Below are 56,229 nucleotides of genomic sequence, written 5' to 3'. Positions count from 1 at the left end.
GGGGCTCTGGGCCCGGCTCAGGCCCTCGACTCGTCAGGCGTGGCGTCGGGGCTAGAGGATGTTCGTCATCGAGGCCCAGCCCGAGCCCACCAGCTGCGAGTGCCCGAACGTGCCGGCCGCGCGACCCGGGTAGAAGAACAGCGCACCGTCCGAGGCGCGCCGCGCCACGAGGTCGCCGTAGCCGTCCTTGTTCATGTCACCGGGACTGCTGACGAGGTCCATGGCGCCCCAGCCCGACCCGACCAGGGTGGCCTTGCCGAAGGTGAGCGAGGACGACGTCAGGTAGGCCCAGAGCGTGCCGTCGGTGCGCACGCCGAGCAGGTCACCCCGACGGTCCCCGTTGAGGTCGCCGCGGCCGATGATGAGGCGGGTCGTGTTCCAGCCGGTCCCGATCTGCTTCACCCGCGAGATCGCTCCCGTCGAGCTGAACGTGTAGAGGTGCAGCGTCCCGTCCGAGCGCCGGGCCAGCAGCTCCGGGTGACCGTCCAGGTTCATGTCGCCGGGGGTGGCCAGGGCTGTCATGATGTTCCACCCCGAGCCGATGGCCCGACCCGAGTAGAAGCCGCCGTCGCCGCGACCGGCATACAGCACCAGGGCGCCGGCCGCGTCCCGCGCCAACAGGTCGGTGCGGCGGTCGCCGGTGACGTCGCCCGGCGAGGCGAGCCAGGTGAACCCGCCCCACCCACTCCCGACGAACGTGCTGCTGCCGATGGTGCCGTTGCCGAGACCGGGGTAGAGGTAGAGGTTGCCGTTGGTGGTCGCGAGCAGGTCGACCGTGCCCTCGCCGGTCCAGTCGCCGCGGACGCCCGCATTGGGGATCGGGACGCAGCTGTAGGCGCCCACGTCGTCGACCTCGAACGTCTCGTCGCTCGCGATGCCGGCGCCGCGGTGGTCGAAGTCCACGTACATGTGGCCGGGGTCGAAGCCGATCTGGCTGCTCACGTCGAGGAGCACGTAGGTCCAGCTGGCGGCGGGCAGCAGGCTCAAGGCCTCGTCGCCGACCACGACGATGGCGTTGTCGCCGGTGGCGTTCGAGCGGTACGCGAAGTAGGCGTACACCTTGCCGGAGGTCGGGATGGGGGCGTCGAGCCCGTAGAGGAAGTGGTCGGGGTCCTGCTCGGTGGTCAGGACGACCGACTTGGCCCAGGCGGTGCCGTCAGCCGCCGTGCCGCCGGTGGCCTGCGTCCAGCCCACCGAGGCGTCGGGCACTGGCAGGCCGGCCTCGAAGCTCTCGGTGCCGTACTCCCGACCGAGCTTCTGCCCCGCCGGGCACAGGCTCGTCATCTCGGACACGGTCGTGGTGGTCGTGGTTGTCGTGGTGGTCGTGGTGGTCGTGGTGGTCGTGGTGGTCGTCGTGGTCGGGGCGGTCTGGACGGCACTGAGCGGCTGGGGCGTGGCCGCGGCTGCAGGAGCCGACGACGTGGTGCCCGTGCGGGCCGACGGGTGCCGTGACTGGTCGACCGAAAGACCGGTGGTGCGCAGCCGGGCGCCGGCGTCCGGGGTGGTGCCGGCTGCAGTGGACGGGGCGGTGACGCTCGCCTGCGCCAACCCCGCCCCCAGGACGACGGACAGGGCTGCCACGGCCACGGCTGCGCAGGAGCGTCTCATCGGTGTCCCTTCGGAGCGGCTGGCCTGCGTCCGACGGACTGCTCACCGAGCCAGCCAGCGGCAGGCTAGCAGTCGGTTCAGCCCAGATCGGGGATGAAGTCCGGCTCGGTCCTGTCGCGGACCTCGTCCTCGGTGACGCCGTCGGCGAGCTCGCGCAGCACCAGGCCGTCGGGGGTGACGTCGAAGACGCACAGGTCGGTGATGATCCGCTGCACGACCCCGCGGCCGGTGTAGGGCAAGGAGCACTCGTTGACGATCTTGTACGAGCCGTCCTTGGCGTTGTGCTCCATCAGGACGATGACCTTCTTGGCACCGTGGACCAGGTCCATCGCGCCGCCCATGCCCTTGACCATCTTGCCGGGGATCATCCAGTTCGCGATGTCGCCCTTGGCCGAGACCTGCATGGCGCCGAGGATCGCGGCGTCGACCTTGCCACCGCGGATCATGCCGAAGCTCGTGGCCGAGTCGAAGAACGAGGCGCCGCGGCGCAGCGTGACCGTCTCCTTGCCCGCGTTGATGAGGTCTGGGTCCTCTTCCCCGTCCACGGGGTAGGCGCCGACCCCGAGGATGCCGTTCTCGGACTGCAGCACGATCTCGACGTCGTCGGGCACGTAGTTCGGGACCAGCGTCGGCAGCCCGATGCCGAGGTTGACGTAGGAACCGTCGGACAGCTCCGCGGCCGCGCGGGCGGCCATCTGCTCACGGGTCAGTGCCATCTCAGGCCTCCTGGGTCTGGGTCGCGGTGCCCGCGTCGGGGCGGGGGCGCACGGTGCGGCGCTCGATGCGCTTGTCCTTGGCCTGGTCGGGGGTCAGCGGCAGCACCCGGTGCACGTAGATGCCGGGCAGGTGCACCTGGTCGGGGTCGAGCTCACCGGGTTCGACCAGCTCCTCGACCTCGGCGACCGTGATCCGCCCGGCCATCGCCGCGAGCGGGTTGAAGTTGCGGGCGCTCTGGTTGAACACCAGGTTGCCGTGCCGGTCGCCCTTCCAGGCGCGGACCAGCCCGAAGTCGGCGACGATCGCGCGCTCGAGCACGAACTCCTTCTCGGCGCCGTCGACCTCGAAGACCTTGACCTCCTTGGCCGGTGACGCCTTCGCGACGGTGCCGTCCGCGGCATACCGCCAGGGCAGCCCACCCTCGGCCACCTGGGTGCCGGCCCCGGTCACGGTGTAGAACGCGGGGATCCCGCTGCCGCCGGCGCGCAGCCGCTCGGCCAGCGTGCCCTGCGGCGTCAGCTCCACCTCGAGCTCGCCCGACAGGTACTGGCGCTCGAACTCCTTGTTCTCCCCGACGTACGACGAGACCATGCGACGGATCCGCTTGTCCTTCAACAGGATGCCCAGGCCCCAGTCGTCGACGCCACAGTTGTTGCTGATCGCCTCGAGGTCCTTCACCCCCGCGTCGTGGATCGCCGCGATGAGCACGCTCGGGATGCCGCAGAGCCCGAACCCGCCCACCGAGAGGGAGGAGCCGTCGACGATGCCGTCGATGGCTTCGGCCGCGGTAGAGACGACTTTGTCCATGGCGTGGACTCTAGCCGGACCCCTGCCAGCAGCTTGCGTGGTCCCTCCCCACAGTCCGAGGTATGCCGCGTGCCCGCCCCACATGAGCGAGTGAGCGGTCCGGCTCCGGTCCGCGCCGGGGCGGCACGCGGCGCTTCGGCGCTGGCCCTCGGGCCTACCATCCGCACTCCGCTTCGCTCCGTGCTCCCGCCAGACCCGCCACGACCCTTCGGGCCAGCTCCGAACCCCCACGCGCCGTAGCCGTAGTCCGTTCGGGGGAGGAAGAGGCGAATTCCGTGGTTGTAGTTCGGCAGAACTCCTTGTGACGGCTGTGAACTGGTGGGACAAATGTCCTGCCTGCTCCGCCAGTGACCCCTGGGGCCGGTGTCCTACTCGTCGTGCGGCTCGGGATCCGAGGCGCCATCCCCCCGTGGAGTTCTCGTGTCGCGTGTCGTGCGTGCCTTCGGCGTCCTGGCCATCCCTGTGCTCACCGTCCCCGTCGGGATGGCGTCGGCGCAGGCGGCCACCCTGCCCAAGCCCCCGACCAAGGCGCTCCCGTCGGCCCTCGACGTGGCCTCGCCCTACCAGGCGCAGCGGCTGTGCGACCCGCAGGCCAAGCCCGGGGTCGTGGCGTTCGCGAAGCTGATGTCGGGCTACTACAAGGTCGGCTCGTCCGACTGGGGGATCGTCCGGAACTGCAACAGCGGGCTGACCGAGCACTCGGAGGGTCGCGCGTGGGACTGGATGCTCAGCGTGAACAAGCCGAACGAGAAGGCCATCGCCGACTCGGTGACCCAGTGGCTGTCGGCGCCCGACGCGCAGGGTCGGCCCGGGGCCATGGCCCGCCGGTTCGGGATCATGTACATCATCTGGAACCACAAGATGTGGCGCGCCTACGACCCGGCGCGGGGTTGGGCTCCGTACACCGGGCCGGTGCCGCACACCGACCACATCCACTTCTCCTTCTCGTGGGACGGTGCCTACGGCCGCACCTCCTGGTGGACCGGCAAGGCCCTCACGACGGTGAGCCCCGGCCCCGCAGCGCCGTCCACGCCCACCCCGACGACCCCGCCGCAGACCCCGTCAGCCGTCTACTCGTTGCTGATCCAGGGCGCGACCGGGCCTGATGTGGCGTTGGCGCAGAAGGTCATCGGCGTGACGGTCGATGGTGTCTTCGGGCCGAAGACCGCCGCGGCACTGCGCATCTGGCAGGCCGCGCACGCCGTCAAGGTGACCGGTCAGCTCGACCCCGCGACGTGGGCGAAGATGGTCGCGCTCAAGCTGGTGCCGCCGAGGGGCACGACCCCGGCGACGCCGGCCACGCCGCCTGCCCCGCCCGTCACCCCCGCCAAGCCGCCGACGACCACCCCGTCGAGCCCGCTCACGGCCTACGCGAAGCTGACGCTGGCCAAGGGGGCCACCGGCCCGGCCGTCGTCGCCTTGCAGAAGGCCCTCGGCATCACCGCGGACGGCGCCTTCGGCGTGCAGACCGAGGCCGCAGTCAAGGCGTTCCAGGCGCGGCACAACCTGCCCGCGACCGGCATCGTCGGCCCGACCACCTGGGCGGCCCTGTCGGGCGGCACCGGCGCGACCGAGCCGGCCTCCCGCGGCACGACCCGGGTCTCGACGCCCTACACGGCGCTGATGTCCACCGTGCTCAAGGCCGGCGCGCGCGGCACCGCGGTCAAGACGCTGCAGCGGGCGCTGGGCGGTGTGGCCGTGGACGGTGCGTTCGGGGCGCGCACGACCGCCGCGGTCCAGGCGTTCCAGAAGGCGCACGGGCTGGCCCAGACCGGTGTCGCCGACACCAAGGTCTGGCAGGCGCTCGAGAACCGCGACTACCCACTGCGGGCCTACTACGGCACGGTCCTCAAGGTCGGCGCCAAGGGTGCGGCCGTGACCGTCTTGCAGAAGGCGTTGGGAGTCAAGGCCGATGGCGTCTTCGGGGCCAGCACCACGACTGCCGTCAAGGCCCTCCAGGGCCGCGCCAAGCTCGCGAGCACCGGCGTCGTCGCCACCCTCACCTGGCAGGCGCTCGAGGCAGAGCTGCGTCGCCGCCAGTCGTAAGGGCCTCCAGGGGCCTCAGGCCTCGACGGTCACGCCCTCGGCTGCGAGGCGGTCGACTCGGCCCCCCTCGGGCTCGGGTCCACGCGACAGCACGAGCGACCCGTCCACCGACCACGCCGCGAGCGCGGTCGCGAGCACCGCGCCGAGGTCATCGGCGTGCGTGTGCACGCGGCTGCCCGCCGGCCAGTCGCGTCCCGCGACGACCTCCCCGTATGCCGCGTCGGCGCCCGCGCCGGTGACGGCGAGGTCGCTGGTCGTGGGCTCCTCCCACGGGCTGAACTGGTCGGCATACGTCGCCAGCTCCTTGGCCTCGTCCATCACCCCGGCGGGCACCGGGACGTCGGCGCCGCGCGCCAGCATGGCGAGCGTGACCAGGACGGACGGGGTCGGGGCCGGTGCGGCGGACGCGGGATCGTCGGTGACGACGAGGTCGGCGGCGCCGTCGTCGAGGACGACGGTCGCGCCCACGGACCAGACGGCGAGCGCCCAGTAGAGGGAACGCCAGTGGGGCGGGAGGGCGAGCCGGACCCGTGACGCGGGCGCGACGTCCCACTCCTCCTGGAGCGCGTTGGCGGCCTTGCTGACCCAGTTGGCGAGCACCTTGGCGCTCAGCTCGATGCGCTCGCCGCGGGTGGGGCCGGGCGTGTCCTCGTAGAACGTGACGCGGGGCCGACCCGGGTCCGATCGCAGCATCGCGGCGAGGACGGCGGACGGCGTGGACATGGGGCCACTCTAGGGGCGCTAGCGTTGCCGTCTGTGAGCAGCCGCGAGCCCCGCCGCTACCCCTATGCCCCGGACCCCGGCGACCTCCCGCTGCTGAGGGGTGAGGCCTGGGGCGGCTGGCTCGTGACGCGGACGGTCACCTGGTCTGCGCTGTGGCTGGTCCTCGGCTCGGTCGCCGCGGCCCTCCTCTCGCTGGGCGGCCTCTGGCAGCCCTGGGTCGCCGGGCCGGTGCTGCTGGTGCTGGCCGTGGTGGCCGGGTTCGGGGCGGCGCTGGTGCCCGTGCGGGCCCTCCCCGTCTGGTCGGCGGCGCTGCTCGTGGCGCTCGCGGTCGGCGCCGTCGTCTGGGCCGGGTCCACGCACTCGGAGCAGGTGCTGCCCCGGCGCGACTCCGGCTCCTACCTGCAGTCGGCGATCGAGCTGGCCACCGGCCACGAGCGACCGATCGCCGTCGCGCCCGAGTCCGTCGGCGGGCCGGAGGTGCTGGCGATCGACGGGATCACCCTGGCGAGCCCGGCCTTCTACGCCACCGGCACCGCGCAGCACCCGAGCATCCAGCCGCAGTTCCCGATCGGCGCCTCTGCCTGGTACTCGGTGGCCTGGTGGATCGCCGGGCCAGCTGGCACGGCCTGGGCTCCGGCGATCCTGTTCGGCCTCACGGTGCTCGGGGTGGGGCTGCTCGCGGCCACCGTCGTGGGCCCGAGGTGGGGGCCGCTCGCAGCCCTGGGCACGGGTCTGCTGTTCCCGTTGCTGCACGTCGCCCGCTCGACGTACTCCGAGCCCGTGTCGCTCCCGGTGCTGGCCGCCGGGCTCCTGGCGCTCGTGCTGGCCGCCCGCAGCGCTGCGTTCACCGATGTCGTGTCGGCCCGCCGTGCCGCCGTCGTGGCGGGGGTGCTGATGGGTGGCGCGGTCACCATCCGGGTCGACGCCCTGCGCGAGGTGGTCCTGGTCGTGCCGGTGGTCGTGCTCGCTGCGCTGCAACGCCAGACGCACGCCAAGGCCCTCGCCGTCTCGACCGCCGTCTCGACCGCGATCGCCCTCGGGACCACCTGGCTGACCTCGAGCGAGTACCTCGGCAGCATCGCGGGCTCGCTCCTCCCGCTCGTCGCGCTGGGCGCGCTGGCCTGCCTGCTCGGCGCGGTCCTGCTCTGGGGCTCGCGACGCGGGTGGGGGATGCCGGCCATCGTGCAGGCGTGGCTCCCGCGTGGGCTGGCCACGGGGGTGGTGCTCGTCGGCCTGGTGCTCGCGAGCCGGCCGTGGTGGCAGGTCGTGCGCCAGTCGGCCGCCGACCCCGGCGCGCGCGTGGTGGCCGGGCTGCAGGCCCGCCAGGGCCTGACGGTCGACGGTGGGCGCACCTATGCCGAGCACACCGTGGTCTGGATGTCGTGGTGGGTGGGCCCCGCGGCCCTGGTGCTCGCCCTGGTCGCCACCGCCGTGCTCGCCCACCGCGCTGCCTCGGCCTGGGTCGACGGCAGGGAGCTGCCCGGGTGGAGCGCGCCGGCCGTGATCGCCGTGGGTTCCACCCTCCTCACCCTCTACCGCCCCGGCATCACCCCCGACCACCCCTGGGCCGACCGCCGGTTGGTCATCGCGCTGCCCACCGTCGTGGTCCTCACCGTGGCGTGTGCCGCCGTGGTGTCGCGCTGGTCCACCCGACGCCTGCCGTATGCCGTGAACGTCGCCGTGAGCGTCGGGATCGCCGCCGCCCTGCTCGTCCCCACCGCGCTCGCCACCCGCCCGCACGTCGACGAGCGGGTCGAGCTCGGGGAGTGGGCCGCGGTCGATCGGCTGTGCGCCGCGATGCGGCCCGGTGACGTCGCCCTCATGGTCGACTCACGGGCCGCGAACGAGTGGCCCCAGGTGCTCCGCGGCTACTGCGGCGTCAGTGCGCTGTCCACCACGTCCGCACTGCGCAACGACCCGACCCGGCTGGTGGCTGCGGTCCAGCAGGTCCAGCGGTCGGTGGAGGCGCGGGGAGGGCACGTGGTGCTCGTGGCGGCCGACTCCCCGGACGGGCTCGCTCGGCTCGGCCTCACGAGCGCCGTCGTCGGGGTGGATGCGCGCGTCCGGGAGGACGACCGCCTGCTCGAGCGGCGGCCGAACTCGTTGGTGGAGCTGCCGATCCGCGTCTACCTCGGCCGTCTCGGCTGATTCCCGGGCTGCTGATTCCCGGGCTGCTGACTGCGGGGCTGCTGACTGCGGGGCTGCCGGGCTGCCGGGCTGGGGCCTGACTGCCGGCTGCCTGACGTCAGGGTGCGAGCTGCCAGGTCGTCGTCGTGCCGTCGGGGCCGACCAGCGAGCCCGTGGCCAGGGCGCGCCGGATCAGCTCGCGCACCTGCTGTTCCTCCTCGACGGGGGCGTCGAAGTAGACCGTGACCACGGCCTCGTCCCCCGCGACCTCCGGACTGGTGAAGTGCTGCCACCGGCACGGCCCCTCGTGCTCCCAGTGGCCGCAGATGGCCGCGGTCACGGCCGCCCCGACCGCTGCCGGGTCGCCGACGAGACGGGTGACGCGCCCCACCTCGGTGTGGTCCCAGGTCCTCGAGGTCATGCCCCGAGCCTAGGCCGGGTGCGGGCTCAGGCCCGCTTGGCGAAGGCGTCGGCTGCGTGGCGACGCACCGCGGCATACGTCCCGCGGTCAGCGGCCACGATGATGCCTGGCGTGAGAACCGTTGGTGAGTAGGGCGTTCCGTCGGTGTGACCCGCGAAACCGCCGGCCTCGGTGACCATCAGCGTGCCGGGGGAGTGGTCCCACGGGCTGTTGCGGGCGTAGAGGATGTAGTCGGTGGCGCCCTCCATCAGCCGCGGGTAGTCCACCCCGCAGCAGACCCAGGACCCGACCAGTGCCGGCATCGACCCCAGCGAGTGCCCACGCAGGGGCCAGATCGAGGTGACACCGTGCGGAGGCACCCCGTCGGCCACCGGTTCGCGGACGACGCGCTCGCCGTTGCGCCAGACGCCGGCGCCCTTCTCCGCGACCCACGCCACCTCGTGCTCCGGCTGCCAGATCCAGGCCCGGACGGTCTCCCCGCGCACGACCTCACTCACCATGACGGCGTGGTCGGGGGAGCCGTGGACGAAGTTCTTGGTGCCGTCGACAGGGTCGACCGTGAAGGCGTGGTCGGCCGCGACGTAGCGGTCGAGGGTGGTCGGGTCGGCCGAGGTGAGCTCCTCGCCGAGGACGAACGCGTCGGGGAAGGCTGCCGACAGCTCGCGGGTGAGGATGGCCTCGGACTCCTGGTCGGCGATCGTGACGAGGTCGCCCGGGTTCTTCTCCATCACCTCCCCGTCGGCCAGGGAGCGGAACCGCGGCGTGATGACCTCCGCGGCGACGGTCTGCATCAGCTCAAGCACCTGTTGGGTGTCCACGACCCCACCGTTCCACACCGCCCGACCCGACGGTGACGGGGTCTCACCCCGCCACCGTCGAGTCTTTGAGCGATCCGACGGACCAGGACCCGTCGGATCGCTCAAAGACCCGCGGGCCCGGTCGGCCCCACGCCGGAACCTGTGGACAACTCGTCGGCCGACTCCCCGTTTCGCGCCACCGTGGTCCCGTGCCGGTCGACTGGGGGATGCTGCGCGGGCTCGCGAGTGCGCAGTGCGACCTGCTCACGCGGCGCCAGTGCCTCGAGGCGGGTATGTCGCTCGACTCGTTGGCATGGCGCGTCACCTCGGGGCGGTGGCTGCGCGTCCACGAGGGGGTCTTCCAGACCCGGCCCGGGCGCTCGGACTGGGACACCACGGCCATGGCCGGGCTCCTGTACGCGCTGTCCGGCGCCCGCGCCGCCGACGCCGCGTTGCGGGGGACGAGTGCGGCCCACGCCTGGGGGCTGGTGACCACCCCACCGGCGGTGCTCGAGCTGGTGGTGCCGCAGCGACGGTCGGTGGCTCGCCAGCCGGGGCTCGTCGTCCGGCGGTCGATGCGGTGGGACGACCTCGTCGACGACCGAGCCTTCCCCTGGCGGACGACCATGAAGGCAACCGTCCTCGACGTCGCGTCGGTCGGCACCCCGCTCGACGCGCTCGCGATCGTGGCCAAGGCCGTGCAGAAGGAGGTCGTGACGGCGCGCGAGCTGCTCGACGAGATGACCGCGCGGGGAGGGCACAAGCACTCGCGGATCCTGCGGTCTGCGTTGATGGACGTCGAGGACGGGGCCCAGAGCGCCGCTGAGCTCCTCTACATCCGCGACGTGGAGCGAGCTCACGGTCTGCCCGTTGCGGTGCGCCAGGCGCCCTCGCACGTGGGCAGGAGCCGGCTGCACGACAACGAGTACGTCGAGCAACGCCTCATCGTGGAGGTGGACGGACGGCTGGGGCACGAGCGGTGGGCTGACCGGGTCAGGGACGGGCGCCGGGACCGCCAGCTGTTGACGACGGCCCGGCTCACCACGCGGGTCTTCTTCGCCGACGTCGCCCTGGACCCCTGCCGGACCGCGGCCGAGGTCGGCGCCATCCTGACCGGTCGGGGCTGGGCGGGTCGGCCGAGGCGCTGCCGCCGGGCTGGCTGCTGCATCTGACCCGAGTCTTTGAGCGATCCGACGGACCAGGACCCGTCGGATCGCTCAAAGACTCGGGGGGTCGGGGGTGGGTCGGGGATGGGTCGGGGGTGGGTCGGGGGTGGGTCGGGGGTGGGTCGGGGGTGGGTCGGGACCGGGGGGTCGGCGCGGGTGACTCCGGGGCGGTGGGGTGACGGGTAGGCTCCTCGCGAGATGAGCGAGCACCCCAGCACCGGCCCAGCCGCCCCCGTCACGGAGCGCATTCCCGTCGACCCCCCGCAGGCGTCGTGGCCCGTGACGCCCCCGCCGCAGGCGTCGTCGCCCGCGACCGAGGCGATCGCCCCGGCCGCGCAGGCGCCGGTCCACCCGGCCGACGCGGCATACCTCCCGGCGGTCGAGCCGGCCGCCGCGCCGCTGCCCGGCGAACCGGGTCACGGCAAGCCCTACGTCACCATCGTCCTGCCCTGCTACAACGAGGGTGAACACGTGCTCCAGGAGATCGACCGCATCACGGCGGCGATGAACTCCAGCGAGTTCACCTACGAGGTGCTCTGCATCGACGACGCGTCGACCGACAACACCCTCGAGGTGCTCCAGCAGGCCAGCCGCGACTTCGCCAACCTCCGCGTGATGCCCTTCCGCCGCAACGGTGGCAGCGGCACGGCCCGCCGGATCGGCACCCAGCAGGCGTACGGCGAGATCGTCGTGTGGACCGACGCCGACATGACCTACGAGAACGAGCGGATCCCCGAGCTGGTGCGGATCCTGCGCGACGACCCGTCGTACGACCAGGTCGTCGGCGCGCGGACCACGGAGGAGGGCACCCACAAGTGGGCGCGCGTCCCGGCGAAGTGGCTGATCCGCAAGATCGCGGAGAAGCTCACCAACCAGACCATCCCCGACCTCAACTCCGGCCTGCGTGCCTTTCGCCGTGAGGTGTCGCTGCCCTACCTGCGGCTGCTGCCCCCCGGCTTCAGCTGCGTCACCACGATCACGCTGGCGTTCCTCTCCAACCAGCACGACATCAAGTACGTCCCGACGAGCTACGCCAAGCGGGCCGGCGTGAGCAAGTTCCACTTCGTCCGCGACGCCTACCGCTACATCCTCCAGGTCCTGCGGATGGTCATGTACTTCGACCCGCTCAAGGTGCTCATGCCGCCGGCCCTGTGGCTCATCGTCATCGGCGTCCTGAAGGCGGTGGTCGACATGGTGCGGCACCCGTTCTACTTCCCGGCGAGCACCGTGCTGCTCATCGTCAGCGGCATCATGATCGGTTCGCTGGCGTTGCTGTCCGACCTCGTCGTGCGTTCCCGGACCGGCGTGTGAGTACCCCCCGGTATGCCGGGTGCCCGGCCCGCGGGGGCACGCGCGGTCGGCGTTCCGGGGGCGCCCGGTGAGCCCCAGCGCGGCCCTCAAGGTGGCGGTCGTCGGTCCGACCCACCCGTACAAGGGTGGCGTGGCCGCGCACACCACGAGCCTGGCCCACGAGCTGGCCGAGGCCGGTCACGACGTGACCCTGGTGTCGTGGTCGCACCTCTACCCCTCCAAGCTCTACCCCGGTGAGCAGGCCGTGCCCGGGGGAGCGCCCGACGTGGAGCCGTTCCCACGCACGGTCCGCGCCCTCAGCTGGGCCAGGCCCGACACGTGGGTGCGCACCGGCCGCCGGCTCCGCGGCTTCGACGTCGTCGTGGTGGTGCACGTCATCCCTGCCGTCGTGCCCGCCCACCTCGCCCTCCTGCGGGCGGCCGGCGTCGGTCGCCGCTCGGTCCAGCGAGGGACCGCCCACGCCGGTCCGCGCACCGTGGTCATCGCCCACAACGTGCTGCCGCACGAGACGCACCCGGGCGACCGCGAGCTGATGAAGCAGTTCCTCGAGCGGGTCGACTCCGTGCTGGTGCACAGCGACGAGCAGGCCAGGCTGGCCTACGAGCTGGGGGCGCCCCGCGTGTCGGTGACCGACCTGCCGCCCCACCTGCCCGGGGGAGCGCCGGTCGACCGGGTCGAGCACGACGGCCCGCCGCGGCTCCTCGCGCTGGGCATGGTCCGCGACTACAAGGGCGTCGACCTGCTCATGGAGGCACTGGCCGAGGTGCCCGGCCCCACCCTGACCGTCGCGGGGGAGATGTGGGGGTCCAGCGGCGAACGCGTCAAGGAGCTCGCCCAGGACCCGCGCCTGCGCGACCGCGTCGAGGTCCACGGCGGGTACGTGCCCGCGGACCGGCTGGCTCCGCTGTTGGCCTCGCACGACGTGCTGGCCCTGACCTACCGCAGCGCCACGGCGTCCCAGAACGCCCTGCTCGGCCAGCAGCACGGGCTTCCCGTGCTCGCCTCCGACGTCGGCACGTTCGGCGGTCAGGTGCGCGACGGCGTCGACGGCCTCCTCGTGACCCCGAACGACAAGGCGGCCCTCGTCGACGCGCTGCGGCGGCTCGCGCAACCGGGGCTGGCCGACCAGCTCCGCGCGCAGGTCCGCCCGCCCGACCTGTCGGGGCCGTGGGCGCGCTACGTCGGCACCATCGAGGCGCTGGCCGCAGTGGAGCCGGCGGCAGAGCCCGACGACGACGCGGATGATGACGCCGAGGCGCCGACCGGTGCGGCCGCGGTGGCTGGCCACCTGCGGCACCGGATGGCGAACACGGTGCGCGCCGTGGTCGCTGCCTCACGGCCCGAGGTCGAGCTCCGCCGCAGCGACCTGCCCGAGTGGGTGCGCGCCTCCGACGTCCTCGCCGACGGCCACGACGCCGACGACGCCAAGGCCCTCGCCCGCAGCCTCGGCCTCCCGCGGTGCAGCGACGGGATCGCCGCGTGGGCGGCCCTCGGGGCCCTTGCGGCCATCGTCCGGGTGCGCGACGACGGCCGCCGCAGTGCCGTCATCGTCGACGAGTCGGGCAGTCGGTCGCCGCTGTCGCGGTGGGCGCGGGCGATCGGGTTCGCGCCGGTGGAGCTGGAGCTGACCGGCCACCGGTCGAGCGTGGAAGTGCTTGACGTCGACACTGCGTCACTCGACGTGATCGTGCGGCTGCACCCGGGCGGCTGCGACGCCGACGACATCGACGAGGCGATGAGCCAGGCCTCGTGGGCCCTCAAGTCCGGCGGTCTGCTCTGCGTCACCCTGCCCATCGGCCATCCCGGCGCCGAGGGTGCCCTGGGGCCGGCCGACGTGCGTGCGGTCCTGGCGCGATCGCACGACTTCGGGTTCGTGCTCGTCGGCGACCTCGATGGCGACATCACCGGACGCATGCGCTCGGCGTCCGACACGTCCACCCGCACCGACGCGGCATACGGGCTGCTCCGGCTGACCCTGCGGAGGCGCTGACATGGCCCCGGCACCCACGCGCACCGCCTCCTCCACCCGCGCCCGGGTCTTCAGCGGGCTGCGGATCCTGTTGGCCCTGTTGGTCGTCACGGCGGTGACGGTGGCCGTCGCCAAGAACTGGCGCGAGGTGTCGGCTGACATCGGGCGGATCGACGCGGCGACGTTCGCCCTCGCCGCGGTGCTCGTCTGCCTGCCCCCGATCTTCACGGTGCTGGGGTGGCGGGTGCTCATGGCCGACCTCGGTTCGCCGCTGCACGTCGCCCCGGCCGGCGGCATCTTCTTCGTGGGCCAGCTCGGCAAGTACGTGCCGGGGGCCGTCTGGAGCATCGTCGCGCAGGCCGAGATCGGCGCCCGGCTGCACATCCCCCGCAAGCGCTCGGCGGTGGTCGCGTTCGTCTCCGTCGCGATGGCCGCCATCTGTGGGCTGATCGTGGGCGCTCCCGCCCTGCCGCTGCTGATCACCCGTGACGACTCGGCGGCGCGCACCGGCTGGGCGCTCCTGCTCGCGGTCCCGCTGCTGGCGGTGGTGCTCTGGCCGCCGTTGCTCAACTGGGGGATCGCCACCGTCCTGCGGGTGCTGCGCCGTGAGCAGCTCGAGCACCGCCTCTCCGGCCGGGCCGTGCTGACCGCGACGCTGTTCTTCATCGGGGCCTGGGTCTCCTCCGGGCTGCACGTGCTGGTGCTGGCCAGGGCCACCGGCGAGGACACCGGCACGGGCCAGCTGGTGCTGGCGAGCCTCTCGGGGTTCGCGCTGGCGTCGTCGATCGCGATGTTCAGCGTCGTGCTGCCGGCCGGCGTGGGTGTGCGCGAAGGAGTGCTGGTGCTGATCCTCGCGCCGGTGACCTCGACCTCCGCGGCCACCGCCGTGGTCGTGCTCTCGCGCTTCCTCACCGTGGCCGCGGACGTCGTGTTCGCCCTGGGTGGCTGGCTCTACGCGCGCTCGCACCACCTCGTCACCTCGCCGCAGGAGCGGGAGCACGACCACATCGAGATCGACCCCGACGTGGCCGCCGAGGAGACCAGCTCGTGAGTGCCGAGGGTGCGAGCCCCGACGGGCCCGTGTCGCCCGACTCACCCGACTCACCCGACTCACCGGAGGCGCCCGGCGGAGCCCTCGCCGGACGGGCCGAGCAGCTGGCCTACTCCGAGCTGATGGGGGCGATGCTCGACGAGCGCAAGCGTCGCCAGAAGGCCCAGAAGATCCTCGCCGTCGTCCGGCACGCGCTGGGGCGCGCCGACCTGGCCGGGTTGCGCGCCCTCGACGTCGGGTGCTCGGCCGGCTTCATCGCCGACGAGCTGGCCCTGGCCGGGGCGCACACCACGGGAGTCGACATCGACGAACCGGGGCTGATCGCGGCGCGGGCCCGGTTCGGGGACCGCGTCGAGTTCAGCCTGGCCCGCGGTGAGGCGCTCCCGTTCGAGGACGGCTCGATGGACGTCGTCGTCTTCAACCACATCTACGAGCACGTGGTCGACCCCGAGTCGGTGGTCGCCGACATCCACCGCGTGCTGAGCCCCACCGGTGTGCTGTACCTCGGGGTCGGTCACCGCTTCCAGGTCGTCGAGCCGCACTACAAGCTGCCGTTCCTGTCCTGGCTGCCCCAGCCCGCGGCCGACCGCTACATGCGGCTGACCGGTCGCGGGGAGCACTACTACGAGCACTACTACACCCGGGCCGGGCTGCGCCGCCTCTTCGGCGCCTTCGACGTCTGGGACTACACGCTGCCGGTGCTCGCGGACAGCGCGGCCTTCGCCGGCACCGACCAGATCCCGGCGTGGGTGAGCCGGGTGCCCGGTCGCGTCCTCGAGGCTGCCGCGCCGATGGCGCCGACCTACATCTGGGCGGCCTTCAAGGACGCCCGACCGGCCGGACCCCCGCTGCGCCTCGACCCCCTCCAGCTCTGACGCCCCGCGGCCTCACCGCGGCACCGAACACCGCCCCGCGGCGTCGCGTCCTCACCGCAGAGACAGGTATGCCGCCCGCTCAGGCGAGCGGGCGGCATACCGGGGCGTGGCGGCCGGGGACCAGAGGGGTCAGGCGGCGCCCGGCTCCTGGGTGTCGGTCTTCGGGTACTTCTTCACGAAGTCGATGATGACCTGGCCGGAGAGGTCGCCGCAGAGCTGGCGGTGGCCGGCGTCCTTGGCCCAGTGCGACAGCGCGTAGGGCTTGCCGGCGGGGAACGCGCCCCGGCTGGGGTCCCACTCGACGACCTTGAACTTCCCGCTGGTCTCGGCGAGCTTGTTGGCCTGGTCGGCGACGTCCTTGAGGAGCGAGGTGTCCTTCACCTTGGTGCCGTCGTACCAGAGGATCGTGTAGCCGTGCTCCAGGTTGTGGACCAGCGTCTCGAGGACGGGACGGTCGGTGGCGGTGTAGAAGTCGCGGCCGCTGACGTCGGGGCTGACGAAGTGGGCGCCGTTGCTCGGCGGGATCGTCGTGTACTGCACCGAGGTCTGGTCGGGCTTCTGCGTGCCCGGCCCGACGTGCTCGCCCGAGCCGGACGCGGTGTCAGTGGTGACCGGGTCGCACTTGGCGGCTGCCACGGAGACGCCGAGGGCGGGGAGCTGCTTGCCCTTGGCGTCGTTGATCGCGTAGAGGACGACCCCCGTGAGACCGGCCAGCAGCACGAGGCAGCCGATGACGATGCCGACGACAACCTTCCGCTCCTTGGCCTTCTGCTGGTTCTGGATCTCGGCCAGTCGGGCCTTGCGGTCCTGGCTCGCGCGCTTGTTTGCCACGGGTTCCTCGGGGTCGTTCGGGGGCGGGTCGCGCAGAGTCTACGTGGCCCGCCTGCGGACTCTGTCACCCCAACGCGCGACACTGGCGGCATGTCCCCGACGGTCGAGACCACCCGCGTGTGGCGTCCCGGCCGGGCCACTGCCGTCGGACTGATCGTCTCGGCGTTCCGCCGCGGGGGAGGCGACCCGACCTTCCAGCCCGACCGTGGTGACGGTTGGTGGCTCGGCCTGCCGACGCCGGTGGGGCCGGCGACCCTGCGCCTCGAACAGCGACGCGATGTCGGTGAGGTGGTCGCCACGGCCTGGGGTGACGGGGCGCAGTGGGCACTCGACCAGGTGCCCTCGCTGCTCGGCGAGGACGATGACGACAGTGACTTCGTGGCGCACCACCCCCAGGTGGCCAGCGCCTGGAAGAGGTATGCCGCGTGGCACGTGCCGCGCTCCGGCCTGGTCATGCACGCCCTCGTGCCGGCCGCGATCGAGCAGAAGGTCACCGGCAAGGAGGCCTTCGGCGGCTACCGCACCCTCGTCCACCGGTTCGGCTCGCGGGCCCCGGGTCCGGGTGAACAGCGTCGGCTGTGGGTCGCCCCGACGGCGGCCCAGTGGGCCGCCATCCCGTCGTGGGACTGGCTGGCCGCATCGGTCGACGGCGCGCGGTCCGGCACCGTGGTCCGGGCGGCGAAGGTGGCCGGCCGCATCGAGGAGTGCGCCGGTCTGCCGCTCCCGGCCGCGCACCGTCGGCTGCGATCCGTCCCCGGCATCGGTGTGTGGACGGCGGCCGAGGTCGCCCAACGCGCTCTGGGTGACCCCGACTCCGTGAGCTTCGGCGACTACCACGTGGCCAAGGACCTCACCTGGGCCTTGCTGGGCGAGGCCCATGACGACGACGTCCTCGCCGAGCTGCTCGAGCCCTACCGCGGACACCGCTACCGCGTGCAGCACCTGCTCGGGCTGGCGGGGGCGGCCCGCCCCCGACGGGGTCCGCGCATGGCGCCGAGGACCCACCTCCCGACCCGCCGCTGACGGCCGTCACCTCTGACTAGTCACCCTGGACTTGTTGCGGTCTGGTGGGCACGGGACCGCTGGATCGGCGTCCCGGTGAGGATCTGCCGGCAACAGGTCGGGGCCCCGGGCGCGACCCAGGATGCGACTCAGGGCGCGACCCAGGATGCGACTCAGGGCGCGACCCAGGACCCGACCCAGGGCGCGACCCAGGACCCGGCGGTGGTCAGCGGTCGTGGACCTCGAGCCGGAGGTCGAGCCCGGCCACCTCGTCGGGGACCTCGGCCGTGAGCCCCTCGCCCCAGAGCGCCACCTCGAGCCGGGCCACGGCGATGCCGAGCTGGTATGCCGAGGGGCTGCTCAGGTGCACCTGCCCCCCGCCGTCGTGGTGGCCGACGTCGATGCCGACGTCCGGGGCGCCGAGCAGGGCCACGGCCACAGCCCGGTGCAGGCGGCTTGACACGTCTTCCGGGCCGACGGCGGGGATCCCGACCTGCTCAGCGGTGCCTTCCCCCGGCTCGACGCCGAGGGCGGCCCGGACGGCCTCGGCCCGGCCGTAGTCGAACCAGTCCTCGCGTCCGGTGCGGATCAACGCCCGGGCGCCCGCACCGCGCTCGGCACGCGCCCACGGGGTCCCTCGGACGACCGCGGCCGGGATCGCATCGGCCTTGCCCTTGACCAAGTCGGCGGCAGCAGCCAGCTCGTCGCCGACTGCGCGGGCCGTCACGGACAGCGGCTGGCCGTCGGCGTCCACGCCGCCGCGCAGGTCGTCGACGGCCACGACGCCCGCGGCGCCGAGGGCGAAGTCGGTCTGCCCGAACCGCCACGGCCTCCCCGCGGTGTCGCTCACCACCACGCCGATCCGCGACAGCCCGGTGGCGGCGAGCAGCGCCACCCGGAGGTGCTCCGCCTCGGCGTCCGGGTCTGCGGGCAGCAACAGCACCGCATCACGGCCCCCGGTGTTGGACGCGTCCACCCCGGCTGCGGCCATGATCGGCCCAGCCGTCGACTGCACGATCTGCGTCACCCGGTCGCCGGTCCTGCGTTCAGCCACCACCCGGATGGTCTGGCTGATCACCGCCGCGCCCTTGAGCTCCGTGTCGGCCCACAGGCCCAGCGCCTTCGAGACCACCTTGCTCGAGACGACGACGACGTCACCGTCGACGAGGGCCAGGTCCGCGGCGGCGAGGGACGCCAGGAGCAGCGCCACCAGGTCGTCACCGGCCTGGACCTCGGGCACACCGGTCACCGGCAGGATCGAGAGGGCCGGCACGGCTCAGGCGCCCCGGGTGGCGACGGCCAGCTCGAGCGCCAGGTCGAGCGCGGCCCCGGCGATCTCGGCCGCCGCACCGTTGTCGGTCATGAGCAGCGGCCGGCTGCGGACCGTGGCCCGGGGGAGCCGCACCGACGGCTCGTCCTCGGGCGAGACCAGCCAGCCGTCGAGGAAGTCCTCGTAGAGCCCTGCCACGGCGGCCGCCGTGGACTCGACGCCGATCGCGCGGAGACACGCGTCGGCGTGGCCACGCACCGGCATACCGCCGATGAGGGGGGAGACGCCGACGACGGGAGCAGCGGTGCCACGCAACGCATCCCGCACCCCCGGCACCCCGAGGATGATCCCGATGGAGACCACCGGGTTGCTCGGCGGCAGCAGGACGACGTCGGCACCGCGGATCGCGTCGAGCACGCCCGGTGCGGCCGTGGCGCGGTCCATGCCGACGGCCTGGAACCGTTGCGCCGGGATGGACGCCTGGTGGCGGACCCACCACTCCTGGAAGTGGATGGCGCGCTGACCCTGCTCGTCCTCGATGACCACGTGGGTCTCGACGGGGGAGTCGCTCATCGGCAGCAGGGTCACCCGCTGGTCGGGCAGGCCCCAGCGCGCCGCGAGGCGGGCCGTGACCTCGGAGAGCGACAGGCCCTGGCCCAGCCACTGGGAGCGGACGATGTGGGTGCCGAAGTCGAGGTCGCCGAGGCCGAACCACTGCGGCACCGCGCCATAGGCGGCAAGCTCGCCGAGCACCCGGTGGCTCTCGTCGGCCCGTCCCCAGCCCTGGGCCTCGTGGCTGCCGCCACCCAGGGTGTAGAGCAGCGTGTCGAGGTCGGGGCAGACCCGCAGCCCGAACAGGCTGATGTCGTCACCGGTGTTGCCGATGATGGTGAGCTCGGTGTCTGCGAGGACGGGGGAGTGGTCGAGGTGGGTGCGGAGGCCGCGCAGGAAACGGGCTCCTCCGACGCCACCGGCCAGTGCCGTGATGCGCATGTGCGCAGTCTTGCAGCAGGCGTCGGTCCGGACGCGGCGGGTCAGACCACCCGTCCTTCAGGTGGCTCACAGCAACGCTCAGGCTGCGCACAGCAACGCTCAGGTGGCGTACAGCAAGGAAGGCGCACCGTGGTCACCATGCCTCCCACCGACCCTCGACGTCTCGTTCGCCTGATCCACCGCGTCACGGCGGGAAGCCTCGTCGCGGCAGCCGTGGGGGCGGGCGTGGTGACCGTGCACCTCGCCGGCCACCACGCACGCAGGTTGGCCCACGCCGCCGCGGCCGACGTGGCCCGCCCCGCAGCCACTCCCGGGACGGCTCCGGCCACGACGTCAGCCAGGAATCCCGTCACCAGCCGGGCAGCGACCCGGCGGGCCAGGACCACGCCATCTCGCGCCACGAAGCCGACGCGGACCTTCCGCAGCGTCACCCCCGTCCAGCCCGCTCCGCAGCAGCCACAGGCCACGACGTCCGGCTCCTAGGCCCACAGGGTCTCCATGGCGTCCCCACGACCTCTCCACCACAAGGACCCGACAGACCCATGGGTGTGACACAGGAGAGACACAGCAGGGGCCGCCACGGTGGACGAACCCGACCAGAGAAGGACCTTCCGATGACTTCCCCGCACAGCCCGCTCACCCTCGTCCGCCGCTGGAGCGCCGGCGCCCTGCTCGCCGCGGCCCTCAGCGCCGGGGTCGTCGGCGTGCACCTGGCCGACCAGGCGCAGACGACCACGAGCGCAGCCGGGACGTCCACGTCCCAGGGCACGTCCGTCGACCCGTCCGCGAACTCAGCGGGGTCGTCGGCGTCCTCGGGGTCGGCGTCCTCGGGGTCGTCGTCGAGCAGCTCGAGCTTCGGAGCGGTGCAGGGCGTCACCTCGGGCTCAGGCTCGTCGCAGTCGAACTCGAGCGGGTCGTGACCGCCGACGTGGGGGCCGTCCCCCAGCACGCGATCACGGCGTCCGCGGCGTTCGACGCCATCGGCACCCGTCACCAGCTGGTCGTCACGCGACCGGAGGTCCTGGGCGAGGCCATCGTCATCGCTCGCACGCACCTCGCCGACCTCGACCTCGCCGCCAGCCGCTTCCGCGCCGACTCCGAGGTCAGTGCCCTGGCGCGCCTCGCCGCCAACCGCGAGGCGGCGGCGCTGGTCTCGTCGGTCCTGGCCGACACCCTGCAGGCGGCGCTGCGAGCAGCGGCCCTGACCGACGGCCTGGTCGACCCCACCGTCGGTGGTGCCGTCATCGCCTCGGGGTACGACGCCGACCTCGACGTGGTGCGCGCCCGCGAGGCGGTCCCCGGTCGCGAGGCGGTCCCCGGTCGCGAGGCGGTGCCCGGTCGCGAGGCAGTGTCCGGTGACGACGACGCCCGCGCGGTCCCGCTCGTCGTCCCGGGGTGGCGCAGCCTCCGCCTCGATGTCGACGCCCGGTGCGTGCGCGTCGACCCGGGCACGGTCATCGACGTCGGTGCCAGCGCGAAGGCGCACGCCGCCGACACCATCGCGCGGGCGCTCGCCGCGCGCTTTCCCGGCGGGTTCCTCGTCAACCTCGGTGGCGACATCGCGGTCTCCGGAGAGCTGCCGACCGACGGCTGGCAGATCGGGATCGAAGGCACCGACGGCGACGTCCGCCAGGTGGTCAGCAGCCTCGGCCAGGCCTTCGCCACGTCCTCCACGCGCAAGCGCACCTGGTCCAAGGACGGTGAGTCCCACCACCACATCGTCGACCCGCGCACCGGACGCAGCGCCCCGGTCGTCTGGGAGCAGGTCACCTGCGCGGCCACGAACGCCCTCGAGGCCAACGCCGCGTCCACCGCCGCAGTGGTGCTCGGGCTCGCGGCGCCCGCCTGGCTGGAGGCGCGCGGCATACCGGCGCGGCTCGACGCGGCCGATGGCGGCCCGGTGGTCACCACGCCGGGGTGGCCCACGCCCGTGCCCCCGGCGCGGAGCGCGGCATGAACGAGCTGCTGTGGTTTCTCTCCCGAGCCACGGGGACCGTGAGCATCGTGCTCCTCACGGCCGTGCTGGTGCTCGGCGCGCTGACCGCCGGCCGACGCACTCGCGCGGTCAGCCAGACCGTGGTCGTCGGGCTGCACCGCACCCTGGCCCTCGGGACGTCGGCATTCCTCCTCGCGCACATCGCGACCGCCATCGTCGAGACCTATGTGAGCATCGACTGGATCTCGGCGTTCGTGCCGTTCACCGCCGGCTACCAGCCGTGGTGGGTGGGCCTCGGCACCCTCGCGTTCGACCTGATCCTGGCCGTGGTGGCGACGTCGTTGCTGCGGCACCGCCTCTCGCGACGAGTCTGGAGAGGCGTCCACCTCCTCGCGTTCGCCCTGTGGCCGATGGCCCTGGTCCACGGCTATGCCATGGGCACGGCCAACGAGCCGCTCCTGCGCGCCGTCCCCGTGGCGTGCGCCGTCGTGGGCGGGGTCAGCCTCCTGTGGCGCGCGTTCTCCACGCACGCCGACCGCGCCCGCCGCCAGGCGATCGTCGGCCAGGAGTGGTCATGACCCAGGACCTCGTCGAGCTCCTCGACCGCGCCGGGCTCACCGGCCGTGGCGGCGCCGCGTTCAGCACCGCCACCAAGCTGCGCGCAGCACGGGACCACCGCGCCTCCCTCATCGTCAACGCGTGTGACGGGGAGATCGGCGCGGCCAAGGACGGCTACGTCGTCGCCGAGCACCTCGACGCCCTGGTCCGTGGCGCCAAGCTCGTCGCCGGTCGCCGCCGGGTCCGGTATGCCGCCCACCGCGGCTCCGCGACCGAGGCACGACTGCGTGCTGCCGGGCTCGACGTGCTGTCGGCCCCCGCGCGCTACGTGGCCTCGGAGGAGACCTCGCTGATCTCCCTCGCCCAGGGAGGCTTGGCCCGTCCGATGACCAAGCGCGCACCCTTCGTCCGCGGCGGTGCGGACAGCGAGGGCCGCCGCATCCGGCCGACCCTCGTCCTCAACGCCGAGACCGTGTGGCGGGTGGCCCAGGTCGTCGACCACGGCCCGGACTGGTTCCGCAGCCAGGGCCTTCCCAGCGAGCCCGGACCGCGCCTGGTCGCGGTGGGTGGAGCGGTCGCCCGCCCCGGGGTCCTCGACGTCGTGACCGGTGCCGCGCTCGCCGACATCCTCGACGTCGCGGGCGCCGAGCCCGGTCCCGTCGTCGTCGGAGGGCTCGGCGGCGTCCTGCTGAGCCGGCGGGAGGCCCTGCGGACCGTGTGGTCCTCGGCCGCCCTCGCGGAGTTCGGTGGCCGGACTGGTCCCGGGGTGGTCCACGTGTTCGACGAACGAGCCTGCCCGGTCGAGGAAGTGGGTCGGTGGCTCGACTACGCGGCGGGGGAGAGCGCTGGGCAGTGCGGTCCGTGCATGTTCGGGCTGCCGTCCGTGGCCGCCGACTGGCACGACCTCGCGGCAGGCGGCCCTGAGGGGCAGCAGGCCCGTCGACGGCTCTCGAAGCGCGCGCGGTCCCTGGTCGATCGTGGTGCGTGTCGGTTCCCCGACGGGGTCGCCGGGTTCGCCACCTCGGCCCTGCGGGTGCTCCACGACCACCTTGCCGAGCACGCCAGCGGTCGCTGCAGTGCCCACCACGACGTCAGGAAGACCGATGCGCAGCACTCCTTCACGCACTGACCCGACGGGAGGGCTGCGGGTCGACCGGGTCCGCTGCACCGGCCACGGGATCTGTGCCAGCCTGCTCCCGGGGACGGTCCGGCTCGACGAGTGGGGATACCCCCTGGTGCTCGACCGGGCGGCGGGAGGGACCGACGACGGTGAGCAGGCCCGGGCCGCCGCCATCCGCCTCTGCCCCGCCATGGCCCTGTACCGCACCTCTAGCGCCAGGTGAAGAGGCGTTATCAAGGTTCAGCCGATCGGGCAAATATCAGACTTCCGCTTGACGAACCACGTATGACACGCGTGTAATTCCATTGTTGTGATCGCACTGGGTCACACACCGTGTCACACCAGTTGGTCACATGGCGGCGCACCGGGTCGAGGAGGAAGCCGTGCAGGAACTTCAGTTGGTCACCTTTGAAGGTGGCGAAGAGGTGGAGATGTCGTGGCAGGAGCGTTCGCTCTGTGCCCAGACGGACCCCGAGGCGTTCTTCCCTGAGAAGGGCGGTTCGACCCGAGAGGCCAAGAAGGTCTGTGTCGGGTGCGAGGTGCGGGCCGAGTGCCTGGAGTACGCCCTCGCGCACGACGAGCGGTTCGGCATCTGGGGGGGCCTGTCCGAGCGGGAGCGCCGCAAGCTCAAGAAGCGTGCGGTCTAGTCGCCGACGTGGCGACTCCCTCGTGACCAGCGCATGACGCTTGCCCCGCCCCATGACGTGACGGACCCCGCAGGACCTCCTGCGGCGGTCGCGACGGTGACGGCGGTGCTGGTCCTGCGGGGCCCCGCCTCGGCGCTCCCGGAGACCCTCGACTCCCTCGCGCGCCAGACGCGCACCCCAGACCGGCTCGTGGTGGTCGACCCCGGCGTGGACGGCAACGCCGTCGAGACCGTGCGGGCCCACCGCGGGATCGCCGAGGCCATCGGCTCGATCAGCTTCGTGACGGTCCCCGGCGCGGCCTCCCTCGCGTGTGCCGTGCGGTCGGCGCTCGCCCAGGACGTCACCGACGTGGACGCGACGGACCGGGACGCGGCCGACGCGGCCGACGCGGCTCGCACCGTCACCCACGTGTGGGTGCTCACCTCCGACAGCGCCGCCGCCCCCATGACGCTGGCCCGCCTGCTCGACGCGGTGCGCCGCAGCCCCTCGGTCGGGGTGGCCGGTCCCAAGCTCCTCGACTGGACCCGCGCCGGCGCCCTGCGGTCCGTGGGCCTGCAGCTGACCCGCAGTGGGCGGGTCATCCCGTCGCCTGCGCCCGGCGAGCCCGACCAGGGCCAGTACGACCGCCGCACCGACGTGCTCGCGATCCGTGCCACCGGGATGCTGGTCGAGCGCGGCCTGTTCGACGGGCTCGGCGGTCCGGAACGCGCGTTCGGTGACTTCGGTGCCGACGTGGACTTCTCGTGGCGGGCCCAGCAGTCCGGCCGGCGGGTGGTCGTCGTGCCCCGCGCCACCCTGCGCACCGGCGCCGAGGGGGGCCCGGACGACGTCGCGCCGCTCGACTCGCCCACCCGGATGCGGCGCCAGGCGCGTCGCGTCGCGCTCGCCCGGTGCGCCTGGTGGTCGCTGCCCCTGCTCGCCGCCTGGATCGTGCTGACGAGCACGGTGGCCGCGCTGGCGCTGCTGCTCGCGAAGCGCCCCCGCGCCGCCTGGGCCGAGTTCTCCGACATCGGCGCCGTGCTCACGCCCGTCCGGGTGCTGGGCGCGCGGTGGCGCTCCCGCGGCACCCGCCAGGTGCGGCGCCGCGACCTGCAGGGGTTGTTCGTCCCGCCCCGCACGGTGCTGCGGCACACCACCGACCTCATCCACGACGAGGTCGCGCTGACGCCCGGCGAGGCCGACTCGGCCCGCGCCGCCGCGATCGAGTCGGGTCCGGTCTCCGACGAGGCGCAGGACCTCAACGTCCTCGGCGCCACCCTGGCCTCACGGGCGGCGCGCAACCCGGGGCTGCTGGTCGTGCTGGCCATGGTGGTCGTGTCCGCGCTGGCCACCCGCCGGTTCGGGGGCAGCTTCAGCGACCGACTCGACCACGGCCTCACGGGCGGCGAGACGGTCGGGGCGCGTGCGGGGGCGGCCACCCTCTGGCACACCTGGCTCGACGGCTGGCACGGCGCCGGTCTCGGGGTCGGTGGCGAACAGGGGCCCCACCTCGCCGTACTGGCCGGGCTCTCGTGGGTCGTCGCCCACCTGCCCCTCCTCGGCGCTCCCGCGTCGCCGGCCGGGTCCGTGGTGACCCTGCTGGTGACCTTTGCGCTCCCGCTGGCCACGCTGACGGCATACCTCGGCGCGCGGGTCGTGACCCACTCGCGGCTGCCCCGCGCGCTGGCGGCCGTGGCGTGGTCCACGACCGCGGTGCTGGCCACGGCGGTCGCCTCCGCCCGCGTGGGGGCCATCGTCGCGGCGGTACTGCTGCCCCTCGTCGCGGCCGGGGTGACACTCGCCGGTCGGCGCGGCGGCACGACCACCGCCACGGCGGCGACGGTCCTGGCCGCCACCGTCCTGGGCGCCTTCGCCCCTGCCCTGCTCGTCCTGGTCGTCCTGTGCGGCCTCGGGGTGGTGCTGGCCGGTCACGGCTGGGCCCGGGTGCGTGGCCTCGCGATCGTCGTCGGGCCCGTCCTCCTGCTCGGGCCGTGGGTCGCCACCCTGGTCGAGCGACCCGCGCTGGTGTTCACCGGGCCCGGGCTCTCGGTCTGGGGCAGCGACCAGGCCGAGACCTGGCAGATCGCCCTGCTCCACCCCGGTGGCCCCGGGTCCTACCCCGTGCTGCTCTCGGTGCCCCTCGTGGTCGCCGGGCTGCTGGGACTCCTGCGGTCGGGCCGCCGTGGCCGCGCCGCGAGCGTCGTGGCCGTCGTGGGCCTCGTCGGGCTCGCCTACGCCGTGGTCGCTCCGCGCCTCCACCTCGGCTTCGTGCCCCAGGGTCTCCCCGAGGCAGGTCGCCCGATCACCGCGTGGGCGGGGACGGGCCTGCTCGTCCTCTCGATGGCCCTCCTCGCTGCGGCGTTGATGGGGGCCGACGGGCTGGCCGTGAGCCGCGCCCGGGGCGGGTGGCAGGCACTGGCTCGCTGGCCGGTTGCCGGTGCCCTCGTCGCCTCCGTGCTCGTCAGTGGTGGCTGGCTCACCTGGCGCACCGTCGGCGACCAGCTCTCTGCGTGGCAGGACCCTCGTCCGGCGGTGGCGGTCGACCAGGCGGACAGCGGGATCGCCAACCGCATGCTGCTCCTCACGCCCGAGGGCGAAGGGTTGACCTACCAGCTGCTCGGTCGCGAGGTCTCCGACGTCGTGCGCGCGCTGCCCACCCCGGCCTCGCTGCGACCCAGCAGCGCACCCCTGGCCGCGTCGGTCGGTGAGCTGTTCGCCCAGGGCACCGCGCCCGGTGCCCTCACCCCGGCCGCCGACCTGTCCGACCAGGCCGTGGGCTTCGTCGGGCTGCGGACCGACGCCACCGACCCGCGCATCCGCGCCCTCGACGCCACCGCCGGCCTCAGCCGCCTCGGCGAGCACGACGGGGTGACCTTCTGGCGGGTGCTGCCCGGAGGGGGTGGCACGGCCGACGACGCCGTCGCGCCGTCCCGGGCCCGGATCGTCACCAGGTCCACCGAGCAGGCCGTGCCGGTGACCGGAGCCCACAGCGCCCTCGACGTGCGGTCGGTGGTGCCGACCGGTGCCACGCTGGTCCTGGCCGAGACCCCCGACTGGGTGCGCCACGCTCGCGTGAGCGTCGACGGACACGTCCTGGCCCCCAGCGGCGACAGCGCGAGCTACGCCCTCCCCGCGGGACCGGCGACGATCTCCGTCGAGGTGCTCCCGACCAGCTCCACGTGGCGCTACGCCCAGGGTGTGCTGCTGCTCCTCGTCGTCTTCCTGGCGGTGCCGTTCGGCAACCGCTCCTCGAGGAGGAGGCGCCCGTGAACCTCTCGGCCAGCGGCATGCTGCGCACCACGCTCGTGACCGTGGCGGGTGTCGGCATCGTCCTCGGCGCCGTGCACAGCCAGGGCGCGGTGGCGGTGGGTGCCGACGACGGCGCCGAGCGGGCCACGCCCGGCGCCACCTCCGCCGTGCGCAGCGCATCGCTCGTGTGCCCCGGGCCCGAGCTCAAGGGGGTGCCGGGCGTGGACGACGCCGACGTCGGGGTGCGGGTGGCCGCTGCCTCGGCACCGCTGCGGGCCCTCACGGGGGTCACGCCGGCGCCCGCGCCGGGTCGCCTCGCCTTGAGCCGTATGCCGAAGGGCGCGCTCGCCGCGCCCGTGACCTCCCGGGCCAGCACCGTCTCCGCCGACCAGGACGGCGCCGCGGGCGTGCTCGTCACGGCGACCGAGTCGATGGCCGCCGGGGTGGCGGCCGCACAGGGTTGGCTGGTGCCGACCGGGGACCTGCGTTCGCTCGGCAGCGCCGCCTGCGGTCAGCCGGGGGCGGAGTTCTGGATCGCCGCCGGTGGCGGTGACGCGGGCCGCCAGGAGCGGCTGGTGCTCACCAACCCGGGTGGCAACCCGGTCACCGTCGACGCCACACTGCACGGCCCCGACGGCACCGTCTCGTCGCCCACCGGCAAGGGCATCCTCGTGCCGGCCCACGGCCGCTCCTCCTTCCTCCTCGACTCCATCTCGGGCGACATCGCCAGTCCCGTCGTCCACGTCGTGGCCGAGGGCGGGGTGGTCGGCGCGTGGGTCAACGACTCGTGGCTCGACGGCACGAGGTCCGGCGGTGCGGACGATGCGGCGCCGGCTGCCCTCCCGTCCCGCGACCAGGTGATCCCGGCGGTGTCGGTCAACGGTCGGTCGGTGCTGCGCGTCGCGGTGCCCGGCAGCTCCGAGGCCGTCGTCCAGGCGCGGGTGCTGACCGCCGACGGCCCCCGCGCCCTCCCTGGTGGGGGAGTGATCCGGATCGACGGCGGCGCCGTCCGCGACATCGACCTCTCCAAGCTCGGCATCGCCAACGTCGGCATCCAGGTGCGCGCCGACGTGCCCGTCGTGGCCGCAGCGCTCGTGACCCGAGGCCAGCCCGGGCAGCCCGGCGACCTCGCCTGGGCCTCGTCGACCCCGCCGATCACCGGCGTCGCAGGCCTCCCGCTGACGACACCGAACGAGGGCGACATACCGATCCGGCGCTACCTCTCCCTCACCTCCTCGGGCGACGCCAGCGGGGTCGAGGTGGTGACCGTCGACGCGCAGGGCGTCGAGACCTCGCGCCGCCCGGAGGTCGGGGTCGATGCGTCAGCCCTCCTCGACGTCACCGGCGCGAGCTCGGTCTGGGTGCACCGCGTCTCGGGCGCGGGCCGGGTGCGGGCAGGAGTCGTGGCGCTGCGGCCCGACCCGCAGGGGTGGCTCATCTCGGTCACGCCGTTGCGTGACACGGTGCTCCGCACCACCTCGGTGGGCCTGCGTCAGGTCTCGCCCTAGCGAGGCACGCCGGCACCCTGGGACGTGCGACGTGCGCCCGGCCCCACCGGGCACCGCCCGGGCTCAGCTGCCGTCGTCGTAGCGGGGGTCGAGGTCGCCCGGTGGCAGGTTGAACAACGCCGCCACCTGCTCCACGACGACGTCCTGCACGATCGCCGTCAGGTCCCGCTGGCTCTCGGCCCGGGCCTCGATCGGCCTGCGGTAGATGACGATCCGGGCCGGTGTGCGGCCGTGGGCGGGGAACGCCCGACCCAGCGGGGCCCCATCGCGCTCCCACGGGGCGGGGTCGGTCGGGGGCACGTCCTCGACCGCGAACTCGACCTGGGAGAACCGCGGCCCCAGCCGGCCTTCGAGGCGGGCGGCGCTGTCGAGCACCAGGTCGTCGAACTGCTGGCGACGGGTCGTCATGGCCGGGACCGCCGGCCAGGCCAGCGGACCTCGCACCCCACGGCCGCGGCGGTCCCGACGGGCGGCCCGGGAGGGGCGCGGAGGGATGCCGGCCGAAGTCACGCTCGCAGCCTACGGCGTGCCGAGCCGGAGACCCCGCCGTGCTGGCATAGAGTCCGCGACGTGAGTCTGTCCAGGAGGTGTTCCCGCACCGCGTGCTCGAAGCCTGCCATCGCGACACTCACCTACGTCTACGGCGACCAGACCGCAGTGGTCGGCCCGCTCGCCACCTTTGCCGAGCCCCACACCTACGACCTCTGCGCCGCCCACGCCGAAGGCCTGACCGCTCCGCGCGGCTGGGAGATCGTGCGCCTGTCGGGCGAGTACGTCGAGCCGGAGCCGTCGCACGACGACCTCCTGGCGCTGGCGAACGCCGTGCGCGAGGCGGGCCGTCCCCGGCTGGGCGAGACCGCCCCGCAAGCCCCCCGCAGGCCCGCCGACGAGGATGCCTCCGGAGCGGTCGAGACGGGTCGCCGAGGACACCTGCGCGTCCTGCGCGATTCCTGAGACCGCTAGGGTTTCGAGCGTGCCGAAACCCGTGCTCTCCGACTTCGTCAAGGCCTACGACGTGCGTGGCGTGGTCCCCGACCAGCTGAACGTCGACGTGGCCTGGGCGCTGGGAGCCGCGTTCGCGCAGACCGTCATCACGCCCGAGGGCGCCCCCGGCGTGGTCATCGGCCACGACATGCGCCCGTCCTCGCCGGAGCTGTCCCGGGCGTTCGCGGCAGGGGTGACGGCCCAGGGCCTCGACGCCACCCTGATCGGGCTGTGCAGCACCGACGGTCTCTACTACGCCAGCGGAGCCCTCGACCTGCCCGGCGCGATGTTCACGGCGTCGCACAACCCGGCCCAGTACAACGGCATCAAGCTGTGTCGCGCGGGCGCTCGTCCCGTCGGCCAGGACTCCGGGCTCGCCGACGTCAGCGCCCTCGCCCAGCAGCTGCTCGACTCGGGCACCAGCGCCGCGCCGCTGCCCGGGCCGGTGGGCACGGTGGTCGAGCGCGACGTGCTGGCCGACTACGCCTCCTTCCTGCGCGGCCTGGTGGACCTGTCCGGTGGTCGGCCGCTCAAGGTCGTCGTCGACGCCGGCAACGGGATGGGTGGCTACACGGTCCCTGCGGTGCTCGGCACGGCGTGCGGGCTGCCGGCCCTCCCGCTCGAGGTCGTGCCCCTCTACTTCGAGCTCGACGGCACGTTCCCGAACCACGAGGCGAACCCCCTGGAGCCGGAGAACCTGCGCGACCTGCAGGCAGCCGTCGTCGAGCACGGCGCCGACCTCGGGCTCGCCTTCGACGGCGACGCCGACCGGTGCTTCGTCATCGACGAGCGCGGCGAACCGGTCAGCCCGAGCGCCGTCACGGCGCTCGTCGCCACCCGCGAGATCGCCAAGCAGGTCGCCGCAGGGTCGGCCGCCGCCGACGTCGCCGTGGTCTACAACGTCATCTCCTCGGTCGCCGTCCCCGAGATCATCGCCGAGCAGGGTGCCCGCGGTGTCCGCACCCGGGTCGGCCACTCGTTCATCAAGGCCGAGATGGCGCGCGAGAACGCCGTCTTCGGGGGCGAGCACAGCGCGCACTACTACTTCCGCGACTTCTGGTTCGCCGACACCGGCATGCTCGCGGCCATGCACGTCCTCGCTGCCCTGGGCGAGCAGGCCGAGCCGCTCAGCCGGCTCACCGCGGCATACAGCCGGTATGCCGCCTCGGGCGAGATCAACTCGACCGTCGCCGACGCCGCGGCCGCCACGGCGACGGTGCGGGACTGGGCGGTCGAGCGGGGCGCGGAGCTCGACGAGCTCGACGGGCTCACCGCGACCCACGCGGCGACCGACGACGAGCCCATGTGGTGGCTGAACCTGCGGGCCTCCAACACCGAACCGCTGCTCCGGCTCAACGTCGAGGCGGCCGACCAAGACACGATGAGCCAGGTGCGAGACGATGTGCTCGCACTGGTGAGAGGAGAAGGCTGATGTCGCAAGGACAGGAAGTCCGGATCGAGCCGTGGCTGCGGGAGATCCTGCGGTGCCCGGCCTGTCGGTCCGAGCTCAGTGACGCGACCGTCGAGGGCAAGCCCGAGCTCCACTGCACCAACGCCGAGTGCGGCCTGCAGTACCGCATCGACGACGGCGTGCCGGTGCTGCTCGTCGACGAAGCCCGCAAGCCGGTCTGACGGCCGGCCCGACGATGGCCTCCTTCTTCGACGAGTCGCGCGTCGACAGTGACGAGGCAGTGGCGTCCCTCGACTCGCACCAGACGCTGCGGGCCCTGGCCACGGCGGGCGCCCAGGTCCGCGAGGCGGTCGCCCTCTCCGAGGAGGCCGGGATCGAGCGGGTCGGCGGCGGCGAACGGCCGCGGTCCGTGCTCGTCGCGTCGCTCGGCGGCTCGGCCGTCGTGTGCGACGTCCTCGAGCTGCTGGCCGAGCCGGGGTCGCCCGTCCCGGTGAGCGTGCGTCGCAATGTGCCCCTGCCCGGCTGGGTGGGGCCGCTCGACCTGGTCATCGCCGTGTCCCTGTCGGGTCGCGCCCCCGGGCCGCTCGCGCTGGCCGCCGAGGCGGCCCGCCGTGGCGCATCGCTGCTGACCGTGGGCGCGGTGGACTCGCCGCTCGCGGACGTCGCAGCCCAGGCGCGAGGGGTGCACATCGGCATCGGCCGTGGTCGCACGACGTCGCGGACCGCCCTGTGGTCGCTGCTCGCGCCGGTGCTGCTCGGGGCGGGGCACCTCGGCATCGTCGACGTCGACGCCCGCGTGCTGACCGCGACCGCGGACCGGCTCGACGAGGCGGCCGAGAGCTGCCGGCCATCGTCGGAGTCGTTCGTCAACCCGGCGAAGGTGCTGGCCGCCGACCTGGCCGAAGGGGTCCCGGTCGTCCTCGGCGACGGTCCCCTCAACGGGGTGGCCGCAGCCCGGGCCACCTCGATGCTGGCCCGGACGGCCCGGGTGCCCGCCACCTCCGGTGAGCTGCCCGACGACGCCGCGCAGGTGGTGGCGTGTTTCGACGGGCCCTTCACGGCCGCCTACTCCGGCGGGGTCCCGTGGGCCGGGGGAGGCCAGCAGCCGAGCGACGACATCTTCGCCGACCCGTTCCTCGACGGTCCCGCGGCGCCGCGCCTGTCGCTGCTCATGCTCCGCGACGTGCTGCCCGACCCGCTGACCCGGGAGGCCGACGAGGCGCGGATCCTGGCGGAGGCGGTGACCACCGCGGCCCGCGAGGCGGGCGTGCGGGTCAGCGAGGTGACCGCCCAGCCGGGGCACCCGCTGACCCGTCTGGCCGGCCAGATCGCGACCACCGACTTCGCGGCGACCTACCTGGCGCTCGGGCTCGGCCTCGACCCGGCGGTCTCACCCCACGTCGCCGACCTGCGCGGACGTACCGGCGGCTGACGGCCTGCCCGCGTGCGGCCAAGCGGGTGGTTCGGCGGCGACCTTGAAGAACTTCCTCGCGAACCTGTGGAAGGGCTCCGATGTTGAACATGTTCAGGTGATCGGTCGAGCCACCCCGACCGCCCCAGCCGCTAGGGTCACCGCTCGTGGCCACCAACCGACTTGCCCCCGCGTGGCTGCTGCCCGTCGCGGTCGGCCTCCTGGCCCTCGTCCTCGCGTGGGTGCGGTGGGTCGACCCGCTGACCTGGAACCTGGTCGACCTCGATGTCTTCCTGCGCGGTGGGGACGCCGTGCTCCACGGTGGCGACCCGTACCGCACCCCGGCCGGTGGCCTGGAGTTCACCTACCCTCCGTTCGCCGCGGTCGTGTTCGTGCCGCTCGCGCTGCTGGGGGGCGCTGCCGGGTGGGTCATGTCGGCGCTCTCGCTCGGGGCCCTCGTGGTGGTCGCCCGGGTCTCGCTGCAGCAGGGCCAGCCCGGCTCCCGTCGGGAGGTCCGTGTCGGCTGGCTGGTGGTCCTCGTCCTCGTGGCCTGGGTGCTCGAACCGGTGCAGAGGACCTTCATCTTCGGTCAGGTCAACCTCGTCCTGGCTGCGCTGGTGGTGGTGGACGCCTTCGTGGTGCCACCCCGTTTCCGGGGCTACCTCACCGGTCTGGCAGCAGGGATCAAGCTGACCCCGGCGTTCTTCGTCGTCTACTACGCGGTGCGCCGTGACTGGCCCGCCGTGGCGCGGAGCGCAGCCACCGGGGTGCTGACGGTCGTCATCGGCTGGGTGGTCCTCCCCGCGGAGTCCGCGCGGTACTGGCTCGACGACCTCACCACGATGGGCAAGTTCGGGGGCTACGCCGAGGAGGCGACGAACCAGTCGCTGCGGGCCACCTGGGTCAGGCTGCTGGGTGGTGACCCCGGCCCGTGGTACCTGCTCAGCGCGGCAGTCGTCGTGCTGCTCGTGGTGTGGACGGCCACACGGCTCACGCGTGCCGGGGACCCGTTGGCGGCGCTCGTGGCCGTGGCGGCGGGTTCACTGCTGGTCTCGCCGATCTCCTGGACCCACCACTGGGTCTGGGTGGTCCCCGCCCTGGTGGTCATGGCGCGTCGGCGCTGGTGGGTCGCCACGGTGGCGGTCACCCTCGTGATGTACCTGCCCCCGATGTGGGCCGCCGACGGCGACCCCCTGCGCCTGTCGCTCGCCGAGCAGCTGGTGGCCTCCACCTACGTGCTGCTCGCCCTGGCGTTCCTCGTGGCGCTCGCGGTGAGGCCTGAGGCTCGGCGAACGGCGGGTCGTCGAACGGCGGGTCGTCGAGCAGTGGCCGTCACTGCCCCAGACTGAGGACCTGCGCCGAGGGGAGGGCCACGAGGTCGGCACTCTCCACGAGCACCTTGCTGGCGCGGATCCCGCTGCCGATGACCACGCGCCCGGCCGCCACCACGGCTTCGTCGACGAGCACCGGCCACGCCTCGGGGAGCCCGATCGGGGTGATGCCGCCGTACTCCATGCCGGTGCGCTCCACGGCGTCGTCCATCGAGGCGAAGCTGATCTTGCGCACGTCGAGGTGACGCCGCACGGCACCGTTGATGTCGGCGCGCATCGAGGCCAGCACCAGCACCGCGGCATACCGCACCTCGCCGCCGCGCTTGCCGGCGACGACCACGCAGTTGGCCGAGCTCTCCATCGCCACGTCGTACGCCTCGCAGAACGCCGCCGTGTCGGCGAGCTCTGCGTCGATCGGCGCGACCCGGGCGGAGGGGGTCGCGGCGATCGCCTGTGCCACCGGCGCCGCCAACAGCTCGGTATGCCGCGCGGCCGGCGCCCAGTCCAGGTTTCCCTCCGGTGTGCCCACGACGGCAGGGTAGCGGAGCGCGAATCGTGTCCAAACGGGCGATGTATGCCCGTTCAGGCGCCCGGCATGCTGGGCCAGCCGACTCCCGCCCTAAGGACCTGACCGCCATGCCTCGCCCGACGCGACTCGAGCTGTTCAGCCGCGCCCTCTGGGTGGCCCTGGTCCCCGGCGCGCTGCTGTTCCTCGTCATGCAGGTGGCCGTCCACGTCACGCACGGCATGGTGGGCGCGGACTCGCATGCCTACTGGGTCGCGGCGCGCTCTCCTGACACCTGGTACACGACCCCACCGGACCACGTCGACGCCTACCTCTACTCCCCGGCCTTCGCCCAGCTGCTCTGGCCCCTCGGGCTGCTGCCCTGGCCGGTCTTCCAGGGGGTGTGGGTCGCCGGGCAGGCGGGCGTCCTCGCGTGGCTGCTCCGTCCCCTGGGTTGGCGCAAGGCGCTGACCCTGGCGCCGCTGTTCGTCCCGGAGCTGTTGCTGGGCAACGTCTACCTGTTCCTCGCCGCGGCCCTTGTCCTGGCCGTCAGGGGCCGGCCCGGTGCGCTCGTGGCGCCGCTGCTGACCAAGGTGACCCCGGCAGTCGTCGGGCTGTGGTTCGTCCTGCGGGGCGACTGGCGGGCAGTGCGTTCTGCCGCCCTGCTGCTGACCGCCGTCGTGGGTGCGTCGGTGGCGATCAACCCCCGGGCCTGGCCGCGGTGGGTCGAGTTCCTCGCATCCAACGCGGGAGGCGGCGGACCGTGGTTCGTGGTCCGGTTCGTCGTCGCCACGGCCCTCGTGGTGTGGGCGGCGAGGAGCGGGCGCGCGTGGCTGCTGGCCCCGGCGCTGCTGCTCGCCTGCCCGGTCTTCAGTGCCTTCAGCCCCTACACGGTGCTCGGTGCGGTGCCCCGCCTGCTCCGGTGGCAGCGTTCGCAGGGGGACGGGCATGGACCGCAGGCCGAGGGGCCAGAGGCGGCTGCCGAGGGGCTAGGGGCGCAGCAGGACGAAGCCGTCGTCGCGGGCCGCAACCGTCCAGCCTCGATCCCGCTGTAGGGCACCGGCAAGGGGGACGTCCTCACGGACGAGGGCCGCTGCCGGATGACGTTGGTCGAACCCCTCCTGCCATCCCGGCTCCGCCCCCATCACGCGCAGGTAGCTCTGCGCCTGGGCCTGGCCGTAGAGCTCGGCCCGGGTGTCGGCGGTCTGGTGCAGACCCGGGAACGACCACATCAGCCAGCCACCCAGCGAGTCGTCGTTGTAGACCACCGATCCCGCGGGGAGGGACCGCAGCGCGGCGGTGGTGCCGTCGGGCACCGACACGGGTCGGTCCGGCGCGGCGGTGGCGAGCACTGCGCAGGCAGCGACCGCCGCGAGGACGAGGCCGGCGACGACGAGGGGCTCGCGTCCCCGAGGAGGCCTGGCCCGGGCCAGGGCAGCGTCGAGGGCCTGGGCGGCGAGCGGGGCGATGATGATGGCGCCGAGCGCGACGCTGCGGGCGTAGGTGAAACCCCAGCCAGCGCCCACGAGGAGGATCGCGACGGCCCCCCAGCTCACGAGGGAACGTCGTCGCAGCCAGCCCAGCGCCACCACGACCACGAGCAGCACCAGGCCGATCGTCGAGGGGTCGGTGAGCTCGGGGCGCCGCCACTCCTGGATGTACGGACTGACGGCGCGGACGGGGCCGAAGGCGTTGAGGATCCCGGGGCCCAGCGGCGTCACCAGGGCGGCGGCGGCGCTGGCCACCGGCACCACGGCCAGGCGGACGGCCTGTCGCGGCGAGACCTTGCGGTCCAGCACCAGCCCGGCCGTCGTGGCCAGGCCGAGCATGACCCCCACGACCCAGGTGCCGTGGCTGGACGCCCAGACCCAGGTGAGTGGCACCAGCACCCAGGGCGCCCGGGGGTCGCTGAGCACGCGCACCCAGACGCTGACCGTCACGGCGAGCAGGACGAAGCCGACCAGCTGGGGGCGGGGGCTCAGGCTGGCGGCGGTCGCCAGCACCGTGATGCCAGTGACGAGGGTGGCGGCGAGGGGTCCGCCGGTGCGGCGGCAGGCGACGTAGACGACGACGCACACGGCGAGTCGGCCGACCTGGGCGAGGAACGCCACCGCAGGCAGGCCGCCCCACTGGTTGGCCAGCGAGAGGGCGAGCTCGGGCAACCACTGGGTGAGCACCCACGGCTGGTTGGTGAAGGTCGACAGCGGGTCGGGGCCGCTGAACTGCCAGGTGCGCCGCAGGTGGTCACCGGCCAGGACGTGCCACAGCGTGTCCGGGTCGCCGATCCCGGCCCCGACGTGGCGGCACAGCACCAGGAGGAGGAGGCCGAAGGCGACCACGGGCGACCAGCGCAGCAGGCCCTGAGGAGCCGGGAGAGGTGTGGCCGCGGCCGGCGGAGTTGCCGGTGTGACCTCGGAGTTCACCACGCGCAGACCCTAGCGACTGGGAACCGGGCTGGCGGCGAAGAACTGCTGGGCACTGGCGACGTTCACGACAGCCGTGCTGGTGGCGCGCAGGTCGGTGACTTCGAGGGCCGACGCCACCCCGGAGCCGAGGTCCACCGGTTGGGCGGTGCTCACCAGCGCGATGGTCGACGAGCCGGGTTGCGCCGTGACCTCGAGCGTGACCGCTTGCCGGTCGGCACCGATCGGGATCCGCAGCGGTGTGCCGGACGGTCCGGTCGCCACGAGCACGTCGGGGGCGCCGTCGAGCGTGCGCACGCCGAAGGTCAGGGTGACGGGGACGGCGGTGTCGCCCAGGTTGCTCACCGTCAGGACCGCTGACGGCCCGAGCAGCTGGAACGGCCGCCCCTGTGCGTCGCGCTGGACCCGCGGAGCCCCCAGACCGGCGATCACCGGCCGCAGGACGTCGTCGCGACCGCGCGCGACGCCGCCCGCCTGGCCCTTGGACAGGTCGAAGGCCACCAGCCGGTCGGTCTGCGCGACGGGCGGCCCGAGGATCGACCGGAGCCCGTCCGTCGGGTCGGTGCTCCCTTCGTAGCCGGAGCGGTCGACCTCGACCGCGCAGAACCCCGCGGCCCGCAGGTCGGGCACCAGGTCGGGGATGCGGTCCACCGGGAGCGCCAGCTGCCAGTCGGAGCTCGAGGTGCCCCGGATCGCTCCGAAGCTCCAGGTGAGCGTGCTCGGTGCGTCGATCCCCGGCAGCAGGTGGTCGTAGTCGCCCATCCCTCCGAAACCCGGTTCCTCGGGGTAGGGCGTCACCGGCAGCTGGAAGACCGCGCAGGGTGCCGTCGTGGCCGCGGCGAGCTGGGCACTGAATCCGCGCAGCTGGGCAGACCTGGCCGACAGGCTCGCGTAGTCGGGGGCCGCGCCGGGGTTGGTCTGGTCGAGGCAGCCCACGAGCAGCAGCCCGGCCGCGAGGGGCCAGGCCACCCGTCGCCGACGGCCCACCTTGGTCATCCACAGACCCACCGCCAGCAGGGACAGGAGGGCGATGACGATCCCGAGTCGGGCCCAGGTGCGGATCTGCGTCGTGAAGAAGAGCGCGACGACCGAGCCGAGCCCGCCGGTGGTGTAGAAGGCCAGCGAGACCAGAGCGAGGGCGGCGAGGGTGCCGACGACCGGGGCCGGCCGGCGACTGCCGGCGACCGCCCGCAGCAGCACGACCACCAGCATGACCAGGCCGCAGACCCCGATGACCCCGAGGGCGTGGCGCTCGGACGTGCCCGGCGCGGCATACCCGTAGACGGTGGTGATCCACCGCACCGCTGGGACCCGGTGCTCCGACCACGGCAGCAGGAGGTCGATGATGCGGCCGGCGTACCGCTGCGACTCCTCGATCGTCCGGTGGGCGGGGACCTCGGAGGTGACCACGTCACCGCGGCGCGCGACGACCGCGAGGGCGAGGGTCGTCGCGCAGCTGACGGCGACGAGCGCGGTGGCCGCCACCCCGGGGAGCATTGCCCTGAGGTTGCGAACCGTGCCCCACCGCACTGCGAGGGCCGCCGCGAGGAGGATCAGCGTGAAGGCCACGTAGTAGGCGTCCGACAGACCGACGGCGAGGGCGATCGCGGCACCCTGGGCCACTCGGAGCCAGGCCTGTCGTCGTCCGGGCGACCCGGCACGCAGGGCGTGGACAGGGGGCCAGACAGTGCCCCCGGTGGCGATGCGGACGGCGAGCCAGACCGAGAGCGCGAGCACCCAGTACGCCGACAGCCACAGGTGCCCGAACCACTGCTGGTGGCCCGGGACCGCCGAGAACAGCACACCCACGGTGACCGCGGCGGGTCGAGCCGTGCCCAGCTGCCGCGCCAGCCAGTATGCCGCGAGCGCTGCGGCGGGGTAGCCGGCGACGAAGAACACGGCCGACGCGGTCGCGGGGCTGTCGGTGAAGAGGCCGATGACCCGGATCGCCAGGAAGTTGAGCTGGTCGCCGGTGGCGAACCACGAGGCGTTCAGGCCGAAAGGAGCGCCCACACGGTGGGTGGAGCCGAAGGCGTCGCCGTCCATGATCGCCCTGACCTGCAGGAGGACCTGGGTCGAGTCGCCCCCGAGGCCGAGCGGGACCCCCGGCCGCCAGTCCCAGAGGCGCAGCGACTGCACCGCGACCAGCAACGACAACACCGCAGACAGGGCCGGGCCGGCGGCGCCGGCCACGTGGCCGCGCCACGCGGGCCGGGCTGCAGGCGGCAGCGCGTCAGGCGCGGTGGTGGCGGGTTCCACCGACGCCAGCTGGGTCGTCGACACCACAGGAGTATCGAGCGTGCAGCGCGCGGATTCCCGCGGGCGCGCTGATTCCGGCCGAAGGGATGAGTCAGTGGCTGCTGGACTGGCCGGCTCGACGGGGGACGACGTGCATGACGGCGACGACCACCGCACCCACGATCAGCCCGAGGACCGCGGAGCCGACCGTGTTGGTCAGCCAGCCCAGCACCCCACCGAGGAAGCCCGTCGCGTCGTGCACCGCCTCCTCCGCGTGGTGCACCCACGAGTACGGCGCGTGCAGCCCCAGGTCGTCGAGGCCGACGAGGAGGATGTGCCCCCCGACCCAGATCATGGCGGCAACGCCGACCACCGACAGGGTCGAGAGCAGGCGGGGCATGGCCGCGACGAGGGCGCGGCCAATGCCTCGGCTGGCTCCCGAGTCGCGACCCGAGAGGTGCAGCCCGACGTCGTCCATCTTCACGATGAGGGCCACGACGCCGTAGACGAGGACCGTGATCGCGAACGCGACGACGACCAGGATGATCGCCCGGCTGAGGAACGGCTCGTCGGCGACCTCGTTGAGCGAGATGACCATGATCTCGGCCGACAGGATGAAGTCGGTGCGGATGGCGCCGCTGGTGATGTCGTCCTCGCTGGCGACCTCGCCGCGCTCGTGCGCCGCGTCGGCCTCGGTCTCGCCGTGGCCGGCCAGCCGCTCCCAGATCTTCTCCACGCCCTCGTAGCAGAGGTAGGTGCCGCCGATCATGAGCAGCGGGGTGAGGGCGACGGGGAAGAACTGGCTGAGCAGCATCGCCGCAGGCAGGATGAACAGCAGCTTGTTGCGCAGCGAGCCGATCGCGATCTTCTTGATGATCGGCAGCTCACGGGTGGGGGAAAGGCCCTCCACGTAACGCGGGGTCACCGCGGTGTCGTCGACGATCACGCCGGCCGCCTTGACGCTGGCGCGGCTCGCGGCGGCGCCCACGTCGTCGACCGAGGCGGCCGCCGCCTTGGCCAGCACCGCGATGTCGTCCAGCAGCGCGAACAACCCCCCACTCATCGCAGCGACCTCTGCGGGCGTGCGGGCAGGGCGGAAGGAATGGGTGCGGCCACGCCGCGAGCCTACCGGCGGTCGACCTCAGGGGGTGTCGTCGTCGCGGTCGTGCCCGTCGTCCGCACCGTGGCTGTCGTCGTGCTCGTCGTCGTGCTCGTCGGTGGCAGCGTCCTCGTCGCCGAGGGTCAGGTCGGCCTGGTCCATGCTGTTGGGCACCGGCGTGCCGCCGGGCTCGACCTGGTAGTCACCCTTGACCTCGTCCCAGGCCTCGACCTTCTCCTCGTCGACCTCGAGCTCCACGGTCGTGGGCTCCTCGCTCGTGGGGGCCTCGACCTCGGCGTCGGCGATCTCGCCGGGGACCGCGCTGCTGGGCTCGCTCATGGTGCTCCGTCCGTGGTTGGTCCCCCCTTCCTAGCGCCGGGCCGCCCGTGCCGCACCCCGAGCGCGCGGCTGCCCGAGCGCGCGAGGGGCGGTCCGGGCCCCACCTCGGGTAGACTGGGCCACCGCCGGCGTGGGTGATAACCCGCTCCTGAGATGTTCGCCCAGATGGGCTACGCCGGGTCCGCAAACCGCACCAGTCAACTTCAGGAGTACTTCCATGCCTTTTGACTACAAGGTTGCCGACCTGAGCCTCGCCGAGGCCGGCCGTCACCAGATCCGCCTGGCCGAGCACGAGATGCCCGGCCTGATGAGCCTGCGCGAGGAGTTCGCGGCGGCCCAGCCGCTCAAGGGCGCCCGCATCGCCGGTTCGCTGCACATGACCGTCCAGACCGCTGTCCTCATCGAGACGCTGACCGCACTGGGCGCTGAGGTCCGCTGGGCCTCGTGCAACATCTACTCGACCCAGGACGAGGCCGCTGCTGCGGTCGTCGTGGGGAAGGGCACTCCCGAGGACCCGCAGGGCGTCCCCGTGTTCGCCTGGAAGGGCGAGACCCTCACCGAGTACTGGGACTGCACCGAGCAGATCCTCACCTGGCCCGGTGAGCTCGGCGCCAACATGATCCTCGACGACGGCGGCGACGCCACGATGCTCGTGCACAACGGGCGCGCGTGGGAGACCGCCGGTCAGGTGCCCCCCACCGACGAGGCCGACTCCGAGGAGGTCGGGGTCTTCAAGGAGCTCGTCCGCCGGACCATGGCGGCCGACCCGACCAAGTGGACCCGCGTCTCCGAGCAGATCAAGGGCGTCACCGAGGAGACCACGACCGGGGTGCACCGCCTCTACGAGCTGGCCACCACCGGTGACCTGCTGTTCCCGGCGATCAACGTCAACGACTCGGTCACCAAGTCCAAGTTCGACAACAAGTACGGCTGCCGCCACTCGGTGCTCGACGGCCTGAACCGCGCCACCGACGTCCTCATCGGTGGCAAGGTCGCCGTCGTAGCCGGCTTCGGCGACGTGGGCAAGGGCTGCGCGGCCGCGCTGGCCGGTCAGGGCGCTCGCGTCATCGTCACCGAGATCGACCCGATCTGCGCGCTCCAGGCCGCGATGGAGGGCTATCAGGTCGCCCGCCTCGAGGACGTCCTGCCGATCGCCGACATCTACGTCACCACCACCGGCAACTTCAACATCATCACCGCCGAGCACATGCAGCAGATGAAGAACAAGGCGATCGTGTCCAACATCGGTCACTTCGACAACGAGATCGACATGGCCGGCCTGGCCAAGGTCCCGGGTGTCACCAAGACGCAGATCAAGCCGCAGGTGCACGAGTGGACCTTCGACAACGGGAACTCGATCATCGTGCTCTCCGAGGGTCGCCTGATGAACCTCGGCAACGCGACCGGTCACCCCAGCTTCGTCATGTCGAACTCCTTCGCGAACCAGACGATCGCCCAGATCGAGCTGTTCACGAAGAACGACGACTACGACAAGCAGGTCTACGTCCTCCCGAAGCACCTCGACGAGAAGGTCGCCCGGCTGCACCTCGCCGCCCTCGGCGCCGAGCTCACCGAGCTGACCAAGGAGCAGGCCGCCTACATCGGGGTCGACGTGGCCGGCCCCTACAAGCCGGAGCACTACCGCTACTGAGCCGCCGACCGCACCGGCGCCTCGGCGCCACCACGCACCACCGGGTATGCCGCCCGCTCACCGTGAGCGGGCGGCATACCCGTCTCTGCGGCCGCGGCGGGGACGGCGTCCTCGGCCCGGCACCACGCCGCCAGGACGAGAGCACCGGCACAGACGAGGTAGTAGTTGAGGAACGCCTGCTTGGAGAGCAGGAAGGTCACGGCGAGGCACAGGCCCAGGGCCAGGCTGAACCCTGCGGGGCCCGGGCGCAGGGTCCTGGCGAGCACGACCGCCACCGCGAATCCGGCTGCCAGGGACAGCGGGCCCGCCCAGGTCGGGTCGGCCCACCCGAACACGTCCGCCAGCTCGGCGACGATGCTGAGGGAGTCGGGGCGGAAGGGCTGCTGGAACTGCAGCGTCACGACGCTGCTCCACCACGACGCCGGCCCCCAGGCGATGAACGGCAGGGTGACGAGGGCACCCGTGCCGACGAAGGCGAGCAGCCGGCCCCTGGTGGCGTACGGCCGCAGCAGCCACAGGCAGGGGAGTGCGACGACGAAGTACTGCTTGGAGACGAAGAGGAGCCCCAGCGCCACCGCGGCCACGAGCCACCGCTCGCGCCGGGCGGCCAGCACGACGACGGCCAGGAGAGCCACGACGACGGGCTCGACCCACGCGCCCGCGAACAGGCTCGGCATGCCGGGCAGGCACATCAGCAGCACGGCCGCGCGACGACTGCCCGTGGTCCTCGACCGCCACAGCAGCCAGCCGCCCACCGCGGCCACCGCGATGGCAGACGAGAGCCGGACGTCACCGAGGAGGAAGCCGGGGACAGCCGTGAGCAGCAGCAGCGGCGGGTACGGGAAGCCGAACGCCAACCGTCCGTGCTGCACGACGCCCGGGCCGTAGTACTGGGCGGTCTCCTCGGGACCGTAGATGTTGGGGAAGTCGATCGAGTAGGGGTTGGTGCCGTGCAGCATGGCCCGGGCCCCGTCGGTGAGGAAGACGTAGACGTCGATGCGGGGCTCCTGGCGGGCCAGCCACCAGGCCGCCAGCCCCAGGAGCAGGACGGGCAGGGCGATCCTTGCTGACCGCACGATGACCGACCGGTGCGGCAGCGTGGCGACCACGGCCACGGCCACGAAGGCCGGCGTCAGGAGGTAGAGCCCGGCCGTCGCAAGGAGCTGCGCCCCGGTGAGTGCAGCCGCCGCGATGACACCCATCGGCAGCCGGGCGGCGGAGACCTCCGTGGTGCTCGTCGTGCGCAGGCTGGCGTAGGCCAGCGCGAGTGCCGCGAGGACCAACACCAGCACCACGGGGCGCAGACCGAGGAAGGCCGACCCGAGGAAGACCGCGAACAGCAGCAGCGCCGCGGCTCCCTGGCCCTGGCTGCCCCCCAGTCGTGAGCTCAGCTCACGCACTGAGCTGGGTGGAGAGGGCGGTCGTGGTGGCGAGCCGGTGCTGCGCGTGCGGCCGGCTCCGTGCGGTCACCAGGATCTGGTACGCGAACATCCGCGGGGCCACCCGGATCAGCGCGCTGTTCACGCGGGTCAGCAGCGAGGCCAGCGGGCCGTGGCCGATCGCCTTGGCGAAGGGTGCGGGGATGCCGACCACCTCCTGCACGTCCCAGCCGGCGTTCTGCAGCGCCGTGCGGATCGTCCGGAACGTGAACAGGCGCGTGTGCGTGCGGTCGAGGATGCCGGTCTGGCCGTAGTTGAACTGACCCATCGCCAGCATGAAGCGCGACACGGCGAAGGCGATGTTCGGGGTGGTCAGGACCAGCTCCCGGCGCTGGCTCCCCAGCGAGAACCGCAAGTCCTCGAGGAACGTCTCGGGGTCGGCGAGGTGCTCGATGACGTCGAGCAGGAGCACCTGGTCGTAGTCGTCCATGGGCAGCTCGAGCGGCTGGTTGAGGTCGACCACGTGGGTGGCCACGCGCGGGTCGACGACGGTGGAACGGTGCAGGTCTGCGGTCGTCACGACGGCCCCCTTGTCGGCCAGGGCGCTGGCGAACGCACCGGGACCGGCGCCCAGGTCGATCACGCGGGCGCCGGGGTGCACGCGGGCCAGGACCTCGGTGTGGCTGCTGCGCTCGTGCAGCTTGACGTCGTAGCGCTCGAACGACCCGGCGTCCACGGGGGAGAGGTCGCGGCGGTGCAGCAGCCCGCAGCGGTGGAACAGGGCCGTGACGCTCGCCCGGGTGACCTGACCGGCATAGCGGATGCCGTCGACGCGGCAGATCTCGTCGCCGTAGTAGGTGGGGATGGGCAGCTCCACGATCCTCGCGTCGGCGCCCAGCAGCTGGAGGATGATCTTGGTGTCGAAGCTGAAGTCGTCCGGGTTGGTCTCGAAGCGCAGCCGGCGCAGCATGTCCACCGTGTAGAGCCGGAACCCGCTGTGCCACTCCGAGAGGTCGGCACCTGCGAGGCGGTTCTGGACCGTCGTGAGGACGCGGTTGCCGACGAACTTGTACAGCGGCATACCGCCCTTGCGGGCCGCGCCCGGGGTCAGCATGCGGCTGCCCATGACGCAGTCGGCCTCGCCGTCGCGCAATGGCGCGAGCAGCCGCGGCAGCTCCTCCGGCGCGTACTGGCCGTCGCCGTGCACCAGCGCGACGAGGTCGAAGCCGTGGGTCATCGCGTAGAAGTAGCCGAGCTTCTGGTTGCCGCCATAGCCCTGGTTCTCCGGGTTGCGCAGCACGGTGAGGGGCAGCTCCGGGCGGCTCTGGCGGTAGGCCAGGCCGGTCGAGAACGTCTCGTCGGACGAGGCGTCGTCGATGACCAGCACCTCGCAGTCGTAGTCGTCGAGGACCCGCTGCGGGATCCGCTCGAGCACGGGGCGCAACGTGGTCTCGGCGTTGTAGGCCACGATCAGGATCAGCGTGCGCGGGCGGTCGGTCTGCATGCCGATCAGTGTTGCGGTCGGTGGTCGCGCGGGGGAGGGCGGGAGACCAACTTCGGCCGTTCGTCCGATGCTGGTCTGGACCTTCTCCCCTCGGTCGCCGCGTCGGACGCTCACCTCAGAGCACACAGCACCACGGGCCTGAACCGGCCTGTGGCGCTGCGTGGTTCGTGGGGCGCTGTCGGAGCAGCGCGGGTGCCGTCTACTTGACGAGCGAGACGGTGCGGATTCCGTAGTCGCAGGACGTGTCGCCGATGGCACACTGCGGGTCACCGCTGCCGCCGGAGACCTGCAGCCGGACGGCGCGCAGCAGGAGGTAGTTGTCCTGGTTGCTCCCCGGAGCAGCGGTCAGGTTGTTGGGGTTGTTCAGGCCGCCGCAGTCGCCGTCCATCGGGATCGCCGAGCTGTTCTGGTTGTTGTTGGTGCCGAAGTGGTAGCCGCAGACGATGACGCCGACCAGCGCCTGCACCGGGTAGATCGCGTTGTTGCCGCCAGCGTTGACCACGGCCGCCTGGTCGCACGGAGTGGGCGTGCCACAGAAGACGGGGAGCATGATCCGCTTGCGTGCCTGCACGAGGTTGGTCCACGCCTGGAGGATCGGTGTGCCACCGAGGTTTCCCGAGTTGGCGCCCAGGCAGTAGCTCGACTTGGCCGGGCAGCTGTTGATCAGGTAGTTGCGCAGGTCCGAACCGGTGCGAGGCGCCTGGTTGGGCACGATGTTGATCGGGTCGGTGCAACCGAACTCCGTGGCGGTGCCGAGGTAGGTGTTGCTGTTGCTCGGGGCCTCGGGGCAGTCGATCGACCACCAGTTGCCGCTGGACGACGCGCCGGGGCACAGGCTGTTGCCGGTCGAGGGCAGGTCCATCCGGAACACGGGGGAGGGGAACGTGGACACAGCGGGGAGGATCGAGCCGCACAGGGCGTAGGGCCGCACGCCGATGCCACCGGTCGGGACCTGCACGCGGGCAGTCGCGCTCTTGGCGGAGTTGTACCCGTTGCTCTGGCCGAAGATCCCCCCGAGGGCGGACTCGGTCCGCCCTGCCGAGTTGTACGTGATGTCGAGGGCCTTGCCGTTCGGGGAGCAGGCGACGCTGGTGATCGAGCCGGTGCTGCCGGCTCGGTTGTCCGTGCGGTAGGTCGCCACGTAGCTCTGGATCGTGGCGCGCGACGCGGAGTCAGCCGCCAACGTCGCACAGTCTCCGGAGAGCTCGCCGTACTTGGAGGCGGCAGCCAGGGCCGCCGAGTCGGAGGCGGTCTGGAGCTGGCGGGTGCTGACGTACGACATCCCGAAGTCCACCGTGAAGGCGCCGATGCCGACGAGCACCACCATGAGGATGGCCACGGTCACGGCGACGGCTCCCCGCTCGTCGTCGCGACGGGGCGACCGCAGGCGCATCATGACTGGAACTCGCATCGGAAGGCCCCAATCGAGGAGAGGTTGAACGACGGCTGGAAGAACGGCAGCGACAGGGTGGAGGTGTAGCGCAACCGGACGTAGACGTTGTCACCGGTGGTGCTGCCGTCGCAGGGCTGGGATGTGTCGCCGGAGCACGTGCCGGTCCACGCCGTGGCGTAGTTCTCGGTCGGGGTGGTCGCCGCACGCTTGATCTCGACGGAGACATTCTGCTTCGTCACGAACAGGGTGGTCGCGTTGGTCTTGGCTTCGTCCGTCAGCATCGTGGAGGTGGCGGCGCCCACGGCCCCGCCCGTCCCACAGAAGGAGCCCTTCACCGCGGCGGAACGAGCCACCTGGCGCGAGGCGTTGCCGAGGGCCATCTGCTGGGCCAGGACGACGCCGAACCCGACGATGGAGCTGATCAGGAGGACGAGGATCGGCATGACCAGGGCGAACTCGACAGCCGCGGCCCCGCCCTCAGGGCGACTACCGCGGATGGGTCGGCTCAGTGCCATGCGTGCTGCTCTCCCTGCATCGTCACACGCCCGATCGGCGTGCTGCCAAGCACATCCTCGGGGGACCACCCACTCTCCTGAATCGTCCAAACGGATGAATCCGCAGGTGGGCGGCTCCCGGCGCGCGGCGGGAGAACAGGACGGGACGTTCGGCTGGGTCGCACCCTGACCGAACGGCTGATGACGCCCTGTTCCCCGTGCCGGGCCCGCCCGTGTGTGATGATTCGGGAGGGAATGCTCACTGGCTGCAGGAAGAGGGGTTGGCGCAGGTGAACGGTCGCGTGCTCATCGTCGACGACGATCTGGCGCTGGCGGAGATGCTCGGCATCGTCCTGCGCAACGAAGGGCTCGAGGTCGCGCACGTCGCGGACGGCGCGGGGGCGCTCGGCGCCTTCCGCGACCACCGCCCCGACCTGGTCCTGCTCGACGTCATGCTCCCGGGCCTCGACGGCATGGAGGTGTGCCGCCGCATCCGGGCCGAGTCAGGGGTGCCGATCGTCATGCTCACGGCCCGCACCGACACGGTCGACGTCGTGGTCGGCCTGGAGTCGGGCGCCGACGACTACGTCGTCAAGCCGTTCAAGCCGCAGGAGCTCATCGCCCGCATCCGCGCCCGGCTGCGTCGCGGTGACGAGCCCGAGCCCGAGCGACTGGAGATCGGCGACCTCGTCATCGACGTGGCCGGCCACTCGGTCAAGCGCGGCGCCGACTCCCTGTCGCTCACCCCGCTCGAGTTCGACCTCCTGGTCGCGCTGGCGCGCAAGCCGTGGCAGGTCTTCACCCGCGAGGTGCTGCTCGAGCAGGTCTGGGGCTACCGCCACGCGGGTGACACCCGCCTGGTCAACGTGCACGTCCAGCGGCTGCGCTCGAAGATCGAGCACGACCCCGAGCACCCCGAGATCGTCGTCACCGTGCGGGGCGTCGGCTACAAGGCGGGCCCGAGCTAGTCATGTCCGAGTCGGCCGGTCCGAGGCCTGGTCGGACGCCGACGCCGCGGTTCTCCGACCACCGCGCCCACGGCGCGCGTGCAGTCCGGTGGTTCCTCGGCCGGGCCCGCAGGTATGCCGCGCGCGGCGTCCGCGGGGTCGCGCACCTCTGGCGGTCCTCCCTCCAGTTCCGGGTGGTCTTCACGACGATGCTGCTGGGCCTGGTCGTCGTGCTGATGCTCGGCTCCTACCTGTTCTCCTCGATCTCCGACGGGCTCGAGCAGGACCGCATCGAGTCGGCGCAGCTCGAGACCTCGCGGCTGACCACCGAGGTCCAAAACACGTTCGACGAGAGCGACCGCACCAGCAGCGAGGCCGACCTCAACCTCCTGGCGCGTCAGGCCGTGCAGAGCGCAGCCGCACCGGGTGGCGACAACCAGCGTTACCTCGTGCTGACCCGAGGGCTCGGCAACACGTCCAACACGACGGTGCAGACCCTGTCCAGTGGCGAGATCGGCCTCACGGTCGTGCCCCAGGCCCTGCGTGAGGCGGTGCGGGACGACCCTCGGCGCCAGCAGGTGATGCTGATCAGCATCACCGACCCGCAGAACGGCAAGGACGTGCCGGCAGTCATCGTCGGATCGCAGGTCGAGCCGCCGCTGGCCGGGCGCTACGACCTCTACGCCGTGTTCCCGATGCAGCGCGAGCAGGCCACCCTCGACCTCATCACCCGGACCTTCCTCATCGGTGGCCTGGCCCTGGTCTTCCTCGTGGGGGTGATCGCCTGGGTCGTGACCCGTCAGGTGGTCAGCCCGGTGCGTCGTGCGGCCGTGGTCGCCGAGCGCCTCGCGTCCGGACGGCTCAACGAACGCATGCGGCCCGGCGGGGAGGACGACCTCGCGAGGCTCGCCAAGTCGTTCAACGAGATGGCCGACAGCCTGCAGACCCAGATCCGCCAGCTCGAAGGGCTCTCGCGGGTGCAGCAGCGCTTCGTCTCCGACGTCTCGCACGAGCTGCGCACCCCGCTGACGACCATCCGGATGGCCGCCGACCTCATCCACGACTCGCGCACCGGCTTCGAGCCGGCGGTGTCCCGGTCGGCCGAGCTGCTCCACAACGAGCTCGACCGGTTCGAGGAGCTCCTGGCCGACCTGCTCGAGATCAGCCGGTTCGACGCCGGGGCCGCGGCGCTCGACTCCGAGGTCACCGACCTGCGGGCCACGGTCGACCGCGCGGTGCAGTCGGCCCAGCCCATCGCCGACCGCTGGGGCAGCAGCATCACGGTGACCTCCGACGGCCCGTGCGACGCCGAGATGGATGCCCGTCGAGTCGAGCGCATCCTGCGCAACCTCGTGGTCAACGCGCTCGAGCACGGCGAGGGCCGCCCCGTCGAGATCGCCATCGCCGTCAACGAGTCCGCCGCGGCCGTCACCGTCCGCGACCACGGCGTTGGCCTGCGCCCCGGCGAGGGTGCCCTGGTCTTCAACCGGTTCTGGCGCGCCGACCCGGCCCGGGCCCGCACCACCGGCGGCACCGGGCTCGGCCTGGCGATCTCGCTCGAGGACGCCCGGCTGCACGACGGCTGGCTGCAGGCCTGGGGCGAACCGGGCGAAGGCTCGTGCTTCCGCCTGACCCTCCCGCGCCGCGCCGGCCACCACATCGTCGAGGCACCACTGCCCCTGCGGCCAGACGACCTCGCCGCACCGGCCGAGGTGCCCCCGACCGCCGCGAGCCGCACCGTGCGCACCGGTGCCCCCAGCGAGGTGGCGAGCCCGCGGCATACCCCCACCGTCCCGGGGTGGCACCGGTGAGGCGCCGGTATGCCGCGACGCTGGCGGCGGGCGCGGCGCTCGCCGTCGCGGGGTGTGGCGGGCTGTCCACCAGCTCGACGATCCAGCCGGGCCTCGAGGTCGGGTCGGTGCAGGAGAACGAGGTCCGGGTGGAGGTGAACCCGGTGGCGCCGGGCTCCTCGCCGCAGCAGGTGGTGCAGGGCTTCATCCGCGCGGCGGCCGCGAGCGACGATCAGTACCAGGTCGCGCGGTCCTACCTCGGCACCGGACCGCAGAGCACGTGGCGACCGGACTCGTCGGTCGTCGTCTTCGGGTCGGACACCGAGCTCACCTACAAGCCGGCCGACAACGGCACGGTGACGGTCGTCGCCAACGCGATCGCGCGCATCGACGGGTCGGGGCGCTACCAGGAGCTGGCACCGCGGGCGACCGCGCAGGTGACCTTCCAGCTCGAGCGCACCGGCGGGGAGTGGCGGATCAGCAAGCTGCCCGACAACTTCGGCACGTGGCTGAGCCGGGCCGACCTCGACCGGCTCTACGACCCGTTCCGCATCTACTACGTGTCGGCCGGCGACCACCGGCTCGTCCCCGACGTGCGGTGGCTGCCCCTCGGCACCGGACTCGCCACCCGGCTCGCGCGGTCGCTCCTGGCCGGGGTGCCCGACTACCTCAAGGGAGCGGTGCGCACCGACATCCCTGCCGGCACCCGGCTGGCGGTCGACGCCGTCACCATCGACGCCGGCACGGCCAAGGTCGACCTGGCCGCCACCAAGCTGGGCAACGACCCCGGACAGCGACAGAACCTCGGTGCGCAGTTCCTCGCCACGGTCAGCCAGGCGCCGGGGGTCGAACGGGTCGCCCTCCAGCTCGAGGGCGCTGACCTGCAGATGCCCAATGGCGACAGCACCATCGACAGCCTGTCCGTCCTCGGGTTTGCCAGCCCCTCCGACCCCGTGGTCAAGCCGGTACTCCGCGTGGGCATGACGCTGGTGCCGGTGAACCCGGACGACGTCGGTGACAACGGGGCGCGCGTCCCACCAGCCGGTGGACCCGCACTCCCGGCGGTGCAGCCGGGTTGGGCCTACCTCGCGATGTCACGCACCGGGCAGGAGATCGCGGGAGTCGGGGGTGACCGGGCCCAGCTGGTCCGCTGGCGCGGCACCACGCAGGTCCAGCTCGCCGCTCCGGGCACCAACCTGACGCGGCCGACGTACGACCGCGAGGACGTCCTCTGGGTGGCTGGCCGCAGCAACGGAGCCACCAGGGTCTGGGCTGTCAACGCGGCAGCCGACCCGGCCGACGCGGGCAAGTCGGCTCCCCAGACCGTCTCGGCCGACTGGCTCACCGGCCGCACGGTGCTGAGCCTGCGGCTCGCCCCGGACGGCCAGCGGATCGCGGTCGTGACCACCGACCGTGACGGCACGAACCCCCGGGTCGACGTCTCCGGGGTCGTGCGTCAGCCCAACGGGCTCCCCGCCTCGCTATCGCAGCCGCTGCGGCTGGCCCCGACGCTGACCATGGCCCGCGACGTGGTGTGGGTCGACGACGCCACCCTGGCCGTCCTGGGACGACTGACCTCCAGCCAGGTCATCCGGCCCTGGCTGGTGCCGCTGGCCGGACCCATCGCGGCCGGGCCGGAGATCGCCGGCGCGCGGACGATCACGACGGTCAACGGCGAGCGCGGGCTGGTCGTGACCACGGACGACCACGAGGTGCTGATCCGTGCGGGCAGCCGCTGGCAGCGGGTGGGCGAGGGGACCGACCTGCTGGTGGCCGCGCGCTGACCGAGGCGCGCACGCTCAGGGGAAACCCCACGGACGGCCCGGGGCGTCCGGTACCAGGAGAGGGCTGATCCAGAAGTACTGGCCGGCCAGCCCGATGAGCCCCCAGACCACGACCATGACGGTGCGGACGACCCGGTCGCGCGAGGTCTGCACGGGCGGAACCACCGCCAGCGCGAGGGGGAAGGCGAGCAGCAGGTACCTCAGGATGCTGGTGACGAAGCCCGTGGCGAGGAAGATGTAGACGGGGTAGGCGGCGGCCCAGCTCCAGAGCTCGACTCCCCAGGCCCGGGTGACCGGGAGCGCCATGAAGCCCGCGAAGCAGAGCGCGACGATGACCATCAGGAGCACCGAGGCCATCCCCGTGCTGGCGGCCGCCTCCAACCAGGGCGGGCGCAGGACGCTGGGGCTGTAGCCGGGCCACGCCTTCATCGTCGTGGCGTAGGCGGTCAGGTCACCGGTCATCAGGCCCACGATGCAGGGCCAGAGCAGGGCAGCCAGGATCGTGGCAGTCAGCAGGGAGATGAGCTTCGCGTGCGGCGGGGCCGCGCCCTGGTGCCGTCGATGGGCTCGCCAGGCGACCGCCCAGCGCGCGACGACCACGGCACCGACCACCAGCGAGATGTTGCGGGTCAGGCCGAGGGCGAGGACCGGCACGATCGCCCAGACGTAGCTCTGGCGCCGGATCAGCAGCAGGGCCGTGGCCACCAGGGCCAGGGCGAGGCTCTCCGTGTAGGCGAGCTGGAGGACGGGAGCGGCAGGGAAGGTGGTCAGCACGGCACAGGCCAGGGCAGCCCGCGTGACCCCGACCGACTGCCTGATCAGGACGAAGAGCAGCCCGATGGCCACCACCCCTGCCACGAGGCTCAGGCCGGGTCCGACGACGCTGAAGGGCAGTCCCGTGATGGTGGTCAGCGCACGGGCGGCCAAGGGGAAGAGGGGGTAGAAGGCCAAGGACGTCTGGACCGGTTTGCCGTCGGCGCCGAGCGCTGAGTCGGGGTATCCGTCGCGGGCGATGCTCGAGTACCAGTCGCCGTCCCAGCTCGTGGTGACGTGCTGGTAGCGCTCCCAGGGCGTCTCGCCGCCCTGGCCAGGACCGGCAGACCAGACGATCACGACGGCATCGAGGATTCTGACGAGGAGGTAGAACCCGACCACTGCGGAGAGCGCGCGGTGCCCGGACAGACGGGCCGGCATCAGCCCTGGCTGTCGGGTGCGCGCAGCAGCTCATAATCGCCGCTCGTCGCCACCGTCGACCAGCCCAACTGTCCCTTCAGGGCCGACGCCAGCCCGGAGTCGGTCTGCAGCACAGCGTGGGAGGCCCGGGTGCGGGGGAGCAGGTCCTGCCAACCCGGCTGCAGTCGCTCGGTCCGGAGGTAGGCGGCGAGGTACTCCGGCGAGTACAGCTCGACCCTGAGGTCGATGACCGGCTTGAGCGACGGGTGCTTCCAGAGGAGCCACCCGCTCACGCCGAAGTCGTCGAGCACGACCGTGCCGGCAGGCAGTTGCGTCAAGGCCGAGTCGACGGCGCCCATCCTTCCCGGGAACTGTTGCGCCGACGCGCCGCCCGGACCCGCGGCCACGGCGGCGGCCAGCGTCAGGGCGGCTGCCCACGAAGCCACCACGGCGCGGCGCTCGCGCCTGGACCAGCCCTCGCGGCCCCGACCGATGAGCCGCTGGAGGGCTGCGGCGAGGAGCGGCGCGGCCAGGATGGCGCCGAGGGGCACGAGTCGCCACATGACGAGGGTGAGAGCGAGCGAGAGGCCGAGCTGGGCCATCTCCCACGCGCGCGGGCGGTGCCGGCTCACCAGCCACGCGACGGGCGTGCCGACCCCCATGCCCAGTGCCGCCATCGCGAAGGCATTGTTCACCGGGGTGGCCCGCCACTCCTCGGCGACGCCCGCGGCGTTGGCCGCGACCTCGAACGGGGTCAGGAGGAGCGCGGGGCCCAACGGGGTGAGCGCCACCACTGCTGCGCAGGCAGCCACGAGGCCGGCGAGCCGGGCCAGCCGCCGACGGTCGGGCCGAGTCGCGGGGTCGATGACGATGGCAGCCAGGAACACGCCACTGGTGAGCAGGCCAAAGGTCCAGAGGCCGTGGCTGCAGGCCCAGAGCCAGAACACCGGGACCAGCCACCAGCGCGCCCGGCCGTCGCGCACCGTCCGGGACCACGCGAGCACGACGAGGGCGAAGCAGACGAAGCTGACCAGCTGCGGGCGCGGGTTGAGCCCCGCGCCACAACCCAGGAGGCCGATGGCCGCTGCCAGCGAGCTCGCCAGCCGCCCGGCCGACTGACGCGCGGTGACGTAGAGGAGCACGATGAGCGAGACCGTGGCCAGCGAGCGCAGCCACACCACTGCTCCCATGCCGGTGAGGTCCACGAGCCACGCAGTGACCGCTTCCGGCAGCCACTGGGTGGCGGTGTACGCGTGTCCGGCGAACGACGCCCAAGGATCGGTGCCGCGAAGCTGGTGCGTGGCGAGGATGTGCTCCCCGACACGCAGGTGCCACCAGGTGTCCACCTCCTCGTACCGACCCGTGCCGAAGCCGAGCCCGATCAGGAGCGCCACGGCATACGCGACGACGCCCAAGGCGCGCGAGAACGACCGGGTCATGGCGCCACCAGGAGGACGAAGCCCCGGTCGTGTCCTCGCACCGACCAGTGGGACTCCTCCTCGAGCGCCCCCGCCAGCGGAGCGGTGTCGGGCAGGAGGGCGGCGCGCGGTGCCGTCTTCGCGATGAAGGCCTGCCAGCCGCGCCGGGCTGCCCGGGCGTCGATGTAGTCGCGGACGTGCTGTGGGGAGTAGACCTCGATGCGCAGGTCGAACACCGGCCGGAGCTGGGGTGACGTGTAGAGCAACCAGCCCGTCACGTCGCCCTCGGCGATGATCCGCGTACCTGCGGGCAGTTCGTCGAGCGCGCTCTCCAGCGCAGTGGGGACGTACGCGGGCCGTTGGTGGGCCGCTGCGGCGGACAGTGGTACGGCGAGGAGAGCTGCCACCAGCAGACCGGCCAGGAGGGCGCCCTGCTCCCTGCGCGGTGGCGGGCCTGCGTGCAGCTGCGACCCCCAGCGCGCAGCGCAGGCCCTGGCCACCATCGGCGCCAGCACCAGGGCCGCGACCGCCACCGTGCGCTGCATCGAGAGCGTCAGGGCGATCGACAGCAGGAGGAGCAGGACCTCCCAGGGCGATGGCCGGTCAGGCTGGAACAACCAGATGGCCATGAGCACCGCGGCGAGGCCGAGCGCGACGGCCACGTGGGGGTCGCGGGCCGACGACGGCAGCCACTCCTCGACGAACTGCCGGCCGTTCGACCCGGCCTGGAACGGCGTGAGGAGGAGCTTGGGACCCAGGGGCGTCAGGGCGGTCGAGACCAGGCTGGCCACCCACACCGCCACCAGCCTGCGGTGACCGACCCGCCGCCAGGGGGAGGCGACCACGCACACAGCACCGACTGCGAGCCCGAGCGACCACACCCCGTGGGTGCAGGCCAGCAGCCAGGTCAGCGGCACCAGGGACCAGCGAGCGTGCCCGTCGCGGGCGCTGGCCTGCCACAGGGCCACGACAGGGGCCAGCAGGACGAAGCCGAGCAGCTGGGGCCGCTCCGTCATGGCCGGCCACGCCGCGACCAGCACCGCGGCGGTCACGGCCAGCGAGATCCTCAGCCCTGCGACGGCGCGCACGGCCAGGTAGACCACGGCGGCCAGCGCGACGATGCCCAGGTCCCTCGCCCAGACCACCGCACCCAGGCCGAAGCGGTCCGTCAGGACCGCCACCACCACGGAGGGCAACCACTGCGTGGGGACGTAGGCGTGCGCCGCGAACGGCGCCCACGGGTCCGGCAGCCCGAACTCCCCACCCTGTCGGAGGTACTGTCCCACCCGCAGGTGCAGCCAGGGGCTGGGGTCGCCGACCGGGCGGGTGATCACCAGCGGGGCCAGCGCCACCGCCACCGCAGGCAGCAGGACCGTCGATCGACGGAGGAGTGGGGGGCGCCTGGGCATGCGGTCATTCTTCGCAGGTTGCTCATACTCGCGCACGCAGGCGCACCGTCATCGGCCGATCGGCGGAGAGGGTCCAGTCGAAGGTGCCGAGTAGATCTGGCGTGACGGCTGATTATCGCGGATCTCGCGGGCTGGGACTGTTTCCTAACGCAACGGTTCCGCGTTCACTGACTCTGAAAGGACACGACCATGCAGAAGTTCGCCGCCAAGCTGAAGGTGCAGACCCTCGGCCGGGAAGAAGGCGCAACGGCAGTCGAGTACGGCCTCATGGTCGCCCTCATCGCCATCGTCATCATCGTCGCCGTGGCTCTCCTCGGCACGAACCTCAGCACGCTGTTCAACAACACCGCGACCAGCATCTGACTCGCCGGCGGGCCTCGCCGCCCGCCGCAAGCACCCATCGATCGGTCGCCTCCATGCGACGGGACCCAGGCGCAGGCCGCCTCGATCCCCTCGCCGGAGGCGGCCGATCAGCATGTTCGGCCACGCTCAGCCTGACCCTGCACTACGCGAGTGGTCCGGTGCCGGGTATCGGCCGTTCGGGGGAGAACGGGGAGTCGAAGGTGCCGGTCCGACTTGGCACGACGGACGATTACCTGCCGTCGCCGCAACTGCGAGTCTTCTCACCGCGGGGCACACGGCCACCGCGCCCGTTGGTCTCGAAAGGACTACTCATCATGCACAAGTTCGCCGCAAAGCTGCACACCAAGCTCGTCTCCCGCGAGAAGGGTGCGACCGCCGTGGAGTACGGCCTCATGGTTGCCCTCATCGCCATCGTCATCATCGTCGCCGTCGCTCTCCTCGGCACGAACCTCAGCACGCTGTTCAACAACAA

51 protein-coding genes are annotated in these 56,229 nt (G+C 72.8%); 29 read left to right on the top strand and 22 right to left on the bottom strand.

The window, feature by feature from the left end; translation table 11 throughout:
* Nucleotides 1-51: 51 nt before the first annotated feature.
* From AC1DX8_RS04605 to AC1DX8_RS04595, 3 genes are all read right to left on the bottom strand, one after another.
* Nucleotides 52-1,608, bottom strand: a complete 1,557-nt coding sequence (locus tag AC1DX8_RS04605; RefSeq protein ID WP_477628736.1) for an FG-GAP repeat domain-containing protein — start codon at nucleotides 1,606-1,608, stop codon at nucleotides 52-54.
* Nucleotides 1,609-1,685: 77 nt separating this feature from the next.
* On the bottom strand, nucleotides 1,686-2,324 hold the full coding sequence (locus AC1DX8_RS04600; RefSeq protein ID WP_477628734.1) for a CoA transferase subunit B: 639 nt from the start codon (nucleotides 2,322-2,324) through the stop codon (nucleotides 1,686-1,688).
* A gap of 1 nt (nucleotide 2,325) precedes the next feature.
* Nucleotides 2,326-3,132 (bottom strand): CoA transferase subunit A, encoded by an 807-nt coding sequence (locus tag AC1DX8_RS04595; RefSeq protein ID WP_477628733.1) that lies wholly within the window; start codon nucleotides 3,130-3,132, stop codon nucleotides 2,326-2,328.
* A gap of 420 nt (nucleotides 3,133-3,552) precedes the next feature.
* On the opposite strand from AC1DX8_RS04595, the gene AC1DX8_RS04590 reads away from it, so the two are divergent.
* Nucleotides 3,553-5,178 (top strand): peptidoglycan-binding domain-containing protein, encoded by a 1,626-nt coding sequence (locus AC1DX8_RS04590; RefSeq protein ID WP_477628732.1) that lies wholly within the window; start codon nucleotides 3,553-3,555, stop codon nucleotides 5,176-5,178.
* 15 nt (nucleotides 5,179-5,193) lie between these two features.
* Here AC1DX8_RS04590 and AC1DX8_RS04585 read toward each other — a convergent pair whose 3' ends face one another.
* Nucleotides 5,194-5,901, bottom strand: coding sequence for a TIGR03089 family protein (locus AC1DX8_RS04585; RefSeq protein WP_477628731.1), 708 nt, complete (start codon nucleotides 5,899-5,901; stop codon nucleotides 5,194-5,196).
* A 33-nt stretch (nucleotides 5,902-5,934) separates the two neighbouring features.
* Between AC1DX8_RS04585 and AC1DX8_RS04580 the strand changes: the two genes are divergently transcribed.
* Nucleotides 5,935-8,049 carry a hypothetical protein gene (locus AC1DX8_RS04580; RefSeq protein WP_477628730.1) on the top strand — a complete coding sequence of 705 codons (2,115 nt, stop codon included), beginning with the start codon at nucleotides 5,935-5,937 and terminating at the stop codon, nucleotides 8,047-8,049.
* A 97-nt stretch (nucleotides 8,050-8,146) separates the two neighbouring features.
* Here AC1DX8_RS04580 and AC1DX8_RS04575 read toward each other — a convergent pair whose 3' ends face one another.
* Nucleotides 8,147-8,449 (bottom strand): hypothetical protein, encoded by a 303-nt coding sequence (locus AC1DX8_RS04575; RefSeq protein ID WP_477628729.1) that lies wholly within the window; start codon nucleotides 8,447-8,449, stop codon nucleotides 8,147-8,149.
* A 26-nt stretch (nucleotides 8,450-8,475) separates the two neighbouring features.
* Nucleotides 8,476-9,267: an inositol monophosphatase family protein gene (locus AC1DX8_RS04570; RefSeq protein ID WP_477628728.1), complete on the bottom strand. Its 792-nt coding sequence runs from the start codon at nucleotides 9,265-9,267 to the stop codon at nucleotides 8,476-8,478.
* 188 nt (nucleotides 9,268-9,455) lie between these two features.
* On the opposite strand from AC1DX8_RS04570, the gene AC1DX8_RS04565 reads away from it, so the two are divergent.
* The 5 genes from AC1DX8_RS04565 to AC1DX8_RS04545 all read left to right on the top strand — a co-directional run bounded on the left by AC1DX8_RS04565 (nucleotide 9,456) and on the right by AC1DX8_RS04545 (nucleotide 15,618).
* Nucleotides 9,456-10,418 carry a hypothetical protein gene (locus AC1DX8_RS04565; protein WP_477628727.1) on the top strand — a complete coding sequence of 321 codons (963 nt, stop codon included), beginning with the start codon at nucleotides 9,456-9,458 and terminating at the stop codon, nucleotides 10,416-10,418.
* A 192-nt stretch (nucleotides 10,419-10,610) separates the two neighbouring features.
* Nucleotides 10,611-11,723 (top strand): glycosyltransferase family 2 protein, encoded by a 1,113-nt coding sequence (locus AC1DX8_RS04560; protein WP_477628726.1) that lies wholly within the window; start codon nucleotides 10,611-10,613, stop codon nucleotides 11,721-11,723.
* A 67-nt stretch (nucleotides 11,724-11,790) separates the two neighbouring features.
* Nucleotides 11,791-13,713 carry a glycosyltransferase gene (locus AC1DX8_RS04555; RefSeq protein WP_477628725.1) on the top strand — a complete coding sequence of 641 codons (1,923 nt, stop codon included), beginning with the start codon at nucleotides 11,791-11,793 and terminating at the stop codon, nucleotides 13,711-13,713.
* A gap of 1 nt (nucleotide 13,714) precedes the next feature.
* Nucleotides 13,715-14,743: a lysylphosphatidylglycerol synthase domain-containing protein gene (locus tag AC1DX8_RS04550; protein ID WP_477628724.1), complete on the top strand. Its 1,029-nt coding sequence runs from the start codon at nucleotides 13,715-13,717 to the stop codon at nucleotides 14,741-14,743.
* Complete coding sequence (locus AC1DX8_RS04545; protein ID WP_477628723.1) at nucleotides 14,740-15,618, top strand: class I SAM-dependent methyltransferase; 879 nt, start codon at nucleotides 14,740-14,742, stop codon at nucleotides 15,616-15,618. The genes AC1DX8_RS04550 and AC1DX8_RS04545 overlap by 4 nt, the downstream gene beginning before the upstream one ends.
* 129 nt (nucleotides 15,619-15,747) lie before the next feature.
* On the opposite strand, the gene AC1DX8_RS04540 is transcribed toward AC1DX8_RS04545, so the two are convergent.
* Nucleotides 15,748-16,449 (bottom strand): DUF3105 domain-containing protein, encoded by a 702-nt coding sequence (locus tag AC1DX8_RS04540; protein WP_477628722.1) that lies wholly within the window; start codon nucleotides 16,447-16,449, stop codon nucleotides 15,748-15,750.
* A 90-nt stretch (nucleotides 16,450-16,539) separates the two neighbouring features.
* Here AC1DX8_RS04540 and AC1DX8_RS04535 point away from each other — a divergent pair, with 90 nt between their 5' ends.
* Nucleotides 16,540-17,472 (top strand): DNA-3-methyladenine glycosylase family protein, encoded by a 933-nt coding sequence (locus tag AC1DX8_RS04535; RefSeq protein ID WP_477628721.1) that lies wholly within the window; start codon nucleotides 16,540-16,542, stop codon nucleotides 17,470-17,472.
* A gap of 205 nt (nucleotides 17,473-17,677) precedes the next feature.
* Here the strand turns inward: AC1DX8_RS04535 and cofE are convergent, their stop codons facing one another.
* On the bottom strand, nucleotides 17,678-18,724 hold the full coding sequence (gene cofE, locus AC1DX8_RS04530) for a coenzyme F420-0:L-glutamate ligase (protein WP_477628720.1): 1,047 nt from the start codon (nucleotides 18,722-18,724) through the stop codon (nucleotides 17,678-17,680).
* Between the two features lie 3 nt (nucleotides 18,725-18,727).
* Nucleotides 18,728-19,714, bottom strand: coding sequence for a 2-phospho-L-lactate transferase (gene cofD / locus AC1DX8_RS04525; RefSeq protein WP_477628719.1), 987 nt, complete (start codon nucleotides 19,712-19,714; stop codon nucleotides 18,728-18,730).
* A gap of 138 nt (nucleotides 19,715-19,852) precedes the next feature.
* Between cofD and AC1DX8_RS04520 the strand changes: the two genes are divergently transcribed.
* The 9 genes from AC1DX8_RS04520 (at nucleotide 19,853) to AC1DX8_RS04480 (ending at nucleotide 28,711) form a co-directional block, all read left to right on the top strand.
* Nucleotides 19,853-20,197, top strand: coding sequence for a hypothetical protein (locus tag AC1DX8_RS04520; RefSeq protein WP_477628718.1), 345 nt, complete (start codon nucleotides 19,853-19,855; stop codon nucleotides 20,195-20,197).
* Between the two features lie 131 nt (nucleotides 20,198-20,328).
* Entirely contained in the window at nucleotides 20,329-20,634 is a 306-nt protein-coding gene (locus tag AC1DX8_RS04515) for a hypothetical protein (protein WP_477628717.1), read from the top strand.
* On the top strand, nucleotides 20,631-21,671 hold the full coding sequence (locus AC1DX8_RS04510; RefSeq protein ID WP_477628716.1) for an FAD:protein FMN transferase: 1,041 nt from the start codon (nucleotides 20,631-20,633) through the stop codon (nucleotides 21,669-21,671). The genes AC1DX8_RS04515 and AC1DX8_RS04510 overlap by 4 nt, the downstream gene beginning before the upstream one ends.
* Nucleotides 21,668-22,228 carry a ferric reductase-like transmembrane domain-containing protein gene (locus AC1DX8_RS04505; protein WP_477628715.1) on the top strand — a complete coding sequence of 187 codons (561 nt, stop codon included), beginning with the start codon at nucleotides 21,668-21,670 and terminating at the stop codon, nucleotides 22,226-22,228. Before AC1DX8_RS04510 ends, AC1DX8_RS04505 begins: the two co-directional genes overlap by 4 nt.
* Nucleotides 22,225-23,337 carry an NADH-ubiquinone oxidoreductase-F iron-sulfur binding region domain-containing protein gene (locus AC1DX8_RS04500; RefSeq protein WP_477628714.1) on the top strand — a complete coding sequence of 371 codons (1,113 nt, stop codon included), beginning with the start codon at nucleotides 22,225-22,227 and terminating at the stop codon, nucleotides 23,335-23,337. The genes AC1DX8_RS04505 and AC1DX8_RS04500 overlap by 4 nt, the downstream gene beginning before the upstream one ends.
* The gene (locus AC1DX8_RS04495) at nucleotides 23,312-23,551 is read left to right on the top strand and encodes a ferredoxin (protein ID WP_477628713.1); all 240 of its coding nucleotides are present in this window, start codon (nucleotides 23,312-23,314) and stop codon (nucleotides 23,549-23,551) included. The genes AC1DX8_RS04500 and AC1DX8_RS04495 overlap by 26 nt, the downstream gene beginning before the upstream one ends.
* 130 nt (nucleotides 23,552-23,681) lie before the next feature.
* Complete coding sequence (locus tag AC1DX8_RS04490; protein WP_477628712.1) at nucleotides 23,682-23,975, top strand: WhiB family transcriptional regulator; 294 nt, start codon at nucleotides 23,682-23,684, stop codon at nucleotides 23,973-23,975.
* Nucleotides 23,976-24,008: 33 nt separating this feature from the next.
* A complete protein-coding gene (locus tag AC1DX8_RS04485) occupies nucleotides 24,009-27,224 on the top strand; it encodes a glycosyltransferase (protein WP_477628711.1) in 3,216 nt (1,071 codons plus the stop codon).
* Nucleotides 27,221-28,711: a DUF5719 family protein gene (locus tag AC1DX8_RS04480; RefSeq protein WP_477628710.1), complete on the top strand. Its 1,491-nt coding sequence runs from the start codon at nucleotides 27,221-27,223 to the stop codon at nucleotides 28,709-28,711. The genes AC1DX8_RS04485 and AC1DX8_RS04480 overlap by 4 nt, the downstream gene beginning before the upstream one ends.
* A 63-nt stretch (nucleotides 28,712-28,774) precedes the next feature.
* Here the strand turns inward: AC1DX8_RS04480 and AC1DX8_RS04475 are convergent, their stop codons facing one another.
* Entirely contained in the window at nucleotides 28,775-29,221 is a 447-nt protein-coding gene (locus AC1DX8_RS04475; RefSeq protein WP_477628709.1) for a metallopeptidase family protein, read from the bottom strand.
* Nucleotides 29,222-29,281: 60 nt separating this feature from the next.
* Between AC1DX8_RS04475 and AC1DX8_RS04470 the strand changes: the two genes are divergently transcribed.
* From AC1DX8_RS04470 to AC1DX8_RS04450, 5 genes are all read left to right on the top strand, one after another.
* Nucleotides 29,282-29,665 carry a DUF3499 domain-containing protein gene (locus AC1DX8_RS04470; protein ID WP_477628708.1) on the top strand — a complete coding sequence of 128 codons (384 nt, stop codon included), beginning with the start codon at nucleotides 29,282-29,284 and terminating at the stop codon, nucleotides 29,663-29,665.
* A 19-nt stretch (nucleotides 29,666-29,684) separates the two neighbouring features.
* The gene (locus tag AC1DX8_RS04465; RefSeq protein WP_477628707.1) at nucleotides 29,685-31,127 is read left to right on the top strand and encodes a phosphomannomutase/phosphoglucomutase; all 1,443 of its coding nucleotides are present in this window, start codon (nucleotides 29,685-29,687) and stop codon (nucleotides 31,125-31,127) included.
* Complete coding sequence (locus tag AC1DX8_RS04460; protein ID WP_477628706.1) at nucleotides 31,127-31,327, top strand: Trm112 family protein; 201 nt, start codon at nucleotides 31,127-31,129, stop codon at nucleotides 31,325-31,327. Before AC1DX8_RS04465 ends, AC1DX8_RS04460 begins: the two co-directional genes overlap by 1 nt.
* Before the next feature lie 14 nt (nucleotides 31,328-31,341).
* Complete coding sequence (locus tag AC1DX8_RS04455) at nucleotides 31,342-32,538, top strand: SIS domain-containing protein (RefSeq protein WP_477628705.1); 1,197 nt, start codon at nucleotides 31,342-31,344, stop codon at nucleotides 32,536-32,538.
* 146 nt (nucleotides 32,539-32,684) lie between these two features.
* Nucleotides 32,685-33,866 (top strand): glycosyltransferase 87 family protein, encoded by a 1,182-nt coding sequence (locus tag AC1DX8_RS04450; protein WP_477628704.1) that lies wholly within the window; start codon nucleotides 32,685-32,687, stop codon nucleotides 33,864-33,866.
* Here AC1DX8_RS04450 and AC1DX8_RS04445 read toward each other — a convergent pair.
* Nucleotides 33,850-34,377: a YbaK/EbsC family protein gene (locus tag AC1DX8_RS04445; protein ID WP_477628703.1), complete on the bottom strand. Its 528-nt coding sequence runs from the start codon at nucleotides 34,375-34,377 to the stop codon at nucleotides 33,850-33,852. The two genes, AC1DX8_RS04450 and AC1DX8_RS04445, sit on opposite strands and share 17 nt — an antisense overlap.
* Nucleotides 34,378-34,484: 107 nt before the next feature.
* On the opposite strand from AC1DX8_RS04445, the gene AC1DX8_RS04440 reads away from it, so the two are divergent.
* A complete protein-coding gene (locus AC1DX8_RS04440) occupies nucleotides 34,485-35,408 on the top strand; it encodes a glycosyltransferase 87 family protein (protein WP_477628702.1) in 924 nt (307 codons plus the stop codon).
* Here AC1DX8_RS04440 and AC1DX8_RS04435 read toward each other — a convergent pair.
* The 4 genes from AC1DX8_RS04435 to AC1DX8_RS04420 form a co-directional block, all read right to left on the bottom strand.
* Complete coding sequence (locus tag AC1DX8_RS04435) at nucleotides 35,343-36,779, bottom strand: hypothetical protein (RefSeq protein ID WP_477628701.1); 1,437 nt, start codon at nucleotides 36,777-36,779, stop codon at nucleotides 35,343-35,345. The genes AC1DX8_RS04440 and AC1DX8_RS04435 overlap by 66 nt on opposite strands.
* Before the next feature lie 9 nt (nucleotides 36,780-36,788).
* A complete protein-coding gene (locus AC1DX8_RS04430) occupies nucleotides 36,789-39,059 on the bottom strand; it encodes a hypothetical protein (protein ID WP_477628700.1) in 2,271 nt (756 codons plus the stop codon).
* Nucleotides 39,060-39,126: 67 nt separating this feature from the next.
* Entirely contained in the window at nucleotides 39,127-40,077 is a 951-nt protein-coding gene (locus AC1DX8_RS04425; protein WP_477628699.1) for a DUF808 domain-containing protein, read from the bottom strand.
* A 78-nt stretch (nucleotides 40,078-40,155) separates the two neighbouring features.
* Nucleotides 40,156-40,452, bottom strand: coding sequence for a hypothetical protein (locus AC1DX8_RS04420; protein WP_477628698.1), 297 nt, complete (start codon nucleotides 40,450-40,452; stop codon nucleotides 40,156-40,158).
* 217 nt (nucleotides 40,453-40,669) lie between these two features.
* Between AC1DX8_RS04420 and ahcY the strand changes: the two genes are divergently transcribed.
* Nucleotides 40,670-42,103: an adenosylhomocysteinase gene (ahcY, locus tag AC1DX8_RS04415; RefSeq protein WP_477628697.1), complete on the top strand. Its 1,434-nt coding sequence runs from the start codon at nucleotides 40,670-40,672 to the stop codon at nucleotides 42,101-42,103.
* Here the strand turns inward: ahcY and AC1DX8_RS04410 are convergent.
* From AC1DX8_RS04410 to AC1DX8_RS04395, 4 genes are all read right to left on the bottom strand, one after another.
* Nucleotides 42,097-43,503, bottom strand: coding sequence for a glycosyltransferase family 87 protein (locus AC1DX8_RS04410; RefSeq protein WP_477628696.1), 1,407 nt, complete (start codon nucleotides 43,501-43,503; stop codon nucleotides 42,097-42,099). The genes ahcY and AC1DX8_RS04410 overlap by 7 nt on opposite strands.
* Nucleotides 43,496-44,986: a glycosyltransferase gene (locus tag AC1DX8_RS04405; RefSeq protein WP_477628695.1), complete on the bottom strand. Its 1,491-nt coding sequence runs from the start codon at nucleotides 44,984-44,986 to the stop codon at nucleotides 43,496-43,498. Before AC1DX8_RS04405 ends, AC1DX8_RS04410 begins: the two co-directional genes overlap by 8 nt.
* 199 nt (nucleotides 44,987-45,185) lie before the next feature.
* A complete protein-coding gene (locus tag AC1DX8_RS04400) occupies nucleotides 45,186-46,397 on the bottom strand; it encodes a TadE/TadG family type IV pilus assembly protein (protein WP_477628694.1) in 1,212 nt (403 codons plus the stop codon).
* The gene (locus AC1DX8_RS04395; protein WP_477628693.1) at nucleotides 46,379-46,894 is read right to left on the bottom strand and encodes a TadE/TadG family type IV pilus assembly protein; all 516 of its coding nucleotides are present in this window, start codon (nucleotides 46,892-46,894) and stop codon (nucleotides 46,379-46,381) included. Before AC1DX8_RS04395 ends, AC1DX8_RS04400 begins: the two co-directional genes overlap by 19 nt.
* 269 nt (nucleotides 46,895-47,163) lie before the next feature.
* On the opposite strand from AC1DX8_RS04395, the gene mtrA reads away from it, so the two are divergent.
* Genes mtrA through AC1DX8_RS04380 form a run of 3 tightly spaced genes read left to right on the top strand, consistent with a single transcriptional unit; the run spans nucleotide 47,164 to nucleotide 51,394 of the window.
* Nucleotides 47,164-47,841 carry an MtrAB system response regulator MtrA gene (mtrA, locus tag AC1DX8_RS04390; protein WP_477628692.1) on the top strand — a complete coding sequence of 226 codons (678 nt, stop codon included), beginning with the start codon at nucleotides 47,164-47,166 and terminating at the stop codon, nucleotides 47,839-47,841.
* A gap of 2 nt (nucleotides 47,842-47,843) precedes the next feature.
* Nucleotides 47,844-49,631: an MtrAB system histidine kinase MtrB gene (gene mtrB / locus AC1DX8_RS04385; protein ID WP_477628691.1), complete on the top strand. Its 1,788-nt coding sequence runs from the start codon at nucleotides 47,844-47,846 to the stop codon at nucleotides 49,629-49,631.
* A complete protein-coding gene (locus AC1DX8_RS04380; RefSeq protein WP_477628690.1) occupies nucleotides 49,619-51,394 on the top strand; it encodes an LpqB family beta-propeller domain-containing protein in 1,776 nt (591 codons plus the stop codon). Before mtrB ends, AC1DX8_RS04380 begins: the two co-directional genes overlap by 13 nt.
* A gap of 15 nt (nucleotides 51,395-51,409) precedes the next feature.
* Here AC1DX8_RS04380 and AC1DX8_RS04375 read toward each other — a convergent pair whose 3' ends face one another.
* From AC1DX8_RS04375 to AC1DX8_RS04365, 3 genes are read right to left on the bottom strand one after another with little or no spacing between them, the layout of a single operon-like run.
* Nucleotides 51,410-52,588, bottom strand: a complete 1,179-nt coding sequence (locus tag AC1DX8_RS04375; protein WP_477628689.1) for a hypothetical protein — start codon at nucleotides 52,586-52,588, stop codon at nucleotides 51,410-51,412.
* The gene (locus AC1DX8_RS04370) at nucleotides 52,588-54,006 is read right to left on the bottom strand and encodes a hypothetical protein (RefSeq protein WP_477628688.1); all 1,419 of its coding nucleotides are present in this window, start codon (nucleotides 54,004-54,006) and stop codon (nucleotides 52,588-52,590) included. The genes AC1DX8_RS04375 and AC1DX8_RS04370 overlap by 1 nt, the downstream gene beginning before the upstream one ends.
* The gene (locus AC1DX8_RS04365; RefSeq protein WP_477628687.1) at nucleotides 54,003-55,394 is read right to left on the bottom strand and encodes a hypothetical protein; all 1,392 of its coding nucleotides are present in this window, start codon (nucleotides 55,392-55,394) and stop codon (nucleotides 54,003-54,005) included. Before AC1DX8_RS04365 ends, AC1DX8_RS04370 begins: the two co-directional genes overlap by 4 nt.
* 189 nt (nucleotides 55,395-55,583) lie before the next feature.
* Here AC1DX8_RS04365 and AC1DX8_RS04360 point away from each other — a divergent pair, with 189 nt between their 5' ends.
* Nucleotides 55,584-55,757: a Flp family type IVb pilin gene (locus tag AC1DX8_RS04360; protein WP_477628686.1), complete on the top strand. Its 174-nt coding sequence runs from the start codon at nucleotides 55,584-55,586 to the stop codon at nucleotides 55,755-55,757.
* 53 nt (nucleotides 55,758-55,810) lie between these two features.
* Nucleotides 55,811-56,229, top strand: a 419-nt coding sequence (locus AC1DX8_RS04355) for a Flp family type IVb pilin (protein ID WP_477628685.1), incomplete at its 3' end; no start/stop codon positions are given.

It is taken from the genome of Pedococcus sp. P2_A3 (assembly GCF_056405035.1).
This window is presented reverse-complemented; position numbering and strand designations above follow the sequence as displayed.

What these genes read in the sequence shown, in the direction of transcription:
- AC1DX8_RS04605 (WP_477628736.1), bottom strand. Translation starts at nt 1,608, where the DNA reads ATGAGACGCTCCTGCGCAGCCGTGGCCGTGGCAGCCCTGTCCGTCGTC.
- AC1DX8_RS04600 (WP_477628734.1), bottom strand. Translation starts at nt 2,324, where the DNA reads ATGGCACTGACCCGTGAGCAGATGGCCGCCCGCGCGGCCGCGGAGCTG.
- AC1DX8_RS04595 (WP_477628733.1), bottom strand. Translation starts at nt 3,132, where the DNA reads ATGGACAAAGTCGTCTCTACCGCGGCCGAAGCCATCGACGGCATCGTC.
- AC1DX8_RS04585 (WP_477628731.1), bottom strand. Translation starts at nt 5,901, where the DNA reads ATGTCCACGCCGTCCGCCGTCCTCGCCGCGATGCTGCGATCGGACCCG.
- AC1DX8_RS04575 (WP_477628729.1), bottom strand. Translation starts at nt 8,449, where the DNA reads ATGACCTCGAGGACCTGGGACCACACCGAGGTGGGGCGCGTCACCCGT.
- AC1DX8_RS04560 (WP_477628726.1), top strand. Translation starts at nt 10,611, where the DNA reads ATGAGCGAGCACCCCAGCACCGGCCCAGCCGCCCCCGTCACGGAGCGC.
- AC1DX8_RS04550 (WP_477628724.1), top strand. Translation starts at nt 13,715, where the DNA reads ATGGCCCCGGCACCCACGCGCACCGCCTCCTCCACCCGCGCCCGGGTC.
- AC1DX8_RS04535 (WP_477628721.1), top strand. Translation starts at nt 16,540, where the DNA reads ATGTCCCCGACGGTCGAGACCACCCGCGTGTGGCGTCCCGGCCGGGCC.
- cofD (WP_477628719.1), bottom strand. Translation starts at nt 19,714, where the DNA reads ATGCGCATCACGGCACTGGCCGGTGGCGTCGGAGGAGCCCGTTTCCTG.
- AC1DX8_RS04520 (WP_477628718.1), top strand. Translation starts at nt 19,853, where the DNA reads ATGCCTCCCACCGACCCTCGACGTCTCGTTCGCCTGATCCACCGCGTC.
- AC1DX8_RS04515 (WP_477628717.1), top strand. Translation starts at nt 20,329, where the DNA reads ATGACTTCCCCGCACAGCCCGCTCACCCTCGTCCGCCGCTGGAGCGCC.
- AC1DX8_RS04505 (WP_477628715.1), top strand. Translation starts at nt 21,668, where the DNA reads ATGAACGAGCTGCTGTGGTTTCTCTCCCGAGCCACGGGGACCGTGAGC.
- AC1DX8_RS04500 (WP_477628714.1), top strand. Translation starts at nt 22,225, where the DNA reads ATGACCCAGGACCTCGTCGAGCTCCTCGACCGCGCCGGGCTCACCGGC.
- AC1DX8_RS04495 (WP_477628713.1), top strand. Translation starts at nt 23,312, where the DNA reads ATGCGCAGCACTCCTTCACGCACTGACCCGACGGGAGGGCTGCGGGTC.
- AC1DX8_RS04490 (WP_477628712.1), top strand. Translation starts at nt 23,682, where the DNA reads ATGGCGGCGCACCGGGTCGAGGAGGAAGCCGTGCAGGAACTTCAGTTG.
- AC1DX8_RS04485 (WP_477628711.1), top strand. Translation starts at nt 24,009, where the DNA reads ATGACGCTTGCCCCGCCCCATGACGTGACGGACCCCGCAGGACCTCCT.
- AC1DX8_RS04460 (WP_477628706.1), top strand. Translation starts at nt 31,127, where the DNA reads ATGTCGCAAGGACAGGAAGTCCGGATCGAGCCGTGGCTGCGGGAGATC.
- AC1DX8_RS04455 (WP_477628705.1), top strand. Translation starts at nt 31,342, where the DNA reads ATGGCCTCCTTCTTCGACGAGTCGCGCGTCGACAGTGACGAGGCAGTG.
- AC1DX8_RS04440 (WP_477628702.1), top strand. Translation starts at nt 34,485, where the DNA reads ATGCCTCGCCCGACGCGACTCGAGCTGTTCAGCCGCGCCCTCTGGGTG.
- AC1DX8_RS04425 (WP_477628699.1), bottom strand. Translation starts at nt 40,077, where the DNA reads ATGAGTGGGGGGTTGTTCGCGCTGCTGGACGACATCGCGGTGCTGGCC.
- AC1DX8_RS04420 (WP_477628698.1), bottom strand. Translation starts at nt 40,452, where the DNA reads ATGAGCGAGCCCAGCAGCGCGGTCCCCGGCGAGATCGCCGACGCCGAG.
- ahcY (WP_477628697.1), top strand. Translation starts at nt 40,670, where the DNA reads ATGCCTTTTGACTACAAGGTTGCCGACCTGAGCCTCGCCGAGGCCGGC.
- AC1DX8_RS04405 (WP_477628695.1), bottom strand. Translation starts at nt 44,986, where the DNA reads ATGCAGACCGACCGCCCGCGCACGCTGATCCTGATCGTGGCCTACAAC.
- AC1DX8_RS04400 (WP_477628694.1), bottom strand. Translation starts at nt 46,397, where the DNA reads ATGCGAGTTCCAGTCATGATGCGCCTGCGGTCGCCCCGTCGCGACGAC.
- AC1DX8_RS04395 (WP_477628693.1), bottom strand. Translation starts at nt 46,894, where the DNA reads ATGGCACTGAGCCGACCCATCCGCGGTAGTCGCCCTGAGGGCGGGGCC.
- mtrB (WP_477628691.1), top strand. Translation starts at nt 47,844, where the DNA reads ATGTCCGAGTCGGCCGGTCCGAGGCCTGGTCGGACGCCGACGCCGCGG.
- AC1DX8_RS04375 (WP_477628689.1), bottom strand. Translation starts at nt 52,588, where the DNA reads ATGCCGGCCCGTCTGTCCGGGCACCGCGCGCTCTCCGCAGTGGTCGGG.
- AC1DX8_RS04370 (WP_477628688.1), bottom strand. Translation starts at nt 54,006, where the DNA reads ATGACCCGGTCGTTCTCGCGCGCCTTGGGCGTCGTCGCGTATGCCGTG.
- AC1DX8_RS04365 (WP_477628687.1), bottom strand. Translation starts at nt 55,394, where the DNA reads ATGCCCAGGCGCCCCCCACTCCTCCGTCGATCGACGGTCCTGCTGCCT.
- AC1DX8_RS04360 (WP_477628686.1), top strand. Translation starts at nt 55,584, where the DNA reads ATGCAGAAGTTCGCCGCCAAGCTGAAGGTGCAGACCCTCGGCCGGGAA.